The sequence below is a fragment of the Cupriavidus sp. CP313 genome (assembly GCF_054072015.1).
The window spans coordinates 1-56,844 of sequence record NZ_JBSVZB010000023.1; the positions used below are offsets into that span (position 1 = coordinate 1).

General features: G+C 68.8%; 46 protein-coding genes (1 of these 46 only partly in view). 24 read left to right on the forward strand and 22 right to left on the reverse strand.

The features are described from left to right. Window positions 1-163 precede the first annotated feature (163 nt). On the forward strand, window positions 164-1,612 hold the full coding sequence (gene gabD, locus ACW4E8_RS26915) for an NADP-dependent succinate-semialdehyde dehydrogenase (protein ID WP_456807297.1): 1,449 nt from the start codon (window positions 164-166) through the stop codon (window positions 1,610-1,612). A gap of 3 nt (window positions 1,613-1,615) precedes the next feature. Here the strand turns inward: gabD and ACW4E8_RS26920 are convergent, their stop codons facing one another. From ACW4E8_RS26920 to ACW4E8_RS26930, 3 genes are read right to left on the reverse strand one after another with little or no spacing between them, the layout of a single operon-like run. Further along, window positions 1,616-2,458: a hypothetical protein gene (locus ACW4E8_RS26920; protein WP_456807298.1), complete on the reverse strand. Its 843-nt coding sequence runs from the start codon at window positions 2,456-2,458 to the stop codon at window positions 1,616-1,618. 22 nt (window positions 2,459-2,480) lie between these two features. Further along, window positions 2,481-2,834 (reverse strand): flagellar transcriptional regulator FlhD, encoded by a 354-nt coding sequence (gene flhD, locus ACW4E8_RS26925; RefSeq protein ID WP_456807299.1) that lies wholly within the window; start codon window positions 2,832-2,834, stop codon window positions 2,481-2,483. Window positions 2,835-2,856: 22 nt separating this feature from the next. Next, window positions 2,857-3,672 (reverse strand): helix-turn-helix domain-containing protein, encoded by an 816-nt coding sequence (locus tag ACW4E8_RS26930; protein ID WP_456807300.1) that lies wholly within the window; start codon window positions 3,670-3,672, stop codon window positions 2,857-2,859. 46 nt (window positions 3,673-3,718) lie between these two features. Between ACW4E8_RS26930 and ACW4E8_RS26935 the strand changes: the two genes are divergently transcribed. Together ACW4E8_RS26935 and ACW4E8_RS26940 are read left to right on the forward strand one after the other, a co-directional pair. Next, window positions 3,719-3,895: a hypothetical protein gene (locus ACW4E8_RS26935; RefSeq protein ID WP_456807301.1), complete on the forward strand. Its 177-nt coding sequence runs from the start codon at window positions 3,719-3,721 to the stop codon at window positions 3,893-3,895. A gap of 109 nt (window positions 3,896-4,004) precedes the next feature. Continuing rightward, window positions 4,005-4,985: a Bug family tripartite tricarboxylate transporter substrate binding protein gene (locus ACW4E8_RS26940; RefSeq protein ID WP_456807302.1), complete on the forward strand. Its 981-nt coding sequence runs from the start codon at window positions 4,005-4,007 to the stop codon at window positions 4,983-4,985. A 10-nt stretch (window positions 4,986-4,995) separates the two neighbouring features. Here the strand turns inward: ACW4E8_RS26940 and ACW4E8_RS26945 are convergent, their stop codons facing one another. Together ACW4E8_RS26945 and ACW4E8_RS26950 are read right to left on the reverse strand one after the other, a co-directional pair. Then, window positions 4,996-5,826, reverse strand: coding sequence for an IclR family transcriptional regulator (locus ACW4E8_RS26945; RefSeq protein ID WP_456807303.1), 831 nt, complete (start codon window positions 5,824-5,826; stop codon window positions 4,996-4,998). After that, window positions 5,823-6,650 carry an IclR family transcriptional regulator gene (locus tag ACW4E8_RS26950; RefSeq protein ID WP_456807304.1) on the reverse strand — a complete coding sequence of 276 codons (828 nt, stop codon included), beginning with the start codon at window positions 6,648-6,650 and terminating at the stop codon, window positions 5,823-5,825. The genes ACW4E8_RS26945 and ACW4E8_RS26950 overlap by 4 nt, the downstream gene beginning before the upstream one ends. 311 nt (window positions 6,651-6,961) lie before the next feature. Here ACW4E8_RS26950 and ACW4E8_RS26955 point away from each other — a divergent pair, with 311 nt between their 5' ends. The 4 genes from ACW4E8_RS26955 to ACW4E8_RS26970 all read left to right on the forward strand — a co-directional run bounded on the left by ACW4E8_RS26955 (window position 6,962) and on the right by ACW4E8_RS26970 (window position 11,450). Beyond that, window positions 6,962-7,921 (forward strand): MBL fold metallo-hydrolase, encoded by a 960-nt coding sequence (locus ACW4E8_RS26955; protein ID WP_456807305.1) that lies wholly within the window; start codon window positions 6,962-6,964, stop codon window positions 7,919-7,921. 48 nt (window positions 7,922-7,969) lie between these two features. Further along, a complete protein-coding gene (locus ACW4E8_RS26960; RefSeq protein ID WP_456807306.1) occupies window positions 7,970-9,694 on the forward strand; it encodes an FAD-dependent oxidoreductase in 1,725 nt (574 codons plus the stop codon). A 31-nt stretch (window positions 9,695-9,725) separates the two neighbouring features. Continuing rightward, a complete protein-coding gene (locus ACW4E8_RS26965; protein WP_456807307.1) occupies window positions 9,726-9,950 on the forward strand; it encodes a DUF2783 domain-containing protein in 225 nt (74 codons plus the stop codon). A 141-nt stretch (window positions 9,951-10,091) separates the two neighbouring features. Next, entirely contained in the window at window positions 10,092-11,450 is a 1,359-nt protein-coding gene (locus ACW4E8_RS26970; RefSeq protein WP_456807308.1) for an MFS transporter, read from the forward strand. A gap of 55 nt (window positions 11,451-11,505) precedes the next feature. Here the strand turns inward: ACW4E8_RS26970 and ACW4E8_RS26975 are convergent, their stop codons facing one another. Next, entirely contained in the window at window positions 11,506-11,814 is a 309-nt protein-coding gene (locus ACW4E8_RS26975; protein WP_010814535.1) for a hypothetical protein, read from the reverse strand. A 173-nt stretch (window positions 11,815-11,987) separates the two neighbouring features. On the opposite strand from ACW4E8_RS26975, the gene ACW4E8_RS26980 reads away from it, so the two are divergent. Further along, complete coding sequence (locus ACW4E8_RS26980) at window positions 11,988-12,209, forward strand: DUF2188 domain-containing protein (protein WP_456807309.1); 222 nt, start codon at window positions 11,988-11,990, stop codon at window positions 12,207-12,209. 14 nt (window positions 12,210-12,223) lie between these two features. Here ACW4E8_RS26980 and ACW4E8_RS26985 read toward each other — a convergent pair whose 3' ends face one another. Both ACW4E8_RS26985 and ACW4E8_RS26990 read right to left on the reverse strand, forming a co-directional pair. Next, on the reverse strand, window positions 12,224-12,460 hold the full coding sequence (locus ACW4E8_RS26985; RefSeq protein WP_456807310.1) for a BON domain-containing protein: 237 nt from the start codon (window positions 12,458-12,460) through the stop codon (window positions 12,224-12,226). 120 nt (window positions 12,461-12,580) lie between these two features. Beyond that, window positions 12,581-12,952 carry a hypothetical protein gene (locus tag ACW4E8_RS26990; RefSeq protein ID WP_456807311.1) on the reverse strand — a complete coding sequence of 124 codons (372 nt, stop codon included), beginning with the start codon at window positions 12,950-12,952 and terminating at the stop codon, window positions 12,581-12,583. A 345-nt stretch (window positions 12,953-13,297) separates the two neighbouring features. Here ACW4E8_RS26990 and ACW4E8_RS26995 point away from each other — a divergent pair, with 345 nt between their 5' ends. The 8 genes from ACW4E8_RS26995 to treY all read left to right on the forward strand — a co-directional run bounded on the left by ACW4E8_RS26995 (window position 13,298) and on the right by treY (window position 34,429). Further along, entirely contained in the window at window positions 13,298-16,711 is a 3,414-nt protein-coding gene (locus tag ACW4E8_RS26995) for a maltotransferase domain-containing protein (protein WP_456807422.1), read from the forward strand. 21 nt (window positions 16,712-16,732) lie between these two features. After that, entirely contained in the window at window positions 16,733-20,092 is a 3,360-nt protein-coding gene (gene treS, locus ACW4E8_RS27000) for a maltose alpha-D-glucosyltransferase (protein WP_456807312.1), read from the forward strand. Further along, on the forward strand, window positions 20,089-22,359 hold the full coding sequence (gene glgB / locus ACW4E8_RS27005) for a 1,4-alpha-glucan branching protein GlgB (protein ID WP_456807313.1): 2,271 nt from the start codon (window positions 20,089-20,091) through the stop codon (window positions 22,357-22,359). The genes treS and glgB overlap by 4 nt, the downstream gene beginning before the upstream one ends. Then, window positions 22,356-24,617: a glycogen debranching protein GlgX gene (gene glgX / locus ACW4E8_RS27010; protein WP_456807314.1), complete on the forward strand. Its 2,262-nt coding sequence runs from the start codon at window positions 22,356-22,358 to the stop codon at window positions 24,615-24,617. The genes glgB and glgX overlap by 4 nt, the downstream gene beginning before the upstream one ends. Then, the gene (gene malQ / locus ACW4E8_RS27015) at window positions 24,614-26,863 is read left to right on the forward strand and encodes a 4-alpha-glucanotransferase (RefSeq protein WP_456807315.1); all 2,250 of its coding nucleotides are present in this window, start codon (window positions 24,614-24,616) and stop codon (window positions 26,861-26,863) included. The genes glgX and malQ overlap by 4 nt, the downstream gene beginning before the upstream one ends. Before the next feature lie 110 nt (window positions 26,864-26,973). Continuing rightward, on the forward strand, window positions 26,974-29,517 hold the full coding sequence (locus ACW4E8_RS27020) for a glycogen/starch/alpha-glucan phosphorylase (protein ID WP_456807316.1): 2,544 nt from the start codon (window positions 26,974-26,976) through the stop codon (window positions 29,515-29,517). Window positions 29,518-29,723: 206 nt separating this feature from the next. Beyond that, window positions 29,724-31,742 (forward strand): malto-oligosyltrehalose trehalohydrolase, encoded by a 2,019-nt coding sequence (gene treZ, locus ACW4E8_RS27025; RefSeq protein ID WP_456807317.1) that lies wholly within the window; start codon window positions 29,724-29,726, stop codon window positions 31,740-31,742. Continuing rightward, window positions 31,742-34,429, forward strand: coding sequence for a malto-oligosyltrehalose synthase (treY, locus tag ACW4E8_RS27030; protein ID WP_456807318.1), 2,688 nt, complete (start codon window positions 31,742-31,744; stop codon window positions 34,427-34,429). The genes treZ and treY overlap by 1 nt, the downstream gene beginning before the upstream one ends. 31 nt (window positions 34,430-34,460) lie before the next feature. Here treY and ACW4E8_RS27035 read toward each other — a convergent pair whose 3' ends face one another. Next, a complete protein-coding gene (locus ACW4E8_RS27035; protein WP_456807319.1) occupies window positions 34,461-35,099 on the reverse strand; it encodes a malto-oligosyltrehalose synthase in 639 nt (212 codons plus the stop codon). A 436-nt stretch (window positions 35,100-35,535) separates the two neighbouring features. Between ACW4E8_RS27035 and ACW4E8_RS27040 the strand changes: the two genes are divergently transcribed. From ACW4E8_RS27040 to ACW4E8_RS27050, 3 genes are read left to right on the forward strand one after another with little or no spacing between them, the layout of a single operon-like run. Further along, window positions 35,536-35,739 carry a BON domain-containing protein gene (locus ACW4E8_RS27040; RefSeq protein ID WP_456807320.1) on the forward strand — a complete coding sequence of 68 codons (204 nt, stop codon included), beginning with the start codon at window positions 35,536-35,538 and terminating at the stop codon, window positions 35,737-35,739. Window positions 35,740-35,773: 34 nt separating this feature from the next. Then, complete coding sequence (locus tag ACW4E8_RS27045; protein WP_456807321.1) at window positions 35,774-36,004, forward strand: hypothetical protein; 231 nt, start codon at window positions 35,774-35,776, stop codon at window positions 36,002-36,004. A 30-nt stretch (window positions 36,005-36,034) separates the two neighbouring features. Next, on the forward strand, window positions 36,035-36,418 hold the full coding sequence (locus tag ACW4E8_RS27050) for a hypothetical protein (protein ID WP_456807322.1): 384 nt from the start codon (window positions 36,035-36,037) through the stop codon (window positions 36,416-36,418). A gap of 103 nt (window positions 36,419-36,521) precedes the next feature. Here the strand turns inward: ACW4E8_RS27050 and ACW4E8_RS27055 are convergent, their stop codons facing one another. The 3 genes from ACW4E8_RS27055 to uvrA all read right to left on the reverse strand — a co-directional run bounded on the left by ACW4E8_RS27055 (window position 36,522) and on the right by uvrA (window position 43,712). Further along, complete coding sequence (locus ACW4E8_RS27055) at window positions 36,522-37,388, reverse strand: endonuclease/exonuclease/phosphatase family protein (RefSeq protein WP_456807323.1); 867 nt, start codon at window positions 37,386-37,388, stop codon at window positions 36,522-36,524. A 24-nt stretch (window positions 37,389-37,412) separates the two neighbouring features. Beyond that, window positions 37,413-37,763 (reverse strand): endonuclease, encoded by a 351-nt coding sequence (locus ACW4E8_RS27060; RefSeq protein ID WP_456807324.1) that lies wholly within the window; start codon window positions 37,761-37,763, stop codon window positions 37,413-37,415. 87 nt (window positions 37,764-37,850) lie between these two features. Beyond that, window positions 37,851-43,712 (reverse strand): excinuclease ABC subunit UvrA, encoded by a 5,862-nt coding sequence (gene uvrA, locus ACW4E8_RS27065; protein WP_456807325.1) that lies wholly within the window; start codon window positions 43,710-43,712, stop codon window positions 37,851-37,853. 226 nt (window positions 43,713-43,938) lie between these two features. Between uvrA and ACW4E8_RS27070 the strand changes: the two genes are divergently transcribed. Then, the gene (locus ACW4E8_RS27070; protein WP_035815279.1) at window positions 43,939-44,217 is read left to right on the forward strand and encodes a type II toxin-antitoxin system RelE/ParE family toxin; all 279 of its coding nucleotides are present in this window, start codon (window positions 43,939-43,941) and stop codon (window positions 44,215-44,217) included. Between the two features lie 11 nt (window positions 44,218-44,228). Then, window positions 44,229-44,564: a HigA family addiction module antitoxin gene (locus tag ACW4E8_RS27075; RefSeq protein ID WP_340525767.1), complete on the forward strand. Its 336-nt coding sequence runs from the start codon at window positions 44,229-44,231 to the stop codon at window positions 44,562-44,564. Between the two features lie 50 nt (window positions 44,565-44,614). On the opposite strand, the gene ACW4E8_RS27080 is transcribed toward ACW4E8_RS27075, so the two are convergent. The 3 genes from ACW4E8_RS27080 to ribA all read right to left on the reverse strand — a co-directional run bounded on the left by ACW4E8_RS27080 (window position 44,615) and on the right by ribA (window position 47,281). Next, entirely contained in the window at window positions 44,615-45,985 is a 1,371-nt protein-coding gene (locus tag ACW4E8_RS27080) for a serine hydrolase domain-containing protein (RefSeq protein WP_456807326.1), read from the reverse strand. Window positions 45,986-46,030: 45 nt separating this feature from the next. Further along, a complete protein-coding gene (locus ACW4E8_RS27085; RefSeq protein WP_456807327.1) occupies window positions 46,031-46,510 on the reverse strand; it encodes a MarR family winged helix-turn-helix transcriptional regulator in 480 nt (159 codons plus the stop codon). Window positions 46,511-46,684: 174 nt separating this feature from the next. Next, window positions 46,685-47,281: a GTP cyclohydrolase II gene (ribA, locus tag ACW4E8_RS27090; protein WP_114133061.1), complete on the reverse strand. Its 597-nt coding sequence runs from the start codon at window positions 47,279-47,281 to the stop codon at window positions 46,685-46,687. A 267-nt stretch (window positions 47,282-47,548) separates the two neighbouring features. Here ribA and ACW4E8_RS27095 point away from each other — a divergent pair, with 267 nt between their 5' ends. Further along, a complete protein-coding gene (locus ACW4E8_RS27095; RefSeq protein WP_456807328.1) occupies window positions 47,549-48,079 on the forward strand; it encodes a riboflavin biosynthesis protein RibA in 531 nt (176 codons plus the stop codon). Window positions 48,080-48,088: 9 nt separating this feature from the next. Here ACW4E8_RS27095 and ACW4E8_RS27100 read toward each other — a convergent pair whose 3' ends face one another. Beyond that, entirely contained in the window at window positions 48,089-48,559 is a 471-nt protein-coding gene (locus ACW4E8_RS27100; protein WP_456807329.1) for an Lrp/AsnC family transcriptional regulator, read from the reverse strand. Between the two features lie 152 nt (window positions 48,560-48,711). On the opposite strand from ACW4E8_RS27100, the gene ACW4E8_RS27105 reads away from it, so the two are divergent. Next, window positions 48,712-49,047, forward strand: coding sequence for an AsnC family transcriptional regulator (locus ACW4E8_RS27105; protein WP_456807330.1), 336 nt, complete (start codon window positions 48,712-48,714; stop codon window positions 49,045-49,047). Window positions 49,048-49,065: 18 nt separating this feature from the next. On the opposite strand, the gene ACW4E8_RS27110 is transcribed toward ACW4E8_RS27105, so the two are convergent. Continuing rightward, window positions 49,066-49,989 carry a LysR family transcriptional regulator gene (locus ACW4E8_RS27110; protein WP_010814566.1) on the reverse strand — a complete coding sequence of 308 codons (924 nt, stop codon included), beginning with the start codon at window positions 49,987-49,989 and terminating at the stop codon, window positions 49,066-49,068. A gap of 130 nt (window positions 49,990-50,119) precedes the next feature. Between ACW4E8_RS27110 and metE the strand changes: the two genes are divergently transcribed. Beyond that, window positions 50,120-52,498: a 5-methyltetrahydropteroyltriglutamate--homocysteine S-methyltransferase gene (gene metE / locus ACW4E8_RS27115; RefSeq protein WP_456807331.1), complete on the forward strand. Its 2,379-nt coding sequence runs from the start codon at window positions 50,120-50,122 to the stop codon at window positions 52,496-52,498. A 106-nt stretch (window positions 52,499-52,604) separates the two neighbouring features. On the opposite strand, the gene ACW4E8_RS27120 is transcribed toward metE, so the two are convergent. The 5 genes from ACW4E8_RS27120 to ACW4E8_RS27140 form a co-directional block, all read right to left on the reverse strand. After that, window positions 52,605-54,020, reverse strand: a complete 1,416-nt coding sequence (locus ACW4E8_RS27120; protein ID WP_456807332.1) for a DUF1254 domain-containing protein — start codon at window positions 54,018-54,020, stop codon at window positions 52,605-52,607. A 256-nt stretch (window positions 54,021-54,276) separates the two neighbouring features. Further along, window positions 54,277-55,056, reverse strand: a complete 780-nt coding sequence (pcaD, locus tag ACW4E8_RS27125; protein WP_456807333.1) for a 3-oxoadipate enol-lactonase — start codon at window positions 55,054-55,056, stop codon at window positions 54,277-54,279. Between the two features lie 39 nt (window positions 55,057-55,095). After that, the gene (gene catC, locus ACW4E8_RS27130) at window positions 55,096-55,380 is read right to left on the reverse strand and encodes a muconolactone Delta-isomerase (RefSeq protein ID WP_456807334.1); all 285 of its coding nucleotides are present in this window, start codon (window positions 55,378-55,380) and stop codon (window positions 55,096-55,098) included. A 53-nt stretch (window positions 55,381-55,433) separates the two neighbouring features. Continuing rightward, window positions 55,434-55,730, reverse strand: coding sequence for a YciI family protein (locus ACW4E8_RS27135; RefSeq protein ID WP_035815249.1), 297 nt, complete (start codon window positions 55,728-55,730; stop codon window positions 55,434-55,436). Between the two features lie 41 nt (window positions 55,731-55,771). Further along, window positions 55,772-56,844, reverse strand: partial view of a short-chain fatty acid transporter gene (locus tag ACW4E8_RS27140; RefSeq protein WP_456807335.1) — the 3' portion only. The gene runs 268 nt beyond the window's last position; the window shows 1,073 of its 1,341 coding nt (coding positions 269-1,341); its start codon lies beyond the right edge, outside the window — the gene reads right to left on this strand; its stop codon occupies window positions 55,772-55,774.

Sequence of the window (56,844 nt, forward strand, 5' to 3'; positions counted from 1 at the left end):
CCATAGCCGTAGCTATGGCAACGACGAGCAACGACGCATGGCGGCCAACTGGGCGATTTCATGGCAAGGTATCTGCGGAACAGGACACTAAGCCGCCGGATTACAATCGTTGTCTCAGGCTTCCACAAGACGCCCGGCACCGCCGGCATCCACCGAGACAACCATGCTGAACCTCCAGGACTCCTCGCTGCTGCGGCAGCAGTGCTATATCGACGGCCGCTGGATCGACGGCGAGCGCCGCATCGACGTCACCAACCCGGCCACCGGCGAGCGCGTGGGACAGGTCCCGCAACTGGGCGCCGATGAAACCCGCCAGGCCATCGAAGCCGCCAACCGCGCGCTGCCGGCATGGCGCGCCCGCACCGCCAAGGAGCGCTCGGCGCTGCTGCGAAAATGGTTCGAACTGATCATGGCCAGCCAGGAAGACCTGGCGCGCATCATGACCGCCGAACAGGGCAAGCCGATCGCCGAAGCGCGCGGCGAAATCGCCTACGCAGCCTCGTTTATTGAATGGTTTGCCGAGGAAGGCAAGCGCGTCTATGGCGACACCATCCCGGCGCCGGTCAGCAACCAGCGCATTGTCGTGACCAAGGAGCCGGTGGGGGTATGCGCGGCCATCACGCCGTGGAACTTTCCCGCTGCCATGATCACGCGCAAGGCCGGCCCGGCCCTAGCGGTGGGTTGCACCATGGTGCTCAAGCCGGCGTCGCAAACCCCGCTGACAGCGCTGGCGCTGGTGGCCCTGGCCGAGCGCGCGGGCATTCCGGCCGGGGTGTTGTCGGTGGTGACCGGCTCGGCCGGCGCCATCGGCGGCGAGATGAGCAGCAACCCGCTGGTGCGCAAGCTCACCTTCACCGGGTCGACCGAGGTTGGCCGCGTGCTGATGGCCCAGACCGCGTCGACGATCAAGAAGGTGTCGATGGAGCTGGGCGGCAATGCGCCCTTTATCGTGTTCGACGATGCCGACCTGGACGCGGCGGTTGAAGGCGCGATCGTGTCCAAGTACCGCAATGCCGGCCAGACTTGCGTCTGCGCCAACCGCATCTACGTGCAGGCGGGCGTGTATGAGGCGTTTGCGCAGAAGCTGGTGGCGGCAGTGGCGGCCCTGAAGGTCGGCAACGGCATGGAAGACGGCGTGCGCATCGGCCCGCTGATCGACGACAAGGCCGTGGCCAAGGTGGAAGAGCATATCGCCGACGCGCTCGGCAAGGGCGCGCGCCTGCTGCAGGGCGGCCAGCGCCATGCGCTGGGGCATTCTTTCTTCCAGCCGACCGTGCTGGCCGACGTCGGCCCCGGCATGCTGGTCGCGCGCGAGGAAACCTTCGGCCCGCTGGCGCCGCTGTTCCGCTTCGAAACCGAGGATGACGTCGTCGCCATGGCCAACGACACCGAGTTCGGCCTGGCCAGCTACTTCTATGCCCGCGACCTGGGCCGGGTCTGGCGCGTCTCCGAACGCCTGGAATACGGCATGGTGGGCGTCAATACCGGCCTGATCTCCAACGAGGTGGCGCCGTTCGGCGGCGTCAAGCAGTCTGGCGTGGGCCGCGAGGGCTCGCGCTACGGCATCGAGGATTACCTGGTCATCAAGTACACCTGCATGGCCGGTATCTGACCTTCAGCACGCCGTGTCCGCGCACACGGCGCGCCGGGGCTCGGGGCACCGCCCGCCGTGCCGGCAGGTGTCGCGAAAGCGCGCGATCCGGTCATGGACACGCTGCATCTGCTCCAGCTGGTAGCTGGCGCGTGCAGCGCTGTAGCAGGTGCCGAACTCATACAGGGCGCCATCCGCGGCGCGAGACAGTCCTTCCAATGCCTGCGCCAGCTCCCGCCCTTCCACGCTGCGGTGTCGGCGCAGGCGCCAGGACAGGGCCTCCTGGCCCTGCGCAAGCAGGCTCTGCTCAAGGTAGCCAAGCTGCTCGGCAACGGCCTGCGCGCCATGCAGCGCCGACAGGTAGGCACACACCACCGCGAGCCGCTGGTTCATCTCGCCGCCCCGGCCCAGCAGTTCGCGCGCACAGGTGCGCAAGGTATCCGCGTCGAACGATTTGCCTTCGTCGGTGGCTTCCTGCGCATAGGCGGCCAGCGGCAGCACCGTGACTGCCAGCCCTGGCGGCAGCACGCTGGTGAAACGGCTGGCGATCGCGTGCTGCAACGTGCTGTCCAGTTCGCAGCAGGTCGGCACAGCGGCATCGACATAGAATTCCAGCGCCGGCAGCCGCCCGTGGCCCAACGACACCACGGCGCGCGCAGGCGGGTGCCCGGCCATCGCAAGCACCTCGAGTCCGGCCTCGACACAGCGCTGCTCATCGGGCTCTGCCCCCAGTGCCTGGACAATATCCTGCATCTGCAGCGTGCCCGTGATTTCCATGCGGGTTGCCCCGGGCAGGTGGTCCCCCCTGCGGCCGGGGTCGATCGCCATTCGCTTCCATTCGACTTGCGTCATCGCATTGCCCGTCATACAGCCTCCGATTTTGGTTCCACTACCCTCGCTGAGCGGCCATCACGATGGCCGCGTGCATGTTCTGCAGGGCATGCAGCGGCGCAGCGCCGGTGAGCGCGGCCAGCAGCATGCTGTCTTCCAGCCGGAAGCGGCACAGCAGCAGGTTGGAGCGCGCCAGCGCCACCATCTGCTGCGGCGTGAGCGCGGCCAACACACGGCCCACTTCGCGCCCGATGCCGAGCCGGAACAGGGCCTCGGCCTCGTTCTCGCGCATCAGCCGCTGCACCAGCAGCAGGTAGGAGAGGTTCAGGTCCTTGATCTCTCGCAGGCTCTCGCTGACCGGGTCGCTGGCCGGCCCTTCACCCGCGGTGCCAGCCTGTATTGCACGTTCCATTCCGTCCTCTCGCTTGCCGGGATTAGTCATTCGACTGGCACAGCCTGGCCACCGGCCGTGCGGGGTGCAAGCCGCCGGGCACCTGCTCATCGCAAGCAGGCGTGTGCGCGGAGATCATCGGGCGCTCGGCGATGGCCCGCAAGGCAGGCTTGTCGAGCAGCGAGATGGTGCGGTGCCTCACCCGGATCAGCCCGCAGTCGGCCAGCCGCGAGAACTGCCGGCTGACCGTTTCCAGCGTCAGGCCGATATAGCTGCCAATCTCCTCCCGGCTCATGCGCAGCACAAACTCGGAGGACGAGAAGCCGCGCGCCGCAAAGCCTTCAGCCATCCACAGCAGGAAGGTCACCAGCCGCTCTTCGGCGGTCATCAGCGCCAGCATGGTCTGCAGCGCGCGCGAGCGCTGCGCCTGCCCGCCGAGCGCCAGGAACAGCTGGTTGGCAAGCTCCGGCATGCCGGCGGCGGCGCCGCGCAGCGCGTCCATGCCGAGCATGCACAGCTTGGTGTCTTCCAGTGCGGTGGCATAAGACGCATAGTGCGGATGCGCCAGGCTGTCCAGCCCGACCAGGTCCCCGGGGAAATGGAAACCAACCACTTGCGTGCGGCCGTCTTCCGTGGTCACGTGGGTCTTGACCGTGCCGACGCGGATTGCGTAGAGCGAGGTCACGGGGTCGCCCAGCAGGTACAGGCACTGGCCCTTGCGCAGGCGTACCGTGCGGTGGATGCCCCGGGCGCCGCCCGGCAGCCCCCGTGCGCCTCCCAGGCAGAAGCGGGCCAGCTGGCAACCTGCGCTGCACGGCATGCCGTCGCACGGCAGGTGGCATTCGTCTAACTGTGTCATTGGCGCCTCTGGATGGAAGACCTGAAAACCCTTCTGCAACCATTCTATGAAGCCAGCTTCTCCAGACAATCCGCACATTCTGATTTGCAGTACGGAAGCTTCCGACCCTGACCTGCGCCCGGGCGCGAGCTGCCGCACCGGCATCGTGGCACTGCGCGGCTTTGCCAAGGTCGAGCTGGAAACGCTGTTCGGCACCATCGCCCGGCTGCGTCAGCCGGAGTGACCCGCTCCGGCACTGAACCCGACCTTCGCCAATCCCAAACACGCGCCTGCCGGCGCTGCGACACACTGACGGCCATTCCATCGCACCAGATCACAGAAAGGAGACAGCGATGCAAGGTTGGATCAGGCGTGCGGCCGCGGGGCTGATATTTGCGTTCGCGGCCACGGCCGCCGGTACCGCGCTGGCGGACTATCCCGACAAGCCGGTGCGGCTGGTGGTGCCCTTCCCGCCGGGCGGCGCCACCGACCTGCTGGCGCGCGAGATCGGCAACGCGCTGTCGGCGCGGCTGCACCAGCCGGTGGTGATCGACAACCGGCCCGGCGCCGGCGGCAACCTGGCGGCCATCGCAGTGGCGCGGGCCCCGGCCGACGGCTATACGCTGCTGTTCGGCACCTTCGGCTCGCTGGCGGTCAACAAGAGCCTCTATGACAAGCCTGGCTACGATCCGCTGAAGGACTTCGCGCCGGTGGCTTCGGTCGCCTACCTGCCCAACGTGCTGGTGGTGCATCCCAGCGTGCCGGCGCGCACTGTGCAGGAGCTGCTGGCGCTGGCGCGCAAGGAGCCGGGCAAGCTGACCTATGGCTCGTTCGGCAACGGCTCGTCGTCGCACCTGGCGGGCGAGCTGTTCACCCACCTGGCGGGTGTCAATATCACGCACATTCCGTACAAGGGCAGCGCCGCGTCGATGACCGACCTGATCGGCGGGCGCATCACCATGATGTTCGACAGCGTCTCGACCGCGCTGCCGTATATCCGCGACAACCGCGTGCGCGCGCTGGCGGTGACCACGCAGAAGCCCTCTGACCAGCTCCCCGGCGTGCCGACGCTGGCCGCCGCCGGCGTGCCCGGGTATGAGCTGACCGCGTGGTTTGGCGTGGCCGCGCCGGCCGGCACGCCCAAGGCGGTGATCGATCGCCTCAACGGCGAGATCGTGGCGGCGCTGAAGCAGCCGGACCTGGCCGCCAGGCTGGCCAGCCAGGGTACCGTGCCCTTCCCCGCCACGCCGGCGCAGTTCGGCAGCTATATCCGCGCGCAGTACGAGAAGTGGGACAGCCTGATCAAGTCGGCCAATATCAAGCTGGACAACTGATGGCTTGAGTTCAGGCTGTGTCCGGCGCGCCGAAGCGCCACGACAGCCGGCGCGCCGCCTGCCCCACCAGCGCGGCAGTGGCGCCTTCGGTGCTGCTGTCGAAGCTGCCGCTCGAGCCCATCACGGCGATCACCAGCGCCAGGCTGCCGGTGTGGTCGAATACCGGCGCCGCCAGCGTGTCGATGCCCGGCACCGGGTGGCTCAGCGCATTGTCCAGCCGGGCCGCGCGCACCTGTGCCAGGCGCCCGGCGTAGTCCGGCGCCAGCTTGCCGCCGGGCTCAAGCACTTCCGCCGCGGCAGCGCCGGCCATGCGCAATTCGTCCTTTTCCAGCAGGCCCGCCAGCACGTTGGCTGGCAGGTATGCCGCGGCGGTGCGGCCAATCGCGGTATGGACCAGCGACAGCACCGTGCCCACGCGCAGGCTCACGTGCTGGGGCCGCGCCGATTCCTCCAGACGGACCACCGTGGGCCCCAGCGGCCCCAGCACAGCCATGGCCACGCTCAGGCCCGTGGCGCCGGCCAGCTCGATTACCTCCGGTTCCGCCTCGCGCGTCGGCGACAGCCGCTGCAGCGCGATCAGCCCCAGTTCCAGCCCCAGCGGTCCGCACAGGTAGTTGCCCGCGGCATCGCGCGCCAGCAGGCCAGTCTTCTGCAGGCTGACCAGGTGCGGGAACGCCTTGGCCGGCGGCATGCCCGCGGCCAGCGCCAGGTCGCGCAGCGCCAGCGGCCGGCCGGCAGCCACCAGGGCTACCAGCAGCTGGCCGGTGCTGTCCAGCGACTGGATGCCGCGCTGCTGCTTGCCGCCTTCCAGGTCTTGCTGGGCTTCTGTCGCGCTGGTCATGCCGGGCGTCCAGGTTCATCGCGCAGCGCGGCGCCGATGTCCGCCGCCGCGGCCAGCAGAGCCTGCGCCGCCGCGCCGCGCCAGTCCACGTCGATGGCACCGGTCGATCCCACCAGCGTCAGCACCAGCCGCAGCACGCCAGCGGCGTCGAGCACCGGCACGCTGAGGCTGCTGACGGCCGGGCTGGGCGTGTCGATGCTGCGCTCGATGCCGCGCTCGCGGATCTCTCCCAGCCTGGCGCTGAAGGCGGCCAGGTCGGACTCGGTCGCGCCCGGCTGCTGTGCGCGCCATAGCGGCTGCCACAGTGCCGGCGGCTGGTAGGCACAGAACACGCGCCCGGTGGCCGTGGCAGCCAGTGCCATCACCGTGCCCACGTGCAGGTTGACATGCAGCGGCGCGCTGGCCGGCACATAGCGCACGATAGTCGGGCCCTGCGGCCCGGCAATGCTGATTGCCACGCTGAAGCCGGACGCCTGCGCCAGCGCATCCACCCGGGGCTGCGCGGCGCGCCAGGCGGCGTCCTGCTCCAGGTGCAGCATGCCCAGCTGCAGCGACAGCGGCCCGGGCTCGTAGCGGCCGGAGAGGTGGTCGCGCTTGATCACGCCCAGCCGCGTCAGGCTGACCAGGTAGGCATGCGCCTGGGCCGGCGCCAGCTGCGCCGCCTCGGCCAGCGCGGCCAGCGGCATTGGCGCGCGCGCGGCGGCCAGCGCCGCCAGCAGGCGCCCGCCCACCTCCACGCTCTGGATGCCGCGCTGCGCCTTGTCGGCGCGCGCAGCGGGCTCGCCCGCCTGCGTTCCTGCTTCCCCAGCCTTGCGCCTGGCCATTGCCATCCTGTGTGATCGGAAAACACGGATATTAATCGAACGCCTCCCCTTCCCGTGCGCACAGGGGTTTACCCGAATGACCCCGATCCGCTTCCGATGGCGCTCGCTCAATAATTTGTCATAGGCTAATCATTTCGCTATTGATTAATTTTCCAACGTTTCCTAAGATTGCACTACCCCGTCCGAACACGGCGACCCACGTCGTGAGACATCCATAGAAACGGGGGCGAGACAGCCCGCGCGGCCAGCGCAACGCAGCCATCGTGCCCCTGCCGGTGCCGTCTCGCCTCCCCACACAAAGGAAAGACGCCATGTCCAAGGCATTCGCATCCCAGGCCGACCTGGAAGAAAAGCAGATCACCTTTACCCAGCTTTCCGAGAACGCCTGGGCCTACACCGCCGAAGGCGATCCCAACTCGGGCGTGATCATCGGCGACGACGGCGTGCTGATCGTCGACACCACCGCCACGCCGGCCATGGCGCAGGACCTGATCGCCCGCATCCGCACCATCACCGACAAACCCATCAAGTACGTGGTGCTGTCGCACTACCACGCGGTGCGCGTGCTGGGCGCGTCGGCCTACTTTGCCGAGGGCGCGCAGCAGGTCATCGCCAGCCGCGGCACCTACGAGATGATCGTCGAGCGCGGCGAGGCCGACATGAAGTCCGAGATCGAACGCTTCCCGCGCCTGTTCGCCGGCGTCGAGACCGTGCCCGGCCTGACCTGGCCGACGCTGGTGTTCGAGAAGGAAATCACCCTGTTCCTGGGCAAGCTGGAAGTGCGCATCGCCCACCTGGGCTCGGGCCATACCAAGGGCGACACCGTGGTCTGGCTGCCGCAGCAGAAGGTGCTGTTTTCCGGCGACCTGGTCGAGTACGACGCCGCCTGCTACTGCGGCGACGCCCAGCTGGAAGACTGGCCGGCCACGCTGGACGCGCTGCAGGCACTCAACCCCGAAAAGCTGGTGCCCGGCCGCGGCCCCGCGCTGACCACGCCGGAGGAAGTGAAGCAAGGCATCGCCTACACCAAGGACTTCGTCACCACGCTGTTCCAGACCGGCAAGGAAGCCGTGGCCGAGAAGCTCGACCTGAAGGCCGCGATGGCGCACACCCGGCGCGCGATGGACCCCAAGTTTGGCCAGGTCTTTATCTACGAGCACTGCCTGCCTTTTGACGTCTCGCGCGCCTATGACGAGGCCAGTGGCATCCGCCACCCGCGCATCTGGACGGCCCAGCGCGACCAGGAAATGTGGGCCGCGCTGCAGGACTGACCTCCAAAAGAAAAAGTCGGGCAACAAGCTATGGATGGAGACACAGGCATGAGCAGCATCGATTACCAGCGGCTGTCGTTCGAGTATCAGCCCTGCGCCGAGCAACAGACAGCGGCCGACCCGGCCGTCCACCCGGTCGTCGTAGTCGGCGCCGGGCCGATCGGCCTGGCCACCGCCATCGACCTGGCGCAACGCGGCGTGCGCGTGGTGCTGGTGGATGACGACTGCACGCTGTCCACCGGGTCGCGCGCGATCTGTTTTTCCAAGCGCACGCTGGATATCTTCGACCGGCTGGGCTGCGGCGAGCGCATGGTCGACAAGGGCGTGCGCTGGCACGTCGGCAAGGTGTTCCTGCGCGACCAGCAGGTCTACAGCTTCGACCTGCTGCCCGAGAGCGGCCACCGCCGCCCGGCCTTCATCAACCTGCAGCAGTACTACGTCGAAGGCTACCTGCTGGAGCGCGCGCAGGCGCTGCCCAATATCGAGATCCGCTGGCGCAACAAGGTGGTCGGGCTGGAGCAGCGCGGCACGCCCGAGGCCGGCGTGGTGCTGACCATCGAGACGCCTGAAGGCTGCTACCCGCTGGCGGCGCGCTACGTGGTGGCCGCCGACGGTTCGCGCAGCCCGATGCGCAAGCTGCTGGGCCTGGACAGCAAGGGCCGCACCTTCCACGACCGCTTCCTGATTGCCGACGTGAAGATGGAAGCGGATTTCCCGAGCGAGCGCTGGTTCTGGTTCGACCCGCCCTTCCATCCCAACCAGTCGGTGCTGCTGCACCGCCAGCCGGACAACGTCTGGCGCATCGACTTCCAGCTTGGCTGGGACGCCGACCCGGTGCTGGAGAAAACGCCGGAGCGCGTGATTCCGCGGGTGCAGGCGCTGCTGGGCAAGGACGTGAAGTTCGAGCTGGAATGGGTCAGCGTCTATACCTTCTCCTGCCTGCGCATGGACAGCTTCCGCCACGGCAATATCCTGTTCGCCGGCGATGCCGCGCATGGCGTGTCGCCGTTCGGCGCGCGTGGCGCCAACAGCGGCATCCAGGACGCCGAGAACCTGGCCTGGAAGCTGGCCTATGTGCTGCAGGGCCATGCCTGCGACAAGCTGCTGGACACCTACGCCAGCGAGCGCGAATACGCCGCCGACGAGAACCTCCGCAACTCCACCCGTTCCACCGACTTCATCACGCCCAAGAGCGCGGTCAGCCGCGTGTTCCGCGATGCGGTGCTGACGCTGTCCAAGCGCCATGCGTTTGCGCGCACCCTGGTCAACAGCGGGCGGCTGTCGGTGCCCGCGGTGCTGCAGGACTCGCCGCTGAACACCGGTGACGACGCCCAGGGCTATGCCTGCAAGCTGGTGCCTGGCGCGGTCTGCTGCGATGCGCCGGTATCCGGCGCGCAGGGCGCGGGCTGGCTGCTGTCGCACCTGGGCGGGGACTTCACGGTGCTGCTGTTCGGCAACCCTGACGCCATCGATGCGGGCACGCTCGCCGGCCTCGCCGCGCTGAAAGACAGCGGCGTGCCGCTGCGGCTGGTCTACGTGACCGACGCCGCGCAGCCGGCGGTGACCTGCACCAGTGCCACCGTGCTGCGCGACGACGAGGGCCTGGCCGCCGCGCGCTACGGTGCCACGCCCGGCACCTGCTACCTGGTCCGCCCGGACCAGCATGTCTGCGCCCGCTGGCACCGCCCCGACCCGGCCGCGATCCGCGCCGCGCTGGCGCGCGCCACCGGTGCCGACCTGCGCGCCCCGCAGCCCGGCCGCATGGCCGCCTGAGACCGGCCAGACCTGCACCGCGGAGATTCCCATGCCCAATACGCTCAACACCCAGCCCAACCTGGCCCGGCCCGACGACTTCTACGAAGCGCTGATCGAGATGCACCGCGACCTCGACGAGGCGCAAAGCCAGGCCGCCAATGCGCAGCTGATCCTGCTGCTGGCCAACCATATCGGCGACCACGATGTGCTGCTGGCCGCCATGGCCGCCGCGCGCGAAGGCGTGACCGGAATGCCGGCCACCACGCCAGCCTGACCTGATACAGGCGCGGCACCGCCGCGCCTGTCCTGTTCTTTTCCCAGCACCATCCCGGGCCAACGCGCGCAAGACGCTGCCCGCTGGCGGAACCCTCCGGCTGCCCGCCGCCGCAGCCACCACCGTACGGAGACAACGTTCATGAGCCATCCGGTCTCAGGGGATCTTTCGTCCCTATCCAGCCTGACGTCCCCCACCCTGCCCCCCGCCGCACTGGCTTCGCACGATGAAGATGCGCTCTACCGCAAGGTCTGGCTGCGCATCATCCCGTTCCTGTTCGTCTGCTACGTGGTGTCGTTCCTGGACCGCATCAACATCGGCTTCGCCCAGTTGCAGATGAAGCAGGACCTGGGCTTCAGCGACGCCATGTACGGCCTGGGCGCCGCTGTCTTCTACGTCGGCTACGTGCTGTGCGAAGTGCCCAGCAACATGCTGCTGGCGCGCTTTGGCGCGCGGCGCACGTTCACGCGCATCATGGTGCTGTGGGGCCTGGCGTCGGTGGCGATGATGGCCGTCTCCACCCCAACGCAGTTCTATACGCTGCGCTTCCTGCTGGGCGTGTTCGAAGCCGGCTTCTTCCCCGGCATCGTGCTCTACCTGACCTACTGGTTCCCGGCGCGCCGCCGTGCCGCGGTGATGGCGATCTTCTTTGCCGGCGTGGCGGTGGCGGGTGTGCTGGGCGGGCTGGTGTCCGGCTGGATCATGCGCGACATGGCCGGCGTGCTCGGCCTGCAGGGCTGGAAGTGGATGTTTGCGATCGAGGGCGCGCCCGCGGTGCTGCTGGGCCTGGTGGCCGCGCGCTGCCTGGTGGATGGCCCGCAGCAAGCCAGCTGGCTGACCGACAGCGAACGCGCCCACCTGGCGCGTGACACGGCTGCGCAAGCGCATGCCGGCGGCCATTCGCTGCACGCGTTGCGCCACGTGCTGCGCAACCCACGCGTGTACCTGTTCGCGTTTATCTATTTTTCGCTGACCTGCGGTTCGCTGGCGCTGAGCTTCTGGATGCCGCTGATGATCCGCGACTTCGGCATCACCGACGTGATGTCGGTCAGCCTGTATTCGGTGGTGCCCAATGCCGTGGGCGCGGTCGGCCTGATCCTGATCGCGCGCCATTCCGACCGCACCGGCGAGCGCCACCGCCACTTCCTGCTGTGCACGGCAGGCGGTGCGCTGGCCCTGGCGGCACTGACGCTGCACCTGCCCAGCCTGGCGGTGATGCTGGCCATCCTGTCGGTGGCCGCGGTGCTGATCTTTGCCGCGCTGCCGGTGTTCTGGTCGCTGCCGCCCAGCTACCTGCCGGGCGCGGGCGCGGCCGCGGGCATCGCCTTGATCAGCAGCATCGGCATCACCAGCGGCATCGTCAGCCCGTGGGTGATCGGGCAGATCAAGACCCAGACCGGCAGCCTGGACCATGCGCTCTACCTGCTGGCGGCGCTGCTGCTGGCCAGCGGACTGGCCATGTGGCTGGGTGTGCCAAGGCAGCCCGCGCGGCCGGCCTGAACCGGGCCGCAGGCGTCTTCAAAACCGGAATGTCCGCACCCGCGGGGTGCGGCGTTCAGTGGGATCGGCCGCAGGGGATGACGGAGGCGATTTCCTCGCGCATCACCTCGACCACGTCGTCGATCTCCAGCCCTTCGGCCGTGACCAGCACGTCCTGTCCGCGGCCGATCGCGTAGACCACGCCGCGCCAGCGGCCGGGCTCGACGGCCTCGCACAGGCGGATATTGAATTCGGTGTCCTGATCCTGGCTATACACCGTCACCAGGTCGCCCACCTGGGGAGTGCGCACCGCTTCTCCGTCGAACGCCCGGGCCACCACGGTCACCGGCGACTGCGTCAGCCCCCTGGCAAATCTTGCACGCATGGTCCGCTCCTCTTTTTGCGATCCAAGTCCAGCTTACAAGAGGCCCGACAAATAACCAGAGATTTCCATCGGAAAGTGGAACCTGGTGCCCTTTGCGCCTGTCAGACGGCGCCGGATAGACAGCGCGCACAGATGCGCCACAATGAAAGCACCGATCGTCGAGGAGACCCAACATGGGCAGCAACATACACGTCGTGCCGCACGACGAAGGCTGGGATGTGATCCACGAGGGTGCGCGCTATGCGGAATCGCACCACGCCACGCAGGAAGAAGCGGTTGCGGCCGGCACCACGAAGGCGCAGCGCGAACAAGTCGAACTGCTGATCCACGGCCGCGACGGCCAGATCCGCTCGCGCAACAGCTTCGGCCACGATCACCGCAACGTGCCGGGCTAAAAGCCGGCCACAGGTCAGTACGTGCGCATGCCGCGGCCAGGGTGGGCTTCCGAAGCCCCGGCCCGCGCCACGCGCAGGTGATTGACCAGGTCCTTCACACCGAAGGTCTCGTCGGCAATATCCTCGATCCGGTACTTCTGCAGCCGGTCCGGCACACTGCCCTCCAGCGTCACCACGCCTTGCTCGACCCGGACTTCGACATCGCTCGCATTGCGCGCGGCGCCCTGCGTGGTGGCCGGCCGCGCGTGCAATTCGTTCGATACCTTGTAAAAAATGCGGTCGCGGGCCGGCGGCTACGGGCTTGCCTGCGGCGTCCGGTACTGCTGCTGCAGCACGCGAAACAGCTCGTGGTTGCGCGCGGACCCGTGAAGTCACCGATCGGGGCCGGCTGCCGCCGGCGGTTGCTCGTTCGCGCCGGACGTGCGCCGCACACCGGGCTCGTGGAAGGATAGCGGCTCGTTCCGCGCGCCGCCAGTGGCTGCAAGCGCGCGGTGCGAGGCGGCCGTCCACGTCTTGCGGGCCGCGCGCATGCCGCGCAGGTTCATCGCGATCAGCGCCAGCTGCAGGACGATCAGCGCATAGGCGCCGCCATGCCAGCCCCAGGCAATCCACAGCACGTTGCTGGCAAGGAAGACCCAGAAGCCGGCCCGCCGGCGCGCGATCGGGCGTGAGCCGACCAGCCAGGTGGCCACCACCGTCATCACCATCGCCGGCCATTGCGCTGCCTCCAGCCACCAGTCCATTGAGTCTCCCCTTGCGCGGCATTCCCACCGTGCCGGGGACAACCCGCGCTGCCCGACAGGCGCAAGAAGCGTACCGGCGGAGCATCGCGCGCTCATCGGCCACGCTGCCCTGCGCGTTCTTTCCATCGGCACGGCGCGCACCGGTAGTTTTTACAAGCAGTACGGCATCGCGCACATGACGTGCTGCGGCGCTTGCCCTTGAGGCGCCTTGGCCAGGCGCGCAACGGCAACTGGCCGGGCGCGCTGGCACGCACTTCGCATGGCTGTGCCATTCCGCCGGCCGGCCGCGAGGCGCCGGACCGGGATTTTTGTTGCTCCGTCGGAGCGAAACACCGGGAGGACTTTGTGCGGATCTGCCAGATCGACCTGACCGGAACGCCCGATGCCGATGAACACGCGCTCCAGCGCGTGGCGGCACTGGGCTTCGACCACGTACTGATCGGCGGCTGGCCGCACCTGCCCGGCGAAGACGCTTTCGCGGCTTGCGCCCGGCACGGGCTGGCCCCGCTGCTCGACATCTCACTGGACCGCTATGCGGTCGACCACGCCGACGGCGCCGGGCCAGCTCCCGACCCTGGCTGGATCGACAGTGCGGTCCCAGCCTTCGCCCCACACGAGACCGACAGCCACATCCCCGGCGCGCGCCTGCGCTGGCATGACCAGCCCGCGGCCGACGCGCTGGTGCAGTGGTGGACGGCCCGGCTGCGCCTGGCCTGGGCGGCAGGCGCCGTGGGCTTCTGCTGCCGTGCGCCGGCACGCGTACCCGGCAGGCATTGGGCCGCGCTGACCGGCACGCTGCGCAGCGATGCCGTGCCGGCACCGGCGCGCGGTGCACCGTGCTTCCTGGCGTGGACGCCGGGCCTGACGCCGGCGCAACTGGATGACCTGGCGCCCGCCGGCTTCGACGGCGCGTTCTGCTCGCTGCCGTGGTGGGATTTTCGCAGCCCCTGGCTGACCGAGGAAATTGCGCGGCTGCGCCCCTTTGGCCGGGTGCTGGCCGCCCCCGCGCTGACGCCGGCAAGCCATGACGCGCTCAGCGCGCGGCGTGCGCTGTGGACCGCCGCGGCGATCGGCGACGGCATCCTGGTGCCGGCCGGCTTCGAGACCGGCGGCGCGCTGGCACGCGACCCGCTGGCAGCGGATGGCGCCCCGCATCAGGGCGCGCCGTACGACATCACCCATGAGCTGCTGGAAACCAATACCTGGCTGGCTGCGCGCGATCCGGCACCGGCGCTGGCCGTGCGGCTGCTGAGCGGACCCGACGCGCCGCTGACGGTGCTGGCACGGCTGCCTGTGCCGGACGGCGCCTGCGCCCCGCCCGACGCGGCCGGCAACCGTAGCGACCCTGCGGTACCCGACGGCGCCCCCGCCCTGGCAGTGGTGCTCAATCCAGACCCCGCGGCGCCCGGCACGCTGGGCGCCGACCGCGTGCTGAGCGCGCTGCCGCACGCCAGCGCGCACCTGGAATCGTCACTGGGTGGCCCGGGCGGGACCCTCGCCAACCACCGGCTCGATGCGCTGGCCAGCATCACGCTGGCACCCGCCGATATCCGCCTCTATGAAGTGCCACCGGTGCCCCTGACGCGGCCCGGCATGCCGGCAGCCGACGCGCGCGCGCCGCACGGCCATGAAACGCTGGCAGCCACCGGCCTGGGCAGCGTGGTGGCGGCGATGGAGGCCCCGCGTATCGCCATCGAGCACGTCGAACCCGCCTGCAACGAAGGCCGCTTCGCCGTGCGGCGCGTGGTGGGCGAGCGCGTGACCGTCAGTGCCGATATCTGGATGGATGGCCACGACAAGCTTGCCGCCACGGTGTTGTGGCGTGCGCCGGGCGAGACTGGCTGGCACGAAGCGCAGATGCAGCCCGTGATCAACGACCGCTGGGAAGGCAGCTTCCCGCTGGTGGCGCTGGGCCGGCATGAATTCACGGTCGAGGCCTGGCGCGACACCTTCGCCAGCTGGCTCGACGAGATCGGCAAGAAGCGCGCGGCCGGCATCAACGTGGCGCTGGAGATCGAGGAAGGCGCGCGGCTGGTGGCCGATGCGCTGCTGCAGCCCGCCAGCAACGGGAACAAGGACCCTGGCAGGAAGAACAGCCAGAGGCCTCCCGCGGACACGGAGCTCTCCGCCATCGTCGACGAACTCACTGCTGCTGCCGGCGATGACGAGCGCCGCCTGGAACTGCTGCTATCCCAGCGCACCGCGGCCGCGATGCAGGCGGTGATGGCAACGCGCGCGGGGCGCCCGTTTGTGTCGCGCCATCCGCTCGCCATGCCGGTCGAGGCCGATCGCCTGGCCGCCCGCTACGCCAGCTGGTACGAGCTGTTCCCGCGCTCGCAAAGCAATGACGAAAAGCGCCACGGCACCTTTGACGATGCCATCGCCAGGCTGCCCGCCATTCGCGCGATGGGCTTCGACGTTCTTTACCTCACGCCGATCCATCCGATCGGCCGGACCCACCGCAAGGGCCGCAACAACAGCCTTCGCGCCGCCCCTGGCGAACCCGGCAGCCCCTATGCGATCGGCGGCGACGAAGGCGGCCATGATGCGCTGCATCCGGAGCTTGGCAGCTTCGAAGACTTCCGCCGCCTGCGCGACGCGGCCGCCGCCCATGGCCTGGAGCTGGCGCTCGACTTTGCCATCCAGTGCTCGCCCGACCATCCGTGGTTGAAGGACCACCCGGAGTGGTTTGCGCACCGCCCAGACGGTTCGCTGCGCTATGCCGAGAACCCGCCCAAGAAGTACGAGGACATCGTCAACGTCGATTTCTACGCCGCGGCGCCCGCCGGCGCCGCGCTATGGCAGGCCCTGCGCGACGTGGTGATGTTCTGGGCCGACCAGGGCGTGCGCATCTTCCGCGTGGACAACCCGCACACCAAGCCGCTGCCGTTCTGGGAATGGATGATCGCCGACGTGCGCGCGCACCACCCCGACACCATCTTCCTGGCCGAGGCCTTCACCCGGCCGAAGATGATGGCGCGGCTGGCCAAGCTCGGCTTCAGCCAGTCATACACCTACTTCACCTGGCGCAACACCAAGTGGGAGCTGACCGAATATCTGACCGAGCTGACGCAAAGCCCGCTGCGCGATTTCTTCCACCCGCACTTCTTCGTCAACACGCCTGACATCAACCCCTACTTCCTGCACCAGGGCGGGCGCCCGGCGTTCCTGATCCGCGCGGCGCTGGCCACGCTGCTGTCGGGGCTGTGGGGCATGTACAGCGGCTTCGAACTGTGCGAGAGCGCGCCTTTCGTACTGGACGGCAAGGTGCGCGAGGAATACCTCGACTCCGAGAAGTACCAGCTGCGCGTGCGCGAGTGGCAGCAGCCCGGCAATATCGTTGCGGAGATCTCACGGCTTAACGAGATCCGCGCCGGGCACCCGGCGCTGCAGAACCACCTGGGGCTGCGCTTCTACCATGCCGGCAGCGACGCGGTGCTGTGGTTCGCGCGCTTCATGCCGGGCACCGACTACCTGTTCGGCGACGACGTGCTGCTGGCCGCGATCAACCTGGACCCGCGCACGGCGCACGAGACCGATATCGAAATCCCCTTGTGGGAATGGGGGCTGCCCGACCAGGCTGGCCTGGCGGTGCACGACCTGATGCACGGCCGGCGCTTCGAGCTGCGCGGCAAGCACCAGCGCATCCGGCTCGATCCGGCGCAACTGCCCTTCTCGGTCTGGCATGTGCGCCCGCTGCAGCGTCCCGCCCCCCGCCCACCCGCAGCGCCGGCCTCGACCGACCCGCACGGCGCCTGACAGGCATACGAGAGGACACGGATGAGACGCCTTACCGAAACCGGCAGTGCCGCCCTGCTCAACGCCGATCCGCTCTGGTACAAGGACGCGGTCATCTACCAGCTCCACATCAAGTCCTTCTACGACGCCAACGGCGACGGCGTGGGCGATTTTGCCGGGCTGCTGGCCAAGCTCGACTACCTGGTCAACCTGGGCGTGGACACCGTCTGGCTGCTGCCGTTCTATCCGTCGCCGCGACGCGACGACGGCTACGACATCGCCGACTACCGCAACGTCCATCCCGACTACGGCACGCTGGCCGAGGCGCGCCGCTTTATCGCCGCGGCGCACGCGCGCGGGCTGCGCGTGATCACCGAACTGGTGATCAACCACACCTCCGACCAGCACCCGTGGTTCCAGCGCGCGCGCAACGCCAAGCCCGGCTCGGCGGCGCGGCGCTACTACGTGTGGTCGGACCATGACCAGGCCTACGCCGGCACCCGCATCATCTTCTGCGATACCGAGAAGTCCAACTGGAGCTGGGACCCGGTGGCGGGCGCCTACTTCTGGCACCGCTTCTACTCGCACCAGCCGGACCTGAACTTCGACAACCCGCAGGTGCTCAACGAGGTGCTGTCGGTAATGCGCTATTGGCTCGACATGGGCGTCGACGGGCTGCGCCTGGACGCGGTGCCCTACCTGGTCGAGCGCGAAGGCACCAGCAACGAGAACCTGCCCGAGACCCATGCCGTCATCCGCCATATCCGCGCCCACCTCGACGCGCGCTTCCCCGGCCGCATGCTGCTGGCCGAAGCCAATATGTGGCCCGAGGACGCGCAGCAGTACTTCGGCCTGACCGGGCCCGAGCCGGAGGGCGACGAATGCCACATGGCCTTCCACTTCCCGCTGATGCCGCGCATGTACATGGCCATCGCGCGTGAAGACCGCTTCCCGATCACCGACATCATGCGCCAGACGCCGGAGGTGCCGCCCAACTGCCAGTGGGCCATCTTCCTGCGCAACCATGATGAGCTGACGCTGGAGATGGTGACCAGCAGCGAGCGCGACTACCTGTGGGAGGTCTACGCCACCGACCGGCGCGCGCGCATCAACTTGGGCATCCGCCGCCGCCTGGCGCCGCTGATGGAGCGCGACCGCCGCCGCATCGAGCTGATGAACAGCCTGCTGTTCTCGATGCCGGGCACGCCGGTGATCTACTACGGCGACGAGATCGGCATGGGCGACAACATCCACCTGGGCGACCGCGACGGCGTACGCACGCCGATGCAGTGGTCGCCCGACCGCAACGGCGGCTTCTCGCATGCCGACCCCGAGCGCCTGGTGCTGCCGCCGCTGCAAGGCCCGCTGTATGGCTACGAGGCCGTCAACGTCGAGGCGCAGGCGCGCGACCCGCATTCGCTGCTGAACTGGATGCGGCGCATGCTGGCGCTGCGGCGCAAGCACCGCGCCTTTGGCCGCGGCACGCTGCGCTTCCTGTTTCCCGGCAACCGCAAGATCCTGGCCTACCTGCGCGAGTACGAAGACGAGCACATCATGTGTGTGGCCAACCTTTCGCGCGCGCCGCAGGCGGTGGAGCTGGACCTGTCCGCCTTCAACGGCCGCGTGCCGGTGGAGATGATGGGCGCCACCCCCTTTCCCGCGATCGGCACGCTCACTTACCTGCTGACGTTGCCGCCCTATGGCTTCTACTGGTTCGTGCTCAGCGACGAGGCGCAGCCGCCGTCGTGGCACGTGGAGGCGCCTGAGCAAATGCCAGACCAGATCACCCTGGTGATGCAGAACATTGGCCGGCCGGAGCTGACCGACGCCTCGCGCCGCATCATGGCCAGCGACGTGCTGCCGCACTACATCGGCCGGCGCCGCTGGTTCGGCGCCAAGCACGAGCGCATCGAGCGCATCGACCTGGCCTATGTGCTGCCATTTGCGCGCGGCAGCAGTGGCGAAGATGTCTACCTGGCCGAAGTCGAGGTGGTCCTGCCTGGCCGCACCGAACGCTACCAGCTGCCGCTGGGCATCCTGTGGGACCGGGAGAGCGCCGACAGCGTGTCGCAGCTGGCCCATGGCCTGTCGATGGCGCGTGTGCGCCAGGGCAGCCGCGTGGGGCTGGCCACCGACGGTTTCGTGGTCGAGCCCTTCGCCCGCGAGGTGGTGCGCGCGCTGCGCAATGACGTGCAGATGCACGCCGGGAACGACATCGTCCACTTCCGCGCCGAACCCGGCCTGGCCGCGCTGGAACTGGAGCGCGACCCGATCGAATACATGTCGGCCGAGCAGTCCAACAGCTCGCTGTCTTACAACAACACCGCCGTGCTCAAGGTGGTGCGCCGGGTCTCTGGCGGCATCCACCCCGAGGCCGAGATGACGCGCTACCTGACTGCGCAGGGCTATGCGCACGCGGCGCCGCTGCTGGGCGAGGTGGTGCGCACCGGGCCGGATGGCGTGCCGCATACGCTGATGCTGCTGCAGGGCTATGTCCTGAACCAGGGCAATGGCTGGGACTGGACCCTGGACTACCTGGGCCGCGCCATCGATGACGCGCTGCCCTCGCAGGAGAGCGAGGACGAGTTTGCCGAGGCCATGAACGGCTACGCCGCGCTGGCCGGCACGCTTGGCCGCCGGCTGGCCGAGCTCCATGCGGTGCTGGCACGGCCCACCGGCGACGACGCCTTCGCGCCGTTGCCGGCAACCGAAGGCGATGCGCGCGCGTGGGCCGAGCAAGCCATGCGTGCGCTGCAGCGCACGATGACGCGGCTGGAGTCTCCGCCCGCCACCGTGCCGGGACCGGTGCGCCAGGCCTTCGAGGCCGACGTGCAGACCCTGATGGCCGCGCGCGAGGCGCTGCCCGCGCTGGTCGAACAGCTTGCCGCTGCCGCGCCGGGCAGCCTGCAGACGCGCATCCACGGCGACTTCCACCTGGGCCAGGTGCTGATTGCGCAGAACGACACCTACCTGGTCGACTTCGAAGGCGAGCCCGGCTTGCCGCTGGACTGGCGCCGGCGCAAGACCTCGCCGCTGCGCGATGTGGCCGGGCTGCTGCGCTCGCTGGACTACGCCGCGGCCACGGTCGGCACCGACCGCCAGGAGCGCACCCACAGCGAACTGCCGCCGCAGCTGGCCGAACGCCGCGCGGTGCTGCTGGAGCGCTTCCGCACCACCGCCAGCGAAGCCTTCCTGAACTGCTACCACCAGCACATGCAGGACTCGGGCGCACCCTGGGTCGCGCCCGACCAGCTGCAGCCATTGCTGGACCTGTTCCTGCTGGAACGGGCGGCCTATGAGGTCGACTACGAAGCCGCCAACCGGGTAGCGTGGATCGACCTGCCGGTCAGCGGCCTGGCGCGCCTGCTGCGCAAGCTGGTGGCGCCGGGAGACCAGCCATGACCCCCGCCCATGGCACGCAGCCTGGCATGCTGCCGGGCCACGAGCTCGAGGCCCTGCTCGGTGCGCGCCACCATGACCCGTTTGCCGTGCTGGGTCCGCATCCTGATGGCGACAGCACGCTGGTGCGTGCCTGCCTGCCAGGGGCGGTGTCGGCGCAGTTGACCGATGCGGGCGGCACGCCCCTGGCGGAGATGGCGCGGCTGCACGGCGGCGGCGTCTTCGCCGCGCGGCTGCCACGCGAATACAAGGGCAGTTCGCCCGATTACCGGCTGCGCGTGCAATGGTCCGACGGCAGCGGGCAGTGCAGCGCCGACCCTTACGCCTTTGGCCTGCTGCTGGGCGAGCTGGACCTGCACCTGATCGCCGAGGGCCGCCACTTCGAGCTGGGCGCCTGCCTGGGCGCGCAGTGGCAGCGCGTGGACGGCATCGACGGCGTGCGCTTTGCCGTGTGGGCGCCGAACGCGCAGCGGGTCTCGGTGATCGCTGACTTCAACGGCTGGCACCCGGCGCGGCACCCGATGCGGCTGCGCCACCCCAGCGGCATCTGGGAGCTGTTCATCCCCGCCGCGCTGGGCGCGCAGCCCGGCAGCCGCTACAAGTACGACCTGCTCGACCCGCACGGCACCGAGCTGCCGGACAAGGCCGACCCGCTCGCGCTGGCCACCGAGGCGCCCCCCGCCACCGCCTCGGTGGTGGCCGGACCGGACCAGGGCGCGCCCCCCTTCGCCTGGCATGACGCCGACTGGATGGCGCGCCGCGGCGCCGCTGATCCCTATGCCGCGCCGATGTCCGTCTATGAAGTCCATGCCCTGTCGTGGCTGCAGGCGGCCAACGACCCGCAACGCGGCTGGGAAATCCTGGCCGAGAGGCTGGTGCCGTACGTGCAGGAACTGGGCTTTACCCATATCGAGCTACTGCCCATCACCGAGCACCCGTTTGGCGGCTCCTGGGGCTACCAGCCGCTGTCGCTGTACGCGCCCACCGCGCGGCTGGGGCCACCGCAAGCCTTCGCCGCGTTTATCGACCGCTGCCACCAGGCCGGCATCGGCGTGATCCTGGACTGGGTGCCCGCGCACTTCCCGACCGATCCGCACGGGCTGGCGCGCTTCGACGGCACCGCGCTCTATGAGCACAAGGACCCGCGCGAAGGCTTCCACCAGGACTGGAACACCTTGATTTACAACCTCGGCCGCAACGAGGTGCGCGGCTTCCTGCTGGCCGGCGCGCTGCACTGGCTGGAGCACTTCCACGCCGACGGCCTGCGCGTGGATGCGGTGGCATCCATGCTCTACCGAGACTACAGCCGCGAGCCCGGCCAGTGGGTCCCCAACCGCTTCGGCGGCCGGGAAAACCTGGAAGCCGTCGACTTCCTGCGCGAACTGAACGCCGTGGTCCACGAACGCTGCCCCGGTGCGCTGACCATCGCCGAAGAATCCACCGCGTGGCCCGGCGTGACCGCCAGCGTCGCCAGCGGCGGGCTTGGCTTCGACTTCAAGTGGAACATGGGCTGGATGCACGACACGCTGCACTATCTCGGGCACGAGCCCGTCCACCGCGCCTGGCACCACCAGGACATGACCTTCGGGCTGGTCTATGCGTGGTCCGAGGCCTTCGTGCTGCCGCTGTCGCATGACGAGGTGGTGCACGGCAAGGGCTCGATGATCGGCAAGGTGCCCGGCGACGACTGGCAACGCTTTGCCGGCCTGCGCGCCTACTACGGCTTCATGTGGGCGCACCCGGGCAAGAAGCTGCTGTTCATGGGCGGCGAGCTGGCGCAATGGCAGGAATGGAACCACGATGCCGAGCTTGACTGGGCCTTGCTGGACCACCCCATGCACCGCGGCATGCACACGCTGGTGCGCGACCTGAACCGCCTCTACCGCGAGTTGCCCGCGCTGCATGCGCTGGACCACCGCCCCGAAGGCTTCCACTGGGTGGTGGGCGACGACAACCACAACAGCGTGTTCGCGTGGCTGCGCCGCGCGGGCCCTTACAGCCGCGAAGTGGTGCTGGTGGTGGTCAACATGACCCCGGTGCCGCGCTATGGCTACCGGCTTGGGGTACCGTACGCCGGCGCCTGGCAGGAATGCCTGAATACCGATGCTGCCGTGTATGGCGGCAGCAACGTCGGCAACGGCGGCGCGGTAGCGGCGGTGGACGTGCCTTCGCACGGGCAGCCGGCTTCGCTCGCGCTGACGCTGCCGCCGCTGGCCACGCTGGTGCTGCGCTTCGATCCAGGTGGTGGCATCCAGGGCGCATCGACATGAGCCGCCAGTTCGCGGACCGGCTGCTGCCGGGCAAGCCGTATCCCCTCGGGGCCCACTGGGACGGCCTGGGTGTCAATTTCGCGGTGTTCTCGGCCCATGCCTCGCGCATCGACCTGTGCCTGTTCTCCGACAACGGGCGCAAGGAGTTGGCGCGCCTGAAGCTGCCGGAATGCACCGACGAGATCTGGCACGGCTACCTGCCCAATGCGGCGCTCGGCACGCTGTACGGCTACCGCGCGCACGGCCCCTACGATCCCGCGCACGGCCACCGCTTCAACCCGCACAAGCTGCTGCTGGACCCGTATGCGCGCCAGTTGAGCGGCCCGGTGCGCTGGTCCGATGCGCTGTTCGGCTACCGCCTGCAAAGTGCGCGCGGCGACCTGACACCGGACCGCCGCGACAGCGCTCCCACCATGCCCAAGGCGGTGGTGGTCGACGAAAGCTTCCACTGGGGCGACGACCGCCCGCCCGCGGTGCCGTGGCCGTCCACCGTCATCTATGAAGCCCACCTGCGTGGCCTGTCGATGCTGCGCGGCGACCTGCTGCCCAACCTGCGCGGTTCCTTTGCCGCGCTGTGCGACCCGCGCTTTATCGACCACCTGGTGCAGCTCGGCATCACCACCGTCGAGCTGCTGCCGATCCACGCCATCCTGCAGGACCGCTTCCTGCTGGAGCGCGGACTGCGCAACTACTGGGGCTACAACACCATGGCGTACTTCGCGCCTGAGCCCGCCTACCTGGGCACCGGGCAACTGCAGGAATTCAAGGTGGCGATGCGGCGCCTGCACGCCGCCGGCATCGAAGTGATCCTGGACGTGGTCTACAACCATACCTGCGAGGGCAACGAGCTGGGGCCGACGGTGTCGTGGCGCGGGCTGGACAACGCCAGCTACTACCGGCTGGTGCCGGGCGACGAGCGCCACTACATCAACGACACCGGCTGCGGCAATACGCTCAACCTGTCGCATCCGCGCGTGCTGCAGATGGTGATGGACTCGTTGCGCTACTGGGTGCAGTGCTACCACGTCGATGGCTTCCGCTTCGACCTGGGCACCACCCTCGGGCGCGAGGGCAATGGCTTCGATGCGGGCTCGGGCTTTTTCGATGCGCTGATGCAGGATTCGGTGCTGAGCCGCGTCAAGCTGATCTCCGAGCCATGGGACCTGGGCCCGGGCGGCTACCAGCTTGGCAACCACCCGCCCGGCTTTGCCGAGTGGAACGACAAGTTCCGCGACGTGGCGCGCCGCTTCTGGCGCGGCGACGCCGGCCACCGCGGCGAACTGGCGGCGCGGCTGGCGGCCTCGGCCGACCTCTTCGACCGCCGCCACCGGCGCCCGTGGGCCAGCATCAACTTCATCACCGCGCACGACGGCTTCACGCTGGCCGACCTGGTCAGCTACAGCAGCAAGCACAACGAGGCCAACGGCGAAGACAACCGCGACGGCACCGACGACAACGCCAGCGCCAACTGGAGCCCCGACGGCAGCATCGAAGGCCCCACCGACGACCCCGCCATCCTGGCCTGCCGCGCGCACGTGGCGCAGGCGCTGATGGCCACGCTGCTGCTGTCGCAGGGCACGCCGATGCTGACCGCCGGCGATGAATGGGGCCGCAGCCAGCAAGGCAACAACAACGCCTACTGCCAGGACGACGAGATCTCATGGCTGGACTGGAAGCAGGCCCAGACGCCTGGCGCACAGCCGCTGCAGCACATGGTGCGCCGCCTGCTGGCGCTGCGCCGGCGGCTGCACTCCCTGGCCGGCGACCGCTTCGCGCACGGGCGCGAAGTGCCGGCGCAGGGCATTGCCGATATTGCCTGGTTCGATACCGACGGCAAACCGCCCACCCCCGAGGAATGGGCCGACCCGGAGATCCGCACGCTCGCGCTGCGCCGCGCGGCCGCGCCGCCCCAACCGGAGCGTGCACAGCTGGGCTCGATGGCGCAAGAGGAAGATAGCGATGCCGACACCGTGCAGGTAACCCTGCTGCTGCTCAACGCCGGCGATGCCGATGCATCCTTCCTGCTGCCCGAGCCCGCGCTGGCCTGGACGCTGCTGTTCGACAGCAGCCGGCCCGACGCCACCGAGGCCGAACTCGCGGGCGAGGCGGTCGCCGACAGCCAGGCGGTGGCGGGCCACTCGCTGGTGCTGCTGGCGGCCCCGGCCCGCAGCCGCCAGAGCGCGCCCCAGGAAAGCCCGCCCCTGGGCGCGCCGCAGGAAAGCCCGCCTCCGGGCGCGCCGCAGGAGGCACAAGCGTGAGCCGGCGCGCCACCCGCCACGACGCGCCCACGCCGCTGCATGCGCTGGCGCTGCGCGCGGGCCTGCTGCCCCAGTGGACGGATGCCTGGAACCAGCCCCAGACTGTGTCCGACGCCGCGCTGCGGCGCGTGCTGGACGGCCTGGGCCTGCCCGGCGCCACCACTGGCCAGTGCGAAGCGTCGCGCGCGTGGCTTGCCTCCGATGACGCCGCGCATGCACTGCCGCCGCTGGTCACCGCCGAGCGCGGCAAGCCGGTGGCGGTGCCGTGGCCGCACACGCTGCCGCAGCGGTCCTACCGGCTGACGCTGGAAGACGGCGCCATCGTCACCGGCACCGCGGTGCGTGGCAACGATGGCAGCGCGCGCGACAGCGACGGCACCATGCTGCTGCCCGCCATCGACGTATGCGGCTACCACCGGCTGGATCTGGGCGATGCGCACACCGTGCTGGCGATCGCGCCGCCGCGCTGCTACGGCGTTGCCGATGCGCTGCGGCACGCCGGCCGCGCGGGCGAACTGACCCGGCCCTGGGGCCTGGCAGTGCAGCTCTACGGCCTGCGCCGCGGCGCGCCCTGCGGCATGGGTGACCTGAGCGCGCTGGCGCAGTGCTGCATCAGCGCGGCCGGCGCCAGCGCCGACGCCGTGGCCATCAACCCGCTGCACGCCGGCTTTGCCGCCCTGCCCGAGCGCTATAGCCCGTATGCGCCGTCCAGCCGCCTGTTCCTGAATCCGCTCTATGCCGACCCCGCCGTGCAATTCGGGCAGGCCGCGGTAGACTGGGCCGTCGCCGCGCTCGGCGCGGGCGAGTCGCTGCAAGCGCTGGAAGCCCGCAGCCAGATCGACTGGATCAAGCTGACGCCGCTGCGCTACGCCATCCTGCGGTGGCTATGGGATCGCAGCGAAGCGCTGCTGCCGCGCGCGGCGCTCGATGACTGCGCCGCCTTTCGCGCGCGCGGCGGCACCGCGTTGCACGCGCACGCCTGCTACGAGGCCATCCAGGCCCGGCGGCTGGCCGACAGCGCCAACGGCATGAACCACAACCCCGCGCCTGACTGGCGCTGCTGGCCGGTCACGCTGCGCTCGCCCGGCGATGCCGCCGTGGCGGCCTTTGCACAGGCCCATGCCGATGAGGTCGCCTACCACGCTTTCCTGCAATGGATCGCCGCCGACGGCATGGCACGCGCGCAGCGTGCGGCGCGCGGCGCGGGCATGGCGGTCGGCATCGTCTCCGACCTGGCGGTGGGCGCCGACCCTGGCGGCAGCCAGGCCTGGACGCGGCAACAGGAAATCCTGGCAGGCTTCCATGCCGGCGCGCCGCCGGACCTGTACAACCCGCTCGGGCAGGACTGGGGCGTGGCGGTGTTCTCGCCGCGCGGGCTGCGCCGCCACGGCTATGCGGCCTTCCTGGAGATGCTGCGCGCCAACCTGGCCCATGCCGGCGGGCTGCGCATCGACCATGTGCTGGGCCTGGCACGCATGTGGCTGGTGCCGGCCGGTGCCCCGGCCAGCGAAGGCGCCTACCTGCGCTATCCGCTGCAGGACATGTTGCGGCTGGTGGCGCTGGAATCATGGCGGCATCGCGCGATCATCATCGGCGAGAACCTGGGCACGGTGCCGCCGGAGCTGAATGCAGCGCTGTCGGCCCGTGGCGTGCTGGGCATCGATGTGCTGTGGTTCCAGCGCGAAGAGAGCGCGCCAGCCGATGCGGCGAAGGCAGATCACCGGGTGCCCGCCCCTGCGCTCGACACCGCGCCGGCCTTCCTGCCTCCCGCAGCCTGGCCGCCCGATGCCGTCGCCACCACCTCGACGCATGACCTCCCCACAGTCACCGGCTGGTGGGCCGGCCGTGACCTTGCGTGGCGCGACCGGCTGCACCTGCTGGCGCCCGGCGAAACCCTCGAAGCGATGCAAGCCGGCCGAGCGCGCGAGCGCGGCGCGCTATGGCGGGCGCTGCGCGAAGCGGGGCTGTGCAGCGGCGCCGTGCCGGGCCCCGCCCATGCCCCGCTCGATGCCGTGCTGGCGTGGCTGGGCACGGCGCGCACCGCCATGCGCCTGGTGCCGCTGGAAGACCTGCTGGGCGAAGCCGAGCAGCCCAACCTGCCCGGCACCACCAGCGTCCATCCCAACTGGCAGCGCAGGCTCGATGCCGATGTACGTGCGCTGTTCGATACCCCGGCGGTGCAGGCGCGCGCCGACGCCTTGCGCGGCGGCAGGCACGGCGCACGCCATCCGCCGCCACGCGCGTAGCCACGGGTCGCCCGCGAAAAGTGCCGCTTGCAAGACCAACGCCGCGATCTCCCTGCAGGGATTGCTCCATCCACTAAGCTTGACGCACGCACATGCGCAGGAGCCTCGCCATGAAGGAATCTGTCCGGCCCGAGCATGCCGATGACACCCGTACCGCCCTGTCTGGTGCCAGCCTGCGCCGGGCCTTCCTCGACCACGTCTTCCATACCCAGGGCAAGCTACCCGGCCACGCCAGCCAGAATGACCTCTACCAGGCCGCGGCGCATACCGTGCGCGACCGCCTGGTGCAGCGCTGGATCAGCACCGCCGAAGCCTACCTGGGCCAGCCCTCGCGCACCGTCGCCTACCTGTCGGCCGAATTCCTGATGGGCCCGCACCTGGGCAACAACCTGATCAACCTGGGCATCTTCGACGAGGTGCGCGAGGCCATGGCCGCTGCCGGGCTGGATCTCGACCGCATCCTGGAGCAAGAGGTCGAGCCGGGGCTGGGAAATGGCGGCCTGGGCCGGCTGGCGGCCTGCTTCATGGATTCGCTGGCGACGCTGGAAATCCCCGCACTCGGCTATGGCATCCGCTACGAGTACGGCATCTTCCAGCAGACCATCATCGACGGCATGCAGGTGGAATCCACCGACACCTGGCTGCGCAACGGCAACCCCTGGGAGATCCAGCGCTCAGAGTGGGCCGTGCAGGTGCGCTTGGGCGGCCACACCGAGCACTACACCGACGACCGCGGCCACTACCGCGTACGCTGGGTGCCGGCCAAGACCGTGGTGGGTGTGCCGTTCGACTCGCCGATCCTGGGCTACCGCGTCAATACCGTGAACACCCTGCGGCTGTGGCGCGCAGACGCCACCGAGGCCTTCGACTTCCATACCTTCAACCGCGGCGACTACCTGGGCGCGGTCAGCAAGAAGGTCACTTCCGAGAACCTGACCAAGGTCCTCTACCCCAATGACGAGACCAGCCAGGGCAAGGAGCTGCGGCTGGAGCAGCAGTACTTCTTCGTCGCCTGCTCGCTGCAAGACATGCTGCGGCTGCTCGCCGTCGACGGCATCCCGGTGACGCGCTTCCACGAGAAGTTCGCGGTGCAACTGAACGACACCCACCCGGCCGTGGGCATTGCCGAGTTGATGCGGCTGCTTGTCGACGACCATGACCTGCCCTGGAACGAGGCCTGGCACATCACGCAGAATGCCTTTGCCTACACCAACCACACGCTGCTGCCCGAGGCGCTGGAGCAGTGGCCGCTGCCGCTGTTTGCCCGTGTGCTGCCGCGCCATCTCGAGATCATCCTGGAGATCAACGCGCGCTTGCTGGACGAGGTGCGGATCCGCTTCTACGGCGACGAATCGCGCCTGGCGCGGCTGTCGCTGATCAATGAGCACGGCGAACGGCAGGTGCGCATGGCCAACCTGGCGTGCGTGGGCAGCCACGCCATCAACGGCGTAGCCGAGCTGCACTCGCGGCTGATGCGCGAGGACGTGCTCAAGGATTTCTACGAGATGTGGCCGGAGAAATTCACCAGCATCACCAACGGCGTGACGCCGCGGCGCTGGCTGGCGCTGTCCAATCCGCGCCTGACGCGGCTGGTGTCGGAGGCGATCGGCGACGGCTGGATCTCCGACCTGGCGCAGATCCGCGCGCTCGAGCCGTATGCCGAGGACGCGGGCTTCCGCGAACAATGGCATGCCGCACGGCACCAGAACAAGGTGGCGCTGGCCGAGCTGGTCCGCGACACCACCGGCGTGGTGGTGGACCCTTCCTCCATGTTCGACGTGATGGTCAAGCGCATCCACGAATACAAGCGCCAGCACCTGGCGGTGCTGCATGTGATCGCGCTGTACCACCGCATCAAGTCCGACCCCGGCACCGAGATCCAGCCGCGCACCTTCCTGTTCGGCGGCAAGGCGGCACCGGGCTACGCCTATGCCAAGCTGATGATCCGCTTCATCACCTCGGTGGCCGACGTGGTCAACCGCGACCCACAGGTGCGCGACCGGCTCAAGGTAGTGTTCCTGCCCAACTTCAACGTCACCTACGGGCAGCGCATCTACCCGGCAGCCGACCTGGCCGAGCAGATCTCGCTGGCGGGCAAGGAAGCGTCCGGCACCGGCAACATGAAGTTCGCGATGAATGGCGCGCTCAATATCGGCACCATGGACGGCGCCAATATCGAGCTGCGCGAAGCCGTGGGCAACGACAACTTCTTCCCGTTCGGCCTGACCGCGCCGGAGGTCTATGCGCTGCGTGCAAGCGGCTACGACCCTGCCGCCTACTACCACAGCAAGCCGCAGCTGCGCGCGGTGATCGACCTGGTCCAGCAAGGCTTCTTCTCGCGCGGCGACCCGGCGCTGTTCCGTCCGCTGTTTGACCCGCAGCAGATGCACGACCCCTACCTGCTGATGGCCGACTTCGGCTCATACATCGAGTGCCAGGAGAAAGTCTCCCAGGCCTTTGCCGAGCCGGCGCGCTGGCAACGCATGTCGGTGCTGTCGTGCGCGCGCTCCGGGCACTTTTCATCGGACCGGGCGATCCGGGAGTATTGCGAGCGCATCTGGCACATCGAGCCGGTGCCGGTGCGGCTGCTGCACCGCGCCAGCGGTGCGCCCTGGCAGGGTGAATCTCCGGCGCACGCCCCGCGCGCCGCCTAAGGCGGCACTGCGGGCGTGGGCTAGCGCACGTCCGCACTGCCCGGGTAGTTTCTACAATGGCCCATGTAACAAAGCCCGCGCTGGCCGTTGCCCCCGCCAGCATGCGGCCTCGCAAAGCGTTGTACTGCGGGCATGGAGTTCGCATTGGACCAGGACCGGCCATCTGGCCGCACTTCCCACGGCTGTCCCAAAGCCAGGAGCCGCATTTGCAAGCCAACCCGTTTCTTCTCGCCCCCGGCGCCCGCTCCGCCATGCCCAGCCTGGCCCCGCACGACTGCTTTGCAGCGCCCGCTGCCGCCGGGCAGCCAGGCCTACCCGGCAACGACGAACCTGCGCACGACTACCTGTTCGGGCCGGCCTGGCTGCCAGATGGCCGCGTGCGGTTCCGGTTGTGGGCTCCGGACGCAGCCGAGCAAGGCCAGGCGGTACGGCTGGAGATCGCCGGGCTCGGTCCGGTGCGCATGGCGGCCGGCGCCAACGGCTGGTTCGAGGCCATCGTTGCGTGCTGCAAAGGGGCACGCTACTGGTTCCGGCTTGACGACGGCACCACCGTGCCCGACCCGGCCTCGCGCGGGCAGGCCGACGATGTGCACGGGCCCAGCATCGTGCCCGCTCCCGACGCCGCTGGCGCCTTTGCGTGGGCGTGCCCCGACTGGCGCGGGCGCCCGTGGCATGAAGCCATCATCTATGAGATGCACGTGGGCCTGTGCGGTGGCTTTGCCGGCGCGGCTCGGCAGCTGCCGCGGCTGGCGGCGCTGGGCTTCACCGCGGTCGAGCTGATGCCGCTGGCGGAGTTCCCCGGCGCGCGCAACTGGGGCTATGACGGCGTGCTGCCATTCGCGCCGGAGTCCGCCTACGGCACGCCGGACGAACTGCGCGCGCTGGTGGACCGCGCCCACCAGCTCGGCATGATGGTGCTGCTGGACGTGGTCTACAATCACTTCGGGCCGGAGGGCAACTACCTGCACCGCTACGCCAGCGCGTTCTTCCGCGCCGACCGGCAGACGCCGTGGGGGCCGGCCATCGATTTCCGCCAGCCGCAGGTGCGGCGTTTCTTCACCGAGAACGCGCGCTACTGGCTGGAGCAGTTCCGCTTCGACGGCCTGCGCCTGGACGCCGTGCACGCGATCGAGGACGAAGGCTGGCTGGCGGCGCTGCCCGGCGAGCTGCGCACCATGCTGGGCGAAGGCGACGGCGCCAGCCGCCATCTCCACCTGGTGCTGGAGAACGACAACAACGATGCCGCACTGCTGGCCACGGGCTACGACGCACAGTGGAACGATGACGCCCACCATGCCCTGCACGTGCTGCTGACCGGCGAGGGCGACGGCTACTACTGCGACTACACCCGCTGTGCCGATGAGGGCGAGGATGCGGCTGCGGCTGCGGCGGCGCAGCGCAGCGAGCCCGCGCTGCGCCACCTTGCCCGCGTGCTGGGCGAAGGCTTTGCCTACCAGGGCGAGCTGTCGGCACACCGCTCTGCCGCCGCGCCGGGCATGTCGTCAACCGCGGACAGCGTGCGCCGCGGCCAGCCCAGCGCGCACCTGCCGCCCACGGCCTTCGTCTGCTTCCTGCAGAACCACGACCAGACCGGCAACCGCGCACTGGGCGACCGGCTGGCCGGCCTGGCGGACCGCAATGCGCTGCGCGCAGCGGTGGCGCTGCAGCTGCTGTGCCCGCAGGTGCCGCTGGTGTTCATGGGCGAGGAAACCGGCACGCAGCGGCCCTTCCTCTACTTCACCAGCCACCCGCCCGAACTGGCACAGGCCGTGCGCGACGGCCGGCGCCGCGAGTTTGCCGCAACCGCGGCATTCCGCGACGATGCGCGCGCCGCGGCCATCCCCGATCCCAACGACCCGGCCACCTTCGAGGCGTCGCGCCCCGAGCTGGAGGACGACGGCGACTGGACACCGTACTACCACGAACTGCTCTCGGTGCGCCGCCGTGAACTGCTGGACCGGCTGGCCGGCTGCCAGTCGGCCGGCGTCGATATCCTGGGCCCGGCCGCGCTGTGCGCACGCTGGCGGCTGATGGACGGCATGGAGCTGAGCCTGTGGCTGAACCTGGGCAGCGAAGCCGTGCCATGCACGCGCCCGTGCCGCGACATGAGCACGGCGCTGCATGAAAGCCTGCCCGGCGCCGCAGCCGAGCTGTCCGCCGGCATGCTGCCGCCGCTGGCCTGCGTCGCCACCATGTGCGAGCCCGCCGCGGCGCGCGCCAGATAATGCCCGCCGGCTTGCCGGAATCCCTGCCAGGCAGCCATGGCGATGGCGGCGACCATGACCTGCCCCGCGCCACCGCCCGGCTGCAGCTGCATCCGGGCTTCACCTTTGCCGATGCCGCCGCCGTGGTCGACTACTACGCCGCGCTCGGCGTCAGCCACCTGTACCTGTCGCCAGTGTGCAGCGCGCGCCCGGGCTCCAGCCATGGCTACGACGTCACCGACTTCACCCGCGTGCGCGACGAGCTGGGCGGCGAGCCCGGCCTGAAAGCGCTGGCCGGGCGCGCCCGCGCCGCCGGCCTCGGCCTGGTGCTGGACATCGTGCCCAACCATATGGCGGCGGACGCCACCCACAACCACTGGTGGCGCGACGTGCTGACCCACGGACGCGCCAGCCGCTGCGCCGGCAGCTTCGACATCGACTGGACCCCGCGCGACCCCGCCCTGCATGGCAAGGTGCTGCTGCCGATGCTGGGTCAGTCCTACTGGGACACGCTGGTGGCGGGCGAGCTGCAATGGGTGCCTGCAAGCGCAGGGGATGCCGCCCACCTGCGCTATTTCGAGCACTCACTGCCGCTGGCGCCGGGCAGCGTGGATGCCGCGGCCGCAACACAGCCCGGCTGGTACGACCCCACGCAGGCCGAAGGCCGCACCCGGCTGCACGCACTGCTGGAGCGCCAGCACTACCGGCTGGCCTGGTGGCGCACCGCCGCCGCGGCACTGAACTGGCGGCGCTTTTTCGAGATCAGCGATCTCGTCGGCGTGCGCGAGGAAGACCCGCAGGTATTCGACGCCGTCCACGCGCTGGTCTTCCGCCTGCTGCGCGAAGGCTGGATCGACGGCGTGCGTGTCGATCATGTCGACGGCCTGGCCGATCCTGCTGGCTACTGCCGCCGGCTGCGCGCCGAACTGGACCGGCACGCAGCCGCGCGCCCGCCGTTGCTGCGGCTGGCGCACCCGTGGCTGGTGGTCGAAAAGATCCTGGGTCCGCGCGAACGGCTGGCGCCGGACTGGCAGGTCGATGGCACCACGGGCTACGACTTCATGGACGATGTGGCCGCCGTGCTGCACGACGGCAACGGCGAGGCGCCGCTGGGCGCGCTGTGGGCATCGGCCAGCGGCGATGCACGCCCGTATGCCGCCCATGTCGCGGCGGCGCGGCGCCAGGTGCTGGAGCGGCACCTGGTGACCGAGTACGAAGGCGCGGCCGCCTGCCTGCACGACTGCGCGAAGCAAGAGCCCGGCACGCGCGACCTGACACGTGCGGCACTGCGGCGTGCGCTGGCCGCGCTGATGGCGGCGGTGCCCGTCTACCGCAGCTACTTTGACGCGCAACCCGGCGAGCGCGACGCCTCGGCCGCACAGGCCGACGATGCCATGCTGGACCAAGCCATGCAGGCGGCGCGCGCCGGCCTGGCCCCGGACGAGGCCGTGGCACTGGCCTTTATCGGCGGCTGCCTGCGCACGCCAGCCCCACCCGACAGCGAAACCGGCGTGCTGCGCCGCCGCCTGCAGCAACTGATGCCGGCCCTGGCAGCCAAGGCCGGCGAAGACACGGCGTTCTACCGCTACGGGCGGCTGCTGTCGCGCAACGAGGTGGGCAGCGACCCCGGCACGCTGGCGCTGCCGCCGGCGCAGTTCCACGCGCGCATGGCGGCGCGGCGCCTGGCCTGTCCTAATGCCATGCTGGCCACTGCGACCCACGACCACAAGCGCGGCGAGGACACACGCATGCGCCTGGCCGTGCTGAGCGAGATGCCCGACGCCTGGGCCGATGCCGTGGCGGCATGGGAACGCGCCTGTGCACAGCTGCTGTCGACCCTGCCGCAAGCCCCGGACCCCGGCGACCGCCTGATGCTGTACCAGACTCTGGTCGGCGCGTGGCCGATGGAGGACATCGACAAGCCTGCCGGCAGCAACACCGTCGACGCCCTCCTGGAGCGCGTGTCCGCGTGGCAGCTCAAGGCCATCCGCGAAGCCAAGCGCCACGGCAACTGGACCTGCCCCGACGCAGCCTACGAAGCCGCGTGTGAGGCCTTCCTGCGCGCCATCGCGGCGGGCTGGCCGTTGGGTGTGCTGGCGCATATCGGCCAGTTTGCGCAGCACATTGCCGTGGCCGGCGCCGTCAACAGCCTGGCACAGGTGCTGGTGCAGCTGACCGCACCAGGCATCCCCGACCGCTACCAGGGATGCGAAGGCTGGGACCTGAGCCTGGTGGACCCGGACAACCGGCGCCCGCCCGATTTTGCGCAACTGCGCGCGCGCCTGGGCTGCAGCGCTGGCTGGGCCCACTGGCTGGCGCACTGGCGCGACGGGCGCATCAAGCAGCAGCTGATACGCCAGGTGCTGGCAGTACGCCGCGCCCATCCCCGGCTCTTTGCCGACGGGCAGTACAGCATGCTGGCGGCGCAGGGCGCGCTGGTGCCGCAGGTGCTGGCCTTTGCCCGCACCGCGGATGCGCACCAGGCCATCACGGTGGTGACGCGGCTGGCGGCCACGCGGGTCGACCCGACCATGCCGCGCATTCCGCCCGCGGGCTGGGGCGACACCACCCTGGACGTGGGCGCGCCGCAGCCCAGCCGCTGGACCGATGCGCTGACCGGCCATGTGCTGGACGCACCCATGGGCCGGCTGCGCCTGCGCGAGGTGCTGGGCGGCTTGCCGGTGGCGCTGCTGTTGCGCCAGCCGTAAGCGGCCCCGGGCAACGCGAACGGTTGCGGACTCAGGACTTCTGCGCTGCCGTGTGCAACACGATCGGCGTCAGCGGGCCGTGCGGATGGCGCGGCGTGCCGTGCGGCACGGCCTGGCCATGCTGCGGCGGCTGCGCACCGTCGTCCTGCGGCTCGCGCCTTGCCTGGCCGGGCGAAGCGCCGCGTTCCTGCGGCAGGTAGGGCCGGATCACGACGGCCACGTAATCGTCCTCCTTGGGCGTGACGACGATATACGCCAGGCCCGACATCACCAGGCCCACCTCACCCAGCTCGGTCGCGATGCGCGCCACGATAAAGCGCTGCAGCAGCAGCGGGTTGACGCTGTCGTCAATCGCAAGCGCGGCCGTGCAGATGGTCAGGAAGCAGCGCTCGACCTCGCGGCACACCACCACCACCTCATCGATGGCGTAGCCCGAGCGGCTGGCGCGCACCAGCACCGATACCCCCGAGCTGGGCGCGGCACGGTGCCAGCCCGGCTTGACCTTGAAGGTGGGCAAGGCCAGGCCGGAGCCGGTGTCCTGGGCCACGGTATTGAAGCGCTGGGCGAAGTCCGTGGGCGTCATCGCAAGCAGCTGGCGCTCCACCGGCGCCGAAGACACCGAGACGGACGAGGCCAGGACGACGGTGGACAGGATGCTGGCTAGGTTCATGACTACCTCGCAACGGATGAGCCGCTCCCCCCGGCTGCGCTGTCGGGCCCTGCGACACGCGGCGCACAAGGTGCCGCCGCGGCATGGGGCCGGCGTTGCGGGCTGTGCTCGCCGGCACTTGCCGCTCGCCAGTTTTTGCCAGCATTTCCTTCACTATAGACACGACGGCACGCAATCACACGACAGCGCGCAAGCATCGCGCCGGTCATGCGGCAGCGGCCTGCCGGCACGCGCACGGGTTGCCAGGAGGCGGCACATGCAGTTTCTGCCGCGGCTGTAAAAACTACGCCGTGCGTGCCGCGCCAGCAGCGGCGCGCCTGCGCTGCAAGCTGCACAGGACCCAGCCAGGCACCGGCGCCGGGAACGGAGCTTGCAGGTCAAAAGCAGATGCGGAGCAGGAATCGCCCTGCCCGCTGCCAAGTACAGGAGGATCGTCATGACACCACGCTCCCGCATCGCCCGCCTGGCAAACGCGCGCACGCTGGACCCCGCCAGGATCCGCGTATCCACCACTGACGGCGTGGTCAAGCCGGAAGGCACCGTGCGCGACGATAATCAGCGTACGATGGCAATGGAACTGGCTCGTTCGGTGCGCGGCGTGAGTGCCCTATCCGACGAGCTGCGCGCCGGTACCGACTGACCGGCAGCGCCATGCCAACCTCCGTGGAGACGCCATGAGCACCCATCGCCAGCCCGACCATGACATCACGCGGCGCCGCAGCGAGCGCCCCGATCCGCACAAGGGCGGCCCCGACACCGAGCATGAACGCGGCAAGCCCGGACGCGACCGCCGCCACGATGTCGAGCACGAGCATGACATCCCGGACGAGAACGGCGAGCCGCCTTCAGTCAGGCGTCGCGGCGGCAAGCCCGAAGAAAGCGAATCGCCGGTGGAGAACTACTGAATCCGCCGGGCCAACCGAACAGGAGGCACGATGAGCAAGACCGTACGTACCCACCGTACCGGCCCACGCCACGGTGACCGCGTGGGCGGCACAGCACCCGCGCCGCGCGAAGGCGCGCAGGCCTCCGCCGGCCGCCGTTCGCGCGAGAACACTGCATCCGGCGCCGCGCGCGCCGATGCGGGCCATATCCCGAGCACGCTCGACCCCGATCTCGAACAGGAAACCGACGATATCGAGGAAGAAGTCGAGCAGCGCGGGAATGAGGCCCACATAGTGCAGGACGAGGAAAGCCCTGAGGAAGAGATCGCCGATGAAGTGGTGCATGCCGCCGAAGACCTGCCGGCCGAAGTGCCGGTCGACAAGGCCGACCACACCGATGAGCGCGAGGAACGCCCACCCCGCGCACCGCGTTAGATAGCGTCCGGCAAGGACGTATCAGTGCGGCAAGACGAACGGCGGCCCCGGTGCGCCCGGGACCCCCGTCTTAATTCGGTCAGGACGTTTATCGAAGCCACCTCTATGTCGTACTGAGGTCTCCACCGTCATACCGCGGCGCTGCGGGCACTTCAAAACGCGCCAGCAGCGGCAGGTGGTCGGAGGCCACGCGCGCCAGCGGCGAACGGTGGCTGGCCACGGACACCAGGTGCGCGCGCGGCGACACCCAGATGCGATCGAGCGCAAACACCGGCCAGCGCGACGGGAAGGTGGCGGTGTGCGGCGTATGCTCGAAATACGCATGCAGCCAGCGCAACGGCCGGCCCCACAGGAACCATTCATTGACGTCACCGAGCAGGATGGTCGGCAACGGCGGCGTGGCGGCCACATAGTTGAGCAACTGCTGCACCTGGCGCCGGCGCTCACCGGGGCGCAGGCCCAGGTGGGTGGCAATCACGCGCAGCGCGCTCTCCCGGCCCGACGCCGTGCACGCCAGCGTGACATCGATGGCACCGCGCGGCTCGCAGCCCTTCACCGTCAGGTCGATCTGGTTCACCGCTTGCGGCGCAAAGCGCGCCAGCAGCGCATTGCCATAGTCGGCATTGCCGCGCACGCGCGTAAAACCCGAGACCACGTGCATGCCGGTATGGCCGGCCAGGTATTCCAGGGTATGGTCGTTGCTGCTGCCGGATTCCACCTCCTGCAGCGCGACGATATCGGCGTCCAGTTCCTCCAGCACCGCTGCGATGCGGTCAGGCCGATAGCGGCGGTCCGTGCCCACGGCGCGGTGGATGTTGTAGCTGACCACCGTCATGCTGGCGATGCCAGCCGCGTCCGCCGGCCGCGCGCAGTGCAGCGCTGCCCGCGCGCCGGCGACCGCAAGCGTGTCGCCGGGGTCACGCGCCTGGGCAGGATTTACAAGAGACGGTAAGTCCGGTTGCATTCGCATGGCCGGCAGCGCTAGCCGCTAGGCTCAGGAGCCATCGAGGAACGGGTTCGGCTTGCCAATGCGGCGGCCCAGGTCGGGGCTTTCCCAACGTGCGCCGCCCATGTACGGATCCGGGGCGCGCTGCATGGTCGTGCCAGGCACGCCAGGCTGCGCCGGCATGGTCGAAGGCTGGGCCTCTGGCGCGGGCGCCAGGTCGGTCCGGGTGGGAGCGTTGGCGCCCTGGGTGTACGGGTCGAACTTGTCAGTGCTGCGCGCGCCTTGCGAATACGGGTCATAGGAGCCGCGCGGCGTGCCCGGCGCCTGCGCCATGGCGGGGATTGCGGCAGCGGCCAGGGCCACGGCTGCAAGGAGTCGGCTGGGGCGGATATGCTTCATGGTTACCTCCGTTTGCACGCGATGTGCGCGCCAGTAACCATGATCAAGCGAAAGGCGTGCCCGTACGCCCTTCGCTGCGCCAATCCCTTACGCGATGCCCACTTTGCCTGCTTCGGCATTGCCCCGCGCCAGCACCGGCACCAGCGCCGCGCCGGTATGGCTGGCCGCGTTGCGCGACAAGGCCTCCGGATCGGCCGCGCCGACAATGGTGCCGCCGCCCGCACCGCCTTCGGGCCCAAGGTCGATGATCCAGTCGGCCTCGGCAATCACGTCGAGGTCATGCTCGATCACCACCACGCTGTGCCCGCCGTCCGTGAGCCGGTGCAGCACGCGGATCAGGCGCGCCACGTCGGCCATATGCAGGCCCACGGTGGGCTCGTCCAGCACGTACAGCGTATGCGGCGCCTTCTGGCCGCGGCGCGTGATGTCATCGCGCACCTTGCTCAGTTCAGTCACCAGCTTGATGCGCTGCGCCTCGCCGCCGGACAGCGTTGGCGACGGCTGGCCCAGCGTCAGGTAGCCCAGGCCCACGTCCTTCATCAGCTGCAGCGGATGCGCGATGTTCGACATGGCCGAGAAGAACTCCACCGCCTCGTCGATCTCCATCGTCAGCACGTCGCCGATATTCTTGCCGCGCCAGGTGACCGCCAGGGTCTCGGGGTTGAAGCGCTGGCCGTGGCAGACATCGCACAGCACCTTCACGTCCGGCAGGAAGCTCATGCCGATAGTGCGCACGCCCTGCCCTTCGCAAGCCGGGCAGCGCCCGTCGCCGGTGTTGAACGAGAAACGCGACGCCGTGTAGCCGCGTGCGCGCGCTTCCAGCGTATCGGCAAAGAGGCGGCGAATGGTGTCCCACACGCCGATATAGGTGGCCGGGCACGAGCGCGGCGTCTTGCCGATCGGGGTCTGGTCCACTTCCAGCACGCGGTCGATCGATTCCCAGCCGGTGACGGCGTCGCAGCCATGCCAGTTGTGCTCGACATTGAGCGGCTTCCTGGCGGTTGACTTCGCTGCCTTGGCCTCATCCTTCGCAGCGTTGCGCGCGCGCCGGGTCGCCGGCGACGACAGCACGGAGCGGCCCACCGCATCGAGCAGGTTGGTCATCAGCACATCGCGCGCCAGCGTGGACTTGCCCGATCCGGACACGCCGGTGATCGCCACCAGCCGCGACAGCGGAATGCGCGCCGTCACCTTGCGCAGGTTATGCAGCGATGCGCCATGCACGGTCAGCCATTCCGGCGGATCGGCGGGCTTGCCGGCGGCGCCGGGCTTCACCTTGCGCCTTGCCTGCAGCGGATGGATGATCGGGTGCGCCAGGAACTGCCCGGTGGTGGAGTCCGGCGCCGCGGACAGGTCGGCCACACCGCCCTGTGCCACCAGCGTGCCGCCGCGTTTGCCCGCACCGGGGCCGATATCGATGATGTGGTCGGCACGGCGGATGGTGTCTTCATCATGCTCGACCACCACCAGCGTATTGCCCTTGTCGCCCAGCTTGCGCAGCGCATCCAGCAGGATCTGGTTGTCGCGCGGATGCAGGCCGATGGTAGGCTCGTCCAGCACGTAGCAGACGCCCTGCAGATTGCTGCCCAGCTGCGCGGCCAGACGGATGCGCTGGGCCTCGCCGCCAGACAGGCTTGGCGCGGCACGGTCCAGGCTCAGGTAGCCCAGCCCCACTTCCTCCAGGAACTGCAGGCGGCTGCCGATCTCGCTGATGACATCGCGGGCGATCTCGGCATCGCGCCCCGTGAGGTGCAGGCCATCGACCCAGCGGCGGGTATCGGACACGGTCCACTGCGCCACGTCGACGATGGCATTCTCGTGGAAGGTCACCGCGCGCGCGACCAGGTTCAGACGCGTGCCGTGGCAGTCCGGGCACGGCGTATCGACCACGCCTTCGGGCTCCTGCTCTTCGGACGGCAGGCTCTGCTCGCGGCCGCGGTTGTCTTCCGCCAGCACGGTATCGTCGAACGCCGCGCGCTGCTCGCGCGTCAGTGCCAGCCCGGTGCCCACGCAGGTGGTGCACCAGCCGTGCTTGCTGTTGTACGAGAACATGCGCGGATCCAGCTCAGGATAGCTGGTGCCGCACACCGGGCAGGCGCGCTTGGTCGAGAACACCTTGACCTCGCCCACGTGCGCGGTGCCGCCGTTGTGCATGGCGTCGTGCAGGCCGTCCAGCGGCGCCAGCAGGTGCATCACGCCCTTGCCGGCCTCCAGCGTCTGCGCCAGCAGCGCGCGCAGCTCGGCCTCGTTCTCCGGCGAGACCACCAGGTCGCCTACCGGCAGCTCGATGGTGTGCTCGCGGAAGCGGTCCAGCCGCGGCCACGGGTCGACCGGCAGGAATTCGCCATCGACACGCAGGTGCGTATTGCCGCGCGCCTTGGCCCATTTGGCCAGGTCGGTATAGACGCCCTTGCGGTTGACCACCAGTGGCGCCAGCAGCCCCACGTGCTGGCCGCGATGGTCGCGCAGCAGCTGGGCGGCGATGGACTCCGGACTCTGCGAGGTCACCGGTGCACCGTCATGCACGCAATGCTGGACACCCAGCTTGACGTACAGCAGGCGCAGGAAGTGCCAGACTTCGGAAGTGGTCGCCACCGTGCTCTTGCGGCCGCCGCGCGACAGGCGCTGCTCGATCGCCACCGTGGGCGGGATGCCGTAGACCGCATCCACCTCGGGCCGGCCCGCCGGCTGCACGATGGAGCGGGCGTAGGCATTGAGCGACTCCAGATAGCGGCGCTGGCCTTCGTGGAACAGGATGTCGAAGGCCAGCGTCGACTTGCCCGATCCGGACACACCGGTGACCACGTTGAACTTGCCGTGCGGGATATCGACGTTGAGCGCCTTCAGGTTGTGCTCATGCGCATTGACGATGCGCACCACGTCCTCGCCCTCCACCTCGCGGCGGGCGCGCCGTGCCTGCAGCGCGGCCTGCAGTGGCACGCCTTCGATCTCGGCGCGCTCGGCGGCCAGCGTGCCGGCTTCGCCCAGCGCCGCGTCATAGTGGATCAGCGCCTTGCCGGTATGCGATTCAACGCAGCGCTTCACGTCTTCCGGGGTGCCGGTGCAGACCACGCGCCCGCCGGTGTCGCCGCCCTCGGGGCCAAGGTCGATCAGCCAGTCCGCGGCGCGGATCACGTCCAGGTTGTGCTCGATCACGATCAGCGAATGGCCGCCGTCCAGCAGCTTGCCGAAGGCGCCCATCAGCTTGGCGATATCGTCGAAGTGCAGGCCCGTGGTCGGCTCGTCGAACATGAAGAGCCGGCGCGGGATGGCGCTGGGCCGGGTCCGCGACGGCGTTGCCTGCGCCGCTTCGGCGAGGAAGCCGGCCAGCTTCAGGCGCTGCGCCTCGCCGCCCGACAGCGTCGGCACCGGCTGGCCCAGCTTCATGTATTCCAGGCCAACATCGACGATGGGCTGCAGCACGCGCAGCACCGCGGGGTCGGCGGCAAAGCAGGCGGCGGCTTCGCTGACGGTCAGCTCCAGCACGTCGGCAATGCTCAGCAAGCGCGGCGGCTGGCCGGCGGCGGCGCGCTCGATCTTCACTTCCAGCACTTCGGGGCGATAGCGGGTGCCGTCGCAATCCGGGCAGCGCAGGTAGACATCGCTCAGGAACTGCATCTCGACATGCTCGAAGCCCGAGCCGCCGCAGGTCGGGCAACGCCCGTCTCCCGAGTTGAAGCTGAAGGTGCCCGCGGTATAGCTGCGCTGCAGCGCTATCGGGGCCTTGGCGAAGATCTTGCGGATCTCGTCGAACGCGCCCACGTAGCTGGCCGGGTTGGAGCGCGCGGTCTTGCCGATCGGCGACTGGTCGACAAAGACCACATCGCCGACCAGGTCGGCGCCGGTCAGCTTGCGGAAGGCGCCCGGCGACTCGGTGGCCTTGCCAAAGTGCCGCGCCATGGCCGGATGCAGCACGTCCTGCAACAGCGTGGACTTGCCCGAACCTGACACGCCGGTCACGCACACCAGCCGCTGCAGCGGGATCTCGACCGTGACGTCCTGCAGGTTGTGCTCGGTGGCGCCTTCCAGCACGATGCGCGGCAGCGTGGCATCCACCGGCCGGCGCTGCCAGTGCGAGGCATCGGCCACGCGGCGGCGCCCGCCCAGGTATTCGCCGGTCAGCGTGCCGGCATTGCGGATATCCGCCGGGGTGCCGTCGAAGATGATATTGCCGCCGCGCTCGCCGGGGCCCGGGCCCATGTCGATCAGTCGGTCGGCAGCCAGCATCACGGACGGATCGTGCTCCACCACCACCAGCGTGTTGCCCGCATCGCGCAGCCGGTGCATGGCCTCGACAATGCGGTTCAGGTCGCGCGGGTGCAGGCCGATGCTGGGCTCATCCAGCACGAACAAGGTGTTGACCAGCGAGGTGCCCAGCGCCGTGGTCAGGTTGATGCGCTGCACCTCGCCGCCGGACAGCGTGCGGCTCTGGCGGTCCAGCGTCAGGTAGCCCAAACCCACGTCGCACAGGTATTTCAGGCGCGTGCGCACCTCGGCCAGCAGCAGCTTGAGGGCATCGTCCAGCATCGCGCTGGGCAGGGTCAGTCCGTCGAAGAAACGGCGGATGCGCTCGATCGGCAGCAGCATCAGGTCATGCACGGTCAGGCCGGGCAGCGCCTCAAGCTGGGTGCGGTCCCAGTCCACCCCGCGCGGCAGGAAGCGGCGCGGCGGCGCCAGCACGGCATCGGCATTGTCCTTCGAGCCCAGGCGCCACAGCAGCGACTCGGTCTTCAGGCGTGCGCCGCCGCAGGTTTCGCACGGCGTGTAGCTGCGGTACTTCGACAGCAGCACGCGGATGTGCATCTTGTAGGCCTTCGACTCCAGGTAGTTGAAGAACCGCATCACGCCGTACCAGTGCTTGTTCCACTGGCCGGTCCAGTCCGGCGAGCCATGGATGACCCAGTGGCGCTCGGCCTCGGTCATCTCCGCCCAGGGGGTGTCGCGCGGGATGCCGGCCTTGGCCGCGTAGCGCATCAGGTCGTCCTGGCACTCCTTCCACGCCGGGGTCTGCATCGGCTTGATCGCACCGCCGCGCAGCGTCTTGCGCGCGTCGGGGATCACCAGGCCAAGATCGACGCCGATCACGCGGCCGAAGCCGCGGCAGGTCTCGCACGCGCCGTAGGCGGAGTTGAACGAGAACAGCGCCGGCTGCGGGTCGGCATAGCGCAGGTCGCTGTCCGGGCTGTGCAGGCCGGTGGAAAAGCGCCATACGGGGCCTTCGTCGCCGTCAGCCAGCACATAGATGTTGACGCGGCCGCCGCCGCGCTTGAGCGAAGCTTCGATCGCCTCCACCACGCGCACCTTCTCGGCATTGCCGATGCGGAAGCGGTCCGCCACCACATCGAGCAGCTTGCGTGCGCCGGTGGGCGACTGGACCACGCGCTGCGCCTGCACGCGCGTATAGCCGCTGACGGACAACCATTGCTGGACCTCTTCATCCGTTGCGGACTCGGGCAGCTCGACCGGGAAGGTCACCACGAGCCGCGCATCGTGATGCGGCTGGCCCTCGGCCGTGCGCGCCAGCAGCTCGGCGTAGATGGTTTCGGGCGAGTCATGGCGCACCGGCAGCGCGGTCTGCTTGTCGAACAGCTCCGCCGCGCGCGCGTAGAGCAGCTTCAGGTGGTCGTTCAGCTCCGTCATCGTGCCCACCGTCGAACGCGAGCTGCGCACCGGGTTGGTCTGGTCGATGGCGATGGCGGGCGGCACCCCGTCCACGCGATCCACCTGGGGCCGGTCCATCCGGTCCAGGAACTGGCGGGCGTAGGCGCTGAAGGTCTCGACGTAGCGGCGCTGGCCTTCGGCATAGAGCGTGTCGAACACCAGGCTGGACTTGCCCGAGCCGGACGGCCCGGTCACCACGGTCATCTCGCCGGGTCGCAGGTCGAGATCGACATTCTTGAGGTTGTGCTGGCGGGCGCCGCGAATGCGGATTAGCTGCTTGCTCGACACGATTTCTCTTTTCGAATCAGGACGTTAAGGAGGGGACGGGGGGCGGCCCGACCACTGTACATCCATACAGTCTATCAGGTTGGAAAAGAATTGGTATCGATCACGTCGCTCGGAATCAGACCAGTGACGGTGCGGCGCGAGAGGCGAACGGCTTTCATGGACGTTCGCGCCAGGCCCAATGCCTGACTTTCGCTGTGTTGCTATTTATCGATTACCGATATACGATATGATCCAGTCATTCAGATGTTCCGACACCGCTGAGCTGTTCGCGGGTCGTTGTGTACCACGCTTCGGCAATATCCGCGCCGTGGCCGAACGCAAGCTGCGGCTGCTGCAGAGAGCGTCGACGCTGGAGTTCCTGCGCTCCCCGCCGGGCAATCGCCTGCAGCTGCTGACGGGCGACCGCAAAGGCCGCTACAGCATCCGCATCAACGAACAGTGGCGAATCTGCTTCATCTGGACCCACGACGGCCCCGCGGCCGTTGAGATCATCGACTATCACTGAGGAAGACAGACATGGTTCGCTTCAAAGACGGCATGCGTCCCATCCACCCGGGCGAAATCCTGCGCGAAGATTTCCTGGTACCGCTCAATATGAGCGCCAACGCCCTGGCCCTCGCGCTGCGCGTGACCGCGGCGCGCATCAACGACATCGTCCGCGAGCAACGTGGCATCACGCCGGACACCGCCCTGCGCCTGGCGCGCTATTTTGGCGGCGATGCGCAGTCGTGGATGAACCTGCAGCTGGACTATGACCTGAAGGTCGCGCAGCGCGACCACGGCGAGCGGATCATGGCGGAAGTGGCGCCGCGCAATGCGGCGGCGGCCGGTCAACCGGCTGCGGAAAAGTAGAGAACGGTGTTGCCGGGGCGACGCTGCCCACGCCACCCCGGGCCATCACCCTATCGCATCAGCGTTTCCGCCAGCGCCCGGAAAGCGCGGAACGTGATCGGATTGTTGGCCGCGTTGCCGGCCACGGGGTGCGACGCGTATCGCACGATGGTCAGCTCGGCCTTGGGGTCGATATAGATGCGCTGGCCATGGATGCCGGCGGCCTGGAACATGCCGTGGCTATCGTGCGAGACCCACCACATGTCGCGATAGCTCCAGCCTGGCAGCACCGGCGCACTGGCCGACCTGGCAAACTGGTCCCGGTCGCCGCCGCCGCGGATATCCGCGACGACCGAGGCCGGAATGATCTGCTTGCCGTTGAAGCGCCCGTTGCCGCGGATGGTCTCGCCAAAGCGCGCGAGGTCGCGCAGCGTGGTGTTCAGCCCGCCGCCGCCCGACTCTGTGCCGATGCTGTCCACGGTGAAGTACGCATCCTGCTCCGCGCCCATCGGTTGCCAGATCCGTTCCGAGAGCAGCTTGGCCAGCGACTGGCCCGAGGCCCTGCGCACGATCCACGCCAGCACCTCGGCATTGACCGTCTTGTAGGCAAACACAGCATTGTGGTCGCCGTCCTTCTGCAGGGTCTTCAGGAAGTCATAGAAGCTCCCCGGGCCGCTGTAGCCCGCCGGGCGGGCCAGCATGCCACCCGCACGCGCGTAGTCCCACACCTCTGCCTTGGGATTGGCATAGTCCTCGGAGTAGCGCACGCCGATGGTCATGTCCATGACCTGCCGCACCGTGGCGTCACCATAGGCCGTGCCAGCCAGTTCGGGCAGGTAGCGCGTCACCGGTGCTGCCGGGTCGAGCTTGCCGTCGGCCGCAAGCATCGCGGCCAGCGTGCCGACGAATGACTTCGTGACCGACATCGCGATATGGGGCGTGTGCCCGTCGAGCGCGCCGAAATAGCGCTCATAGATGACCTTGCCCTTGTGCATCACCAGGATGCCGTCGGTGTAGGTCAGCGCCAGCATCTCGTCGAAGGTCCGGCGGGTGCCGTCCGCGTCGGTGAACGGCACCGAGCCGATATCCCGTTCCGCACGCGGCAGCGCGCTGGCCGGGCCGGCGCCGCGCCAGACGGACGCGGTCGGCACCAGTTCACGGATATGCGAGAACAGCCAGCGATTGCGCGGGAACTTGTCCGCGCCCGGCGTATGCGTGATCAGCCTGTCCGGCGGCGGGGGGAAGCCCTGCATCCAGCCCAGGCGGTTCGGATCGCTGTCCAGCGCGGCGACCAGGGTCGGCGCCGCGGCTGCCGGGGCGGCCGCACTCCCGGCGGTGCTGCCGGCGCTCTGGCTCCAGGCCGGCAGGCTGGCCGCGCACAGCACCATGCATGCCAGGCGGCGCCAGGGGCGCGAGGATTCCGGATAGGTCTTCAACGACATGCTGTCTCCTTGTTTTGTTTTGATTGAGGGATTGCCGCCCGCGGGCTAGCCCGCCTGCGCATCCGCGCTCTGCTGGTGCTCGATCAAGGCCGCGGTCAGCTTGTCGATGCAGCGGTCCAGCGTCTGCACTTCCGCTTCCGTCAGCACAGAGAGGAACATCTTCTCCAGCACGTCGCCGCGCTGGTACGTCTGCGCGACCAGTGCTTCCCCCGCCGCTGTCAGGTAAAGGTTCAGCTGCCTGGCGTCGGCCTCGCCGACTTCACGGCGCAGCAGGCCCCGCTTTGCCAGCGCGGTGACCAGCTTGGAAGTCACCGTTTTCTCCAGCAGCACCAGTTCGATCAGGCGCGTCAGCGTCAGGCCCGGCTCCAGCCCGGCAAAACGCAGCACGCGCAACTCCCGCAGGCCGATGCCGAACTCGCGCTCGTAAAAGCCGGTGGCGGAACTCTTGGTCATTTCGCAGAGGCGGTTCAGGCGGAATGACATGAATTCCAGGATGGAATCGGTGGTGCTGGCAGTGTTGGACATGGGAACGGGTGGTCAGGCGGCCAATAGATTCTATGAGCAATAGTTTCCATGAGCAACTAACTAAGGGTAAGTACGGTTCCACGCGCGATCGCCGGGCAAAAGAAAAGGCCCGCCCCAGGATTCCTGGCAGCGGGCCGGTCCAGGCAGCGCGGCGGCTTCAGCGCTCAACCGCGATCAGTCAAGCAGATGCCCCATGCGCGTGCGCTTGGTGGCCAGGTACTTCTCGTTCTCGGCGTTGGACGGCACGATGTGGCGCAGTTGCTCGGTGACGGTGATGCCGGCCTTCTCGAGCGCGGCGGCCTTGAGCGGATTGTTGCTCATCAGGCGCACGGACTTGACACCCCACTGGTGCAGCAGGTCGGCGGCAAAGGCGTAGTTGCGCGCGTCGATCTCCTGGCCCAGGGCCAGGTTGGCGTCGACCGTGTCGAGCCCGCCGTCTTGCAGGCGGTAGGCGCGGATCTTCTCGGCCAGGCCAATGCCGCGGCCTTCATGCCCGCGCAGGTACAGCAGGATGCCGCGGCCTTCGGCGGCGATCTTTTCCATCGCGAGCTCGAGCTGCGGGCCGCAGTCGCACCGGCAGGAACCGAAGACGTCGCCGGTCAGGCATTCGGAATGCATGCGGATCAGGACGTCATCGCCCGTCACATCGCCCACGCTGAGGGCCAGGTGTTCGATGCCTGAATCGGCGCCCTTGAAGGCGTGCGCCGTAAAGTCGCCGAATCGCGTCGGCAGGCGCGCCGAGTCGATCAGCTCAATTTCTGTGTCATTCATACCGGAATTCGTGGTCAAAAGGCGGGGGCGCGGCCCGGCACCGCCGACATTATGAGCGGAATTGCGCCTTCGCGCTCGGATTCCCCGCCGTGGCGGGGCGGGACAGCCGTCGGTGAAGTCCTACACCAGTACGCGCGATCCACTTATGCAGCCGCTTCAAGCGGGTCGGTAGACTCGGTTTACAGGACATCGCCGGAGCCGTTCCAGGCATCCGAAGCGCATTGCGCATCACCTGACGACGGCCCTCGGCCCCAGCAGGAGCAGGCCATGACCGGTAATCCCTTGAACCCTGAGCAAGCCAGTACCAGGATCGCAGCACTGTTCGACACCAAATCGGCAGCCAGCGACGCCGCCGAACGGGTCTGCCATGAGGCCCACCTCAGGCGCGGGCAGGTGCGGCTGGTGCATCCATACGAGGCACACTTCGGCCGCAAGCTGGAGCCCGAGAACGATGCCATCGCGCGCACCGCGGTGCGCTCGCACCTGATGATGAGTGCGCTGGGCGCGGTGATCGGGCTGGCCATTGTCGGCATCCTGCACCGGCAGGAGGTCGAGGCCGTCATGGACAGCCCGGGCCTCGCCACCGGGGCGGCCCTCTTCCTGGGCGTGGTGTTCGGCATGCTGCTGGCGGGGCTGATGACCGCACGGCCGGACCACCAACTGGTGATTACACCGGTGCGTGAGGCCGTGCAGCATGGCCGCTGGGCGCTACTGGTACACCCGACCACGCCGCAGCAATGCAACGAGGCCCTGCGCGCGCTGCGCCACACCACCGCCGAGGTGCTCAGAACAGCCTGATCAACCTGATCAGGGCTCGACCGAAGTCTCGCGCTTGAGCGTGCGCAGCACAAAGGTCGAGCGGCTGTGGCGCAGGCCAGGCAGCTTGTAGAGCTTGTGCCGCAGGAACTCCTCATAGCCCAGGGTCCCCGCCACGGCGACCTTGATCAGGTAGTCATATTCGCCCGTCAGCAAGTGGGCCTCCATCACCTCAGGCAATTCCGCCAGGGCCTTGCCGAAGCGGTAGAGCATGTCGTCGTCATGCCGCTCCAGCGTGACCTCGATCAGCACGGTATCGGGCAAGCCCAGCGCCTTCTGGTTCAGCAGCGCGGCGTAGCCTTCGATCACCCCGCTTTCTTCCAGCGCGCGCACGCGGTTCCAGCAGGGCGTGGCCGACAGGCCGACTTGCTCGGCCAGCCGCGCATTGGACAGGCGGCCATCGCGCCGCAGTTCACGCAGGATGCGCCGGTCGGTGTCGTCGAGTTTGGGCGGCTGTGCCATCGCAATAGCTCACAAAAAAAGAAACATCCATCGATTCTGCCATAGATGGATGTTTATCCTCCAATACAAGCCATACCGGAGAAAATAGAGAAGCCAATTTTGCGCAGCGGCTGGTAAATTTACCTTATCGAACGACCTGCCGGAAACGACACATGCCAGCCACCACCCTCCCCACCCTGCGCCTCTCGCTGCGACTCGAAACCTCCGACCTGTTCGGCGCCATGGAATGGGTGCTGGCCAATGCGCGCCGTACCGGCCTGGCGCCGGCGCAACTCAGCTTCGACGCCGCGCAGCAGGCCGTGCTGCATGCCACCCTGACGGCGGAGGATGCCGGCCTGCTGTGGCTGTTCCTGCGCCGCCTCGACAATGGTTTCGACGTGGAACTGCTGTTTGCCGACGTGGATGACCCGGACAGCGACGCCGTGGCCGACCCGGCCCCGCGCGCCGCCACGCGCCGCACCGACAGCGAACTCGCGCTGACCGCCTGATACCGGCCCCTCTGCGGGCTACGCGGCCTGCGGCAGCAGCTCGATCCCATCGAGCTGCGCCGCGCACGTATCGCGCACGATCGAGACAAAGTCCGCCACATAGGGCCGGCGCGCCATCGCCGCCGGCACCGTGGCGTAGAGCTCGCTCCACAACCCTCTGGCACCGATGCGCTTGGCCAGCACGTAGTCGTGGTCGACGTAGTTCTTCACGCCCCAGTTGGGCAGCGCCGCCACGCCGCGGCGGCTGGCTACCAGCTGCAGCACCGCCACCGTCAGTTCCGCCGTGCGCCGTTCCAGGTGGATGCCCGCGGGCTCCAGCACCTCGCGGATCAGGTCGATGCGCTGCTCGGGCACCGGATAAGTAATCAGCGTTTCGCCGGCCAGGTCCCCGGCTTCGATGCGGCGCTTGTTGCGCAGCCGGTGTTCATTGGCGATGACCGCCAGGATCTCGAAGCGGAACAGCGGCGCGACCTCCAGGCCGCGCCGGGCCGCCGGCTGCGAGCCGATCACCATGTCGGCGCGGCCGTCGCTGAGCAGCGCGATCGGGTCGGCGTGGAAGCCAGCCACCAGGTCCACCTCCACTTCCGGCCAGCGGCGGCGGAACTCATCCATCACCGGCATCAGCCAGTCGAAGCAGGTATGGCATTCCAGCACCACGCGCAGCTCGCCGCGGGTGTCGCCCTTGAGCCGTTCAATATCGCGGTCGGCGGCGCTGACCGCGGCCAGCACCTCGCGCGCCAGCGCCAGCAGGCGTTCGCCCGCCGGCGTGAAGCGCAGCCCCTGGCGCGTGCGGTCGAACAGCGGCAGCCCGTAGTGCGATTCGATCGCCTTGATCTGGTGCGACAGCGCTGACTGGCTGACATGCACGCGCTCGGCCGCGGTGGCCAGCTTGCCGGACTCGGCAATCGCCACCAGCGAGCGCAAATGGCGGACTTCGATCATGCCGTGCCCCCAACCTGCCGCCCGCCCGTCTTGATATGAAATCCATTCATATGTTGTTTAAAACTTGTCGCTTGATTCATTTTACGGGCAAACCGACACTGTGCGCCAGACATCTTCCGGAGCAACATCCATGGCACGCACCCATATCCTCGGCTTTCCCCGCATCGGCGAACGCCGCGAACTGAAATTTGCGCAAGAAGCGTTCTGGCGCGGCGATCGCACCGAGGCCGAGCTGCGCGACGTAGCCGCGCAACTGCGCCGCCGCCACTGGCAGCTGCAGGCCGACCGCGGCCTGGACACGGTCGCCACCGGCGACTTTGCCTATTACGACCAGATGCTGAGCCTGACCGCGCTGCTGGGCGCGCTGCCGCGCCGCTTCGGCTTCGATCCGGCACAGCTCACGCTGACGCAGTACTTCGAGCTGGCGCGCGGCAACCGCGAGCAGCCGGCCATGGAAATGACCAAGTGGTTCGACACCAACTACCACTACCTGGTCCCCGAACTGGACGCCGAGACCACGTTCGAAGGCGGCCCGGCATGGTTCTTCGAGGAAGCCGATGAGGCGCTGGCGCTTGGCCTGCGCGCCCGCCCGGTGCTGATCGGGCCGGTCACCTACCTGTGGCTGTCCAAGAGCCATGTGGCGGGTTTCGACCGCCTGACGCTGCTGCCGCAACTGCTGCAGGGCTATCGCCGCATCCTCGGCCAGCTCAAGGCGCGCGGCATCGAATGGGTGCAGATCGACGAGCCGGCGTTGTGCCTGGACCTGGAGCCGGCCTGGCTCGACGCTTTCGACACCGCCTACGCTGCCTTGCGCGAAGCCGGCCCCAAGCTGCTGCTGGCCACCTATTTCGACACCGCCGCCGACCATGCGCAGCGCGCCGCCGCCCTGCCGGTCGATGGCTTCCATATCGACCTGGTGCGGGCGCCGGAACAGCTGGCAACGTGGCAGGCCGCGCTGCCCGCGCGCGCGGTGCTGTCGCTGGGCGTGATCGACGGCCGCAACATCTGGCGCACCGACCTGCGCCGGGTGCTGGACACGCTGCGCCCGGTGCAGGCCGCGCTGGGCGAGCGCCTGTGGCTGGCACCGTCGTGCTCGCTGCTGCATGTGCCGGTCACGCTCGCGCATGAAGTGCGCCTCGATGCCGAGCTGAAGTCGTGGCTCGCCTTCGCCACCGAAAAGCTCGACGAGCTGTCCGTGCTGGCCCGCGCGCTGAATCAAGGCGACGCCGCCGTCGCCGAAGCGCTGGCAGCATCCGACGCCGCGCAGGCCTCGCGCCGCGCCTCGCGCCGGGTGGTCAACCCGCGTGTGCAGCAGCGGCTGGCAGCCGTGAGCGACGGGATGGCCAACCGCGCCAGCCCCTTTGCCGAGCGCATCGAGCGCCAGCGCCAGGCGCTGCAGCTGCCGCTGTTGCCGACCACCACGATCGGCTCGTTCCCGCAGACCGTCGCCATCCGCCAGACCCGCGCCGCCTTCAAGCGCGGCGAGATCGGCGCGCTCGAATACCTGGAACGCATCCGTGCCGAGATCGCCGTGGCCGTGCGCAAGCAGGAAGCACTGGGGCTGGACGTGCTGGTGCACGGCGAAGCCGAGCGCAACGACATGGTCGAGTACTTCGGCGAGCAGCTGTGCGGCTACGGCTTTACCGAGAACGGCTGGGTGCAGAGCTATGGCTCGCGCTGCGTCAAGCCGCCGGTGATCTACGGCGATGTGTACCGGCCCGAGCCGATGACGGTCGATACCGCCCGCTATGCGCAATCGCTGACCGAGCGGCCGATGAAGGGCATGCTCACCGGCCCCATCACCATGCTCCAGTGGTCCTTCGTGCGCGACGACCAGCCGCGTGCCACCACCGCGCGCCAGCTCGCCCTGGCCATCCGCGATGAAGTGTGCGACCTGGAGCAGGCCGGCATCCGCGTGATCCAGATCGACGAACCCGCGCTGCGCGAAGGCCTGCCGCTGCGCCGCGCCGACTGGGATGCCTACCTGGACTGGGCCGTCACCGCCTTCCGGCTGTCGGCCAGCGGCGTGCAGGACCAGACCCAGATCCACACCCATATGTGCTATGCCGAGTTCAACGACATCCTGCCCGCCATCGCGGCCATGGACGCGGACGTGATCACCATCGAGACCTCGCGCTCGGCGATGGAACTGCTGGAAGGCTTTGGCGACTTCGACTACCCGAACGAGATCGGGCCGGGCGTCTACGACATCCACTCGCCGCGCGTGCCGTCGGTGCAGGCCATGGAGCGGCTGCTGGACCGCGCCTGTGAGGTGGTGCCGCCGCAGCGGCTGTGGGTCAACCCGGACTGCGGCCTGAAGACGCGCGGCTGGGAAGAGACCGAAGCAGCGCTGGCCAATATGGTCAGCGCGGCCCGCGCGCTGCGCGAGCGCCTGTCGGCGCCGGAGGTGACGGCCTGGACGCGCGTCACCCGGACGGCAGCGGCCGGCACCGCGGCGGTGCCGCACGCCACCGGCGCCTGCACCGCCTGCGCCACGCACGCACACTGATGCGCCCGCCGGGCGCCGGGATGCCCCGGCAATAAAGAAGGCCGCATGCCTGTCAGGGCATGCGGCCATGTTGCGCACCAGAGCGGCTGGCCGCGTTGGCCGTGCCTCAGTCCACCTGCATCACCGCCGGCGGCATCCAGTTGCCGTCCAGCAGCACCTGCTCCGGCCAGTACGCGCGCAGCATCATGTTCAGGCCATCGGGCGGCGCCGGCAGCCAGTTCGCTACCTTGGCGCCGGCCGGGCGCTCGTGCTGGATATAGATATCGAGCGAGCCGTCGCGGTTGTAGCGCAGTCGGTCGCGGCTGCCGACGGCGTAGCGCTGGATCGGATTGGGAATGAACGCCTGCCGGTCGTTGTACAGCGTCAGCGACCAGAACGCGCGCGCCGGCGGCAGCTGGTCCTTGTCGAAATGCAGCACATAGCGCGCCCCGCCCTGCAGCGGCTTGCCGTTGGCATCCGTGCGGGTGGAGGCGTAGATCGCGTCTTCGGGCAGGTTGGCACCCAGGCCCACCCACGCGGTCACCGCGCGGCGGCTGTAGCTGGTGCCATAGGTGCCCAGGTCGCGATGCATGACCCAGCCGTTGCCGGCATCGGCATTACCCTTGCGCGCGCCCTGCACGATGGCCGCCAGCGCCGCGGTGGCGCCCTCCTGCACCGCGCGTGCGGTGGAGGGCTCCATCACCGTGGTCTTGAACGGCACCCCAACGGTGATGCCCATGCGGTGGAGCTTGTCGACCATGGCGGCATCGGCGGGCGCCGGCGGATTGGCCGGCAGCAAGGCGGCAAAGCGCGTGAAGAAGGCCTGCGCATCCATTGCCGCCACCTGCTCCACGGGCGAGCTTTCGGTGTCGATGGCCGTGGGCCGCGGCGCAGCCTTGTCGGGCACGCGGCGCCCGCCACCCCAGGCCGACAACGGCGTCAGCCGGTACTGGTCCTGCAGCCGGTGCACCGCCGGGAAGTCCTGCTTGCCATTGGCCTGCGTGCGGCCGATCAGCCAGACCATCGACGTGGGCGAGCGGATCTCCTGCATGCCCTTGGGCAGCGTGCCGCGCCAGTCAGGCCCGGTGATGACGAAATTGCCGCGGCGGGTGCCGGTGGTGCGCTTGCCGGGCGACGCGAACACATTGGTCCACGCATCCATCAGCGGCATCAGGTAGTAGCGCCCTTGCGTATCGGGCACCGACAGGATGACCGGCTCCCTGGACAGGTCGAGCCAGGCCGACGAATACAGCGTGTCGGCATTGGGGCTGACCACGTCGGTGAAGCTTGCGTCCGGGAAGGTGCGCTTGTGGCTGAAGGTATTGACCGGCGTGCGCAGCGTCATCAGCTCGCGCGTCACGTCCATCAGCACCATCGGATAGGCGAAGGTGAAGACCTCGGCCGACAAGGCCTTCATGGCCTGGTCGGACGGCGCTTGCTCGGCGACTGCCGGGCTGGCCCCGTGATCCGGCGCGGAGGCACAGCCGGACAGCATGACGGCGAGCGTGACCGCACTCGCCAGTTGACGAAAGGATGGCTTCATGACCCCGTTTTCCCAGTGTTTTTGCGGCTTTTCGGGCGTTGCGGCTATGACTGCCGGCATGTCGTCCCGAAGGCGCATCTATTCCGTGCGAATCTTGTCCCGCGCGCCGGTGACCTGTCAATTCCTCTGAAGTCGGGAAGCGAGGGCAAGCGCACCGAACGCCAGCGGCATCGGTCATGGGTGAATCATAAAGCACTCTGAGGGGTGATGAAAGCCGCACCCATGGCTGCGGCCGGGATCTTTCCCCGCTCAAGCCTCAGCGCGTCAGGAAATCCAGCACCACCTTGCTGAACGCCTCGGCCTGCTCCAGGTTAGAGATATGTGCGGCCTCCAGCTCGACATAGTGGGCGCCCGGGATCGTCTGCGCCAGGAACACGCCATCGCGCGGCGGCGTGGGCAGGTCGCCCGAGCCGGCGATGACCAGCGTCGGCGTGGCGATCTTTTCGATTTCTGCGCGCAGGTCGGCATCGCGCACGGCCAGGCAGTTGGCCGCATAGCCCGCGGCCGGGCTGGCACTGAGCATGGCGCGCAGCGATGCCACCAGCCCCGGATGCGCGGCCGCGTACGGCGGGGTGATCCATTTGTCGACCACCGCGGCCGCGATCGATGCCACGCCGTCGCGCTCGACCGCCGCGGCGCGGTTGGTCCAGTTCTCCGGCGGGCCGATATAGGCAGCCGTATTGCACAGCACCAGCTTCCGCAGCCGCGGGCCATGGTTCAGGGCCAGCCACATGCCAGTGATGCCACCCATCGACAAGCCGCAGAAACTGGCCTCGCCGATGCCAAGGTGATCGAGCAGCGCGATCACGTCGCCGCCGAGTTGCGCGATGCTGTACGGACCCGCCGGCACCGACGACTCGCCATGGCCGCGCGTGTCATAGCGCAGCACGCGGAAGTGCTGGCTGAAGGCCGCCACCTGCGGCTCCCACATGCTGAAGCTGGTGCCCAGCGAATTGGACAGCACCAGCACCGGCAGGTGCTCGGCGCCATCGAGGCGGTAATGCAGTCGGACGTTGGCGAGGTCGGCGTATGGCATGGCGTTTGGCTCAGGATCAGGGGGCTGGGTGGCAGGCGCTCAGTTCGGCGCGATGGCCGAACCGTGTTGCGCCAGCGGCGTGACCTTGATCTCCATGTACGGGTACAGCGGCAGCGCGGTCAGCAGCGTGTGCAGTTCGTCGTTGTCGCCGACATCAAAAATGCTGACGTTGGCGTACTGGCCCACCACGCGCCACAGGTGGCGCCACTTGCCTTCGCGCTGCAGGCGCTGCGACATGGCCTTCTCGTCGGCCTTGAGCTGCTCGACCAGCTGCGGATCGAGCGATGCGGGAATCTTGACGGTCATTTCGGCCATGAACAACATGGGGTCTCCTTGTCTGGGGGTACGGTGGGATGGAGGCAGCGTGGGCTGCCTCGTCAAAGATGGCGCACGCCGTCGAGATAGGCCTTGCGCCAGCGCACGATGCGCACCTCCGCAAACAGGCCCGCCTGCGTGAACGGATCGGCGTCGATGAATTGCTGTGCCGCGTCGCGGGTGTCGACATCGACGATGTAGATGCCGCCGCCGGCGTCCGAGCCATCGTCGTTGAGCTTGGCGCCGCAGGCCAGCAGCAGCGCCTTGTTCGCTTCCAGGTAATCCAGGTGGCTGGCGCGGGTGGCCTGGCGCACGTGCTGGTGATTGGGCTTGTCGACGGTTTCGATCAGGTACGGCATGGCGGTCCTCCTGTCAGCGGCACGCTGGCCGCGGGTCAAAGTCAGGCAATCTGCGCGCCCCACAGCAGCAGCGCGGCAATGTAGATCAGGCCCACCCAGAACATCATGATCACGGTGTAGCCCATCACGTCCTTCAGGTTCAGCTTGGACAGCGCCAGCGCCGGCAATATCCAGAACGGCTGCACCAGGTCGTTCCAGGCATTGCCGAGCATCACCGACATCGAAGTCTGGCTGACCGAGCTGTTGATGGCCTTGGCCGCATCGACCATGAACGGGCCCTGGATCATCCAGTGGCCACCGCCCGAGGGCGCGAAGAAGTTGATCACGAACGAGCTGAGCAGCCCCCAGAACGGCAGCGTCTGCGGCGTGGCGATATCCACGAACACGCGCGAGATCGTATCCACCAGCCCCGAGCCGGCCATGATCGCCATGATGCCTGCATAGAACGGATACTGCAGGATGATGCCGGAAATGGTCTTGATGCCTTCGTTCAGCTTGGCCACGTAGTTGACCGGCGTGCCCAGCAGCAGCACGCCCGCGAACAGGATCAGGAAGTTGATCAGGTTCAGGTCGAGCGAGCCGCCCTGCGTGAAGTAGATGACCGCGTAGGCCATGCCGCACAGGCCGATGGCCAGGCTCAGGATGCGGCTGTTGTTCAGGCGCGCGGCCAGGGTGTTCTCGCCGCCCATGCTGTGGGCCGAGCCGGTCTCGGCCTGCGCGGGTTCCTGGTCGCGGCGGATCTCCACGACATCGGCCGGGTTGCGCGGATGCAGCCAGGCATTGAGCAGCGGCAGCGTGACGATCACCGCCAGGCTGGTCAACAGCATCGGCGTGGAGAAGATGGTTTCAGACAGCGGGATCACGCCCATCAGCTTTTCCATCGGGTGGCCCGGGGTGGAGATCAGCACCGGGATGCTGGCCGACAGGCCCAGCCCGTACAGGGTGAAGCCGCTGTACGCGGCCGCGATGATCAGCGGGTAATGCACGCCACGGACCTTCAGCGCCAGCTTCCTGGCGATGATGCCGCCGATCACCAGCCCGAAGCCCCAGTTCAGGTAGCTGCCGATGCCGCCCACCAGCGTGGCGACGATCACCGCGGTGCGCGGCGAGTGCA

What these genes read in the sequence shown, in the direction of transcription:
- ACW4E8_RS27020 (WP_456807316.1), top strand. Translation starts at nt 26,974, where the DNA reads ATGAAGGAATCTGTCCGGCCCGAGCATGCCGATGACACCCGTACCGCC.
- ACW4E8_RS27055 (WP_456807323.1), bottom strand. Translation starts at nt 37,388, where the DNA reads ATGCGAATGCAACCGGACTTACCGTCTCTTGTAAATCCTGCCCAGGCG.
- ACW4E8_RS27135 (WP_035815249.1), bottom strand. Translation starts at nt 55,730, where the DNA reads ATGCCGTACCTGATCGAAACCGTCGACAAGCCCAATCACCAGCACGTG.
- treY (WP_456807318.1), top strand. Translation starts at nt 31,742, where the DNA reads ATGCCCGCCGGCTTGCCGGAATCCCTGCCAGGCAGCCATGGCGATGGC.
- ACW4E8_RS26950 (WP_456807304.1), bottom strand. Translation starts at nt 6,650, where the DNA reads ATGGCCAGGCGCAAGGCTGGGGAAGCAGGAACGCAGGCGGGCGAGCCC.
- ACW4E8_RS26975 (WP_010814535.1), bottom strand. Translation starts at nt 11,814, where the DNA reads ATGCGTGCAAGATTTGCCAGGGGGCTGACGCAGTCGCCGGTGACCGTG.
- treS (WP_456807312.1), top strand. Translation starts at nt 16,733, where the DNA reads ATGAGACGCCTTACCGAAACCGGCAGTGCCGCCCTGCTCAACGCCGAT.
- ACW4E8_RS26970 (WP_456807308.1), top strand. Translation starts at nt 10,092, where the DNA reads ATGAGCCATCCGGTCTCAGGGGATCTTTCGTCCCTATCCAGCCTGACG.
- ACW4E8_RS27085 (WP_456807327.1), bottom strand. Translation starts at nt 46,510, where the DNA reads ATGTCCAACACTGCCAGCACCACCGATTCCATCCTGGAATTCATGTCA.
- ACW4E8_RS26965 (WP_456807307.1), top strand. Translation starts at nt 9,726, where the DNA reads ATGCCCAATACGCTCAACACCCAGCCCAACCTGGCCCGGCCCGACGAC.
- ACW4E8_RS27060 (WP_456807324.1), bottom strand. Translation starts at nt 37,763, where the DNA reads ATGAAGCATATCCGCCCCAGCCGACTCCTTGCAGCCGTGGCCCTGGCC.
- ACW4E8_RS27050 (WP_456807322.1), top strand. Translation starts at nt 36,035, where the DNA reads ATGAGCAAGACCGTACGTACCCACCGTACCGGCCCACGCCACGGTGAC.
- ACW4E8_RS26930 (WP_456807300.1), bottom strand. Translation starts at nt 3,672, where the DNA reads ATGACACAGTTAGACGAATGCCACCTGCCGTGCGACGGCATGCCGTGC.
- ACW4E8_RS26920 (WP_456807298.1), bottom strand. Translation starts at nt 2,458, where the DNA reads ATGACGGGCAATGCGATGACGCAAGTCGAATGGAAGCGAATGGCGATC.
- flhD (WP_456807299.1), bottom strand. Translation starts at nt 2,834, where the DNA reads ATGGAACGTGCAATACAGGCTGGCACCGCGGGTGAAGGGCCGGCCAGC.
- ACW4E8_RS26980 (WP_456807309.1), top strand. Translation starts at nt 11,988, where the DNA reads ATGGGCAGCAACATACACGTCGTGCCGCACGACGAAGGCTGGGATGTG.
- metE (WP_456807331.1), top strand. Translation starts at nt 50,120, where the DNA reads ATGGCACGCACCCATATCCTCGGCTTTCCCCGCATCGGCGAACGCCGC.
- catC (WP_456807334.1), bottom strand. Translation starts at nt 55,380, where the DNA reads ATGTTGTTCATGGCCGAAATGACCGTCAAGATTCCCGCATCGCTCGAT.
- ACW4E8_RS26945 (WP_456807303.1), bottom strand. Translation starts at nt 5,826, where the DNA reads ATGACCAGCGCGACAGAAGCCCAGCAAGACCTGGAAGGCGGCAAGCAG.
- ACW4E8_RS27035 (WP_456807319.1), bottom strand. Translation starts at nt 35,099, where the DNA reads ATGAACCTAGCCAGCATCCTGTCCACCGTCGTCCTGGCCTCGTCCGTC.
- glgX (WP_456807314.1), top strand. Translation starts at nt 22,356, where the DNA reads ATGAGCCGCCAGTTCGCGGACCGGCTGCTGCCGGGCAAGCCGTATCCC.
- ACW4E8_RS26935 (WP_456807301.1), top strand. Translation starts at nt 3,719, where the DNA reads ATGAAGCCAGCTTCTCCAGACAATCCGCACATTCTGATTTGCAGTACG.
- ACW4E8_RS26990 (WP_456807311.1), bottom strand. Translation starts at nt 12,952, where the DNA reads ATGGACTGGTGGCTGGAGGCAGCGCAATGGCCGGCGATGGTGATGACG.
- ACW4E8_RS26940 (WP_456807302.1), top strand. Translation starts at nt 4,005, where the DNA reads ATGCAAGGTTGGATCAGGCGTGCGGCCGCGGGGCTGATATTTGCGTTC.
- ACW4E8_RS27105 (WP_456807330.1), top strand. Translation starts at nt 48,712, where the DNA reads ATGCCAGCCACCACCCTCCCCACCCTGCGCCTCTCGCTGCGACTCGAA.
- ACW4E8_RS27070 (WP_035815279.1), top strand. Translation starts at nt 43,939, where the DNA reads ATGATCCAGTCATTCAGATGTTCCGACACCGCTGAGCTGTTCGCGGGT.
- ribA (WP_114133061.1), bottom strand. Translation starts at nt 47,281, where the DNA reads ATGAATGACACAGAAATTGAGCTGATCGACTCGGCGCGCCTGCCGACG.
- pcaD (WP_456807333.1), bottom strand. Translation starts at nt 55,056, where the DNA reads ATGCCATACGCCGACCTCGCCAACGTCCGACTGCATTACCGCCTCGAT.
- ACW4E8_RS26955 (WP_456807305.1), top strand. Translation starts at nt 6,962, where the DNA reads ATGTCCAAGGCATTCGCATCCCAGGCCGACCTGGAAGAAAAGCAGATC.
- ACW4E8_RS27110 (WP_010814566.1), bottom strand. Translation starts at nt 49,989, where the DNA reads ATGATCGAAGTCCGCCATTTGCGCTCGCTGGTGGCGATTGCCGAGTCC.
- ACW4E8_RS27045 (WP_456807321.1), top strand. Translation starts at nt 35,774, where the DNA reads ATGAGCACCCATCGCCAGCCCGACCATGACATCACGCGGCGCCGCAGC.
- glgB (WP_456807313.1), top strand. Translation starts at nt 20,089, where the DNA reads ATGACCCCCGCCCATGGCACGCAGCCTGGCATGCTGCCGGGCCACGAG.
- ACW4E8_RS27120 (WP_456807332.1), bottom strand. Translation starts at nt 54,020, where the DNA reads ATGAAGCCATCCTTTCGTCAACTGGCGAGTGCGGTCACGCTCGCCGTC.
- ACW4E8_RS26960 (WP_456807306.1), top strand. Translation starts at nt 7,970, where the DNA reads ATGAGCAGCATCGATTACCAGCGGCTGTCGTTCGAGTATCAGCCCTGC.
- gabD (WP_456807297.1), top strand. Translation starts at nt 164, where the DNA reads ATGCTGAACCTCCAGGACTCCTCGCTGCTGCGGCAGCAGTGCTATATC.
- ACW4E8_RS27100 (WP_456807329.1), bottom strand. Translation starts at nt 48,559, where the DNA reads ATGGCACAGCCGCCCAAACTCGACGACACCGACCGGCGCATCCTGCGT.
- ACW4E8_RS27080 (WP_456807326.1), bottom strand. Translation starts at nt 45,985, where the DNA reads ATGTCGTTGAAGACCTATCCGGAATCCTCGCGCCCCTGGCGCCGCCTG.
- ACW4E8_RS27095 (WP_456807328.1), top strand. Translation starts at nt 47,549, where the DNA reads ATGACCGGTAATCCCTTGAACCCTGAGCAAGCCAGTACCAGGATCGCA.
- ACW4E8_RS27040 (WP_456807320.1), top strand. Translation starts at nt 35,536, where the DNA reads ATGACACCACGCTCCCGCATCGCCCGCCTGGCAAACGCGCGCACGCTG.
- ACW4E8_RS27075 (WP_340525767.1), top strand. Translation starts at nt 44,229, where the DNA reads ATGGTTCGCTTCAAAGACGGCATGCGTCCCATCCACCCGGGCGAAATC.